The organism is Rothia sp. HMSC065C03 (genome assembly GCF_001837295.1).
Lineage (GTDB): Bacteria > Actinomycetota > Actinomycetes > Actinomycetales > Micrococcaceae > Rothia.
This window is the reverse complement of record NZ_KV832006.1, coordinates 46,223-103,683: the sequence shown is the minus strand read 5'-3', so window position 1 is coordinate 103,683 and position 57,461 is coordinate 46,223. Positions and strand designations below refer to the sequence as shown.

The window sequence follows — 57,461 nt, the reverse complement described above, 5'->3', positions numbered from 1 at the left end:
GCCCGAAGCGAAGCGAGGGCGGGTTCCCTGCGACGGCGCGGAGGAAATATACGAAGCACCGCCTCCAGAGCAAACACAAGTCGGCAGAGGAGCACCACCCCTCCACAAACCAAGGAAATAAAAAGTTAAACACAAAAGCCCCGATTCCGAAGAATCAGGGCTTCATTTGTGCGCGATACTGGGATCGAACCAGTGACCTCTTCCGTGTCAGGGAAGCGCGCTACCGCTGCGCCAATCGCGCTCACAAAACAGTTGTTTTGTTGCGAGGTGAGGACGGGATTCGAACCCGCGTACACGGCTTTGCAGGCCGCTGCCTAACCACTCGACCACCTCACCGCATACGCTCCGCAAGGGAACGCGTTCGAACTCTTGGAGTCCTTACGAGCGGTTGACGAGACTTGAACTCGCGACATCCACCTTGGCAAGGTGGTGCTCTACCAACTGAGCTACAACCGCATATCAGCGTATTCAATTTGAATCATTCCGATGGAGTTTTTCGCTCCGTCGTGCTGACAGGTAAATACTATACGGGGTTTTTGAGTGTTTGCCAAATCCTTTGCGAAACACCTCGTATTCCGCGTGTTTCCGGGGTAAAACGGGGTATTTTGTCTCTATTTTGGGACATGTTGGCAAAATTTATTTTCATGGTTCCAGTCACATTTTCGGGTTTTTGGTATGGATACGATTCTGGTTGAGGTGAGGTCCGGGAGCGCGTTGCCCACAAAAAAAATTTCGCCGGGGCATGAAAAAGAGGGGTGGGGAGCCACAATTGGTTCCCCGCCCCTCCCCTATGAGATCCGCGCCTGCGATTTTTTAGAGTTCTTCGAAGAAGAGCCGTTCGTAGACCTTGCGGGCATTGCGGGTTTGGCGCAGGTAGTCCTCTTCGAGGGCGCGCGCGCTGCCGGCGGGGTATCCGCACCAGCGGGCGATTGCTTCCAGGTCGGCACGACCCGAGGGCAGGGTGTCGGATTGGCGCACGCCGCGTAGCACGTTGCCGCCGCGGATCTTGGTGGCGAGCAGCCAGGCGCCGCTGAGGATTTCCGCGTCGGCAGCATCAACCAGTCTCGCTTCGACCGCCGCATCCAGCGCCTTCAACGTGGAGGTGGTGCGCAGCCCCGGCACGGCGTGTGCGTGGCGCAGCTGCACGAGCTGGACCAGCCATTCCACGTCGGAGAGTCCGCCGCGGCCGAGCTTGAGCTGTCGGGTGCGGTCGGCACCGTGAGGCATGCGTTCATTTTCAACACGCGCCTTCATGCGGCGAATCTGCTGCACCTGCTCGGGCGTGAAGGTTGCCGGGTAGCGGTACGGGTCGATGAGCTCCACGAAAGCCTCGCCGAGCTCCTCGTCGCCTGCGATGGGGCGGGCGCGGGTGAGCGCCTGGAACTCCCAGGTTTCCGCCCAGCGTTCGTAGTAGGAGCGGTAGGAGTCCAGGGAGCGCACGATGGCGCCCTGCTTGCCTTCGGGGCGCAGGTCGGCGTCTACTTCGAGGGGGCGCTCGGCGCGAATCGGGGGCTTGACGGGCTGCTTAAGCAGGGCGAGGGTGCGGTTGACAATGCGTGCCGCCTGTTCCTGCGCGGCGTCCTCGTCTGCGCCGTCGAGGGGTTCGTGGACGAACATGACGTCCGCGTCGGAGCCGAAGCCATTCTCGGCGCCGCCCAGGCGGCCCATGCCGATGACGGCGATGCGGGTGAGTAGCTTCTCTCCCGTTGCTTCCTCAGCCTCCGTACCCTCGGCACCTTCCGGTGCCGCCTGGAGCTCGCGCAGGGCAATCTGCAGCGCCGCACCGATCGTGCACTCGTCAATGGCGGCTAGACCGGCGCAGGTGTCTTCAATATCGACAATGCCCAGGGTCCATCCCATAGCGGTGCGCAGGGTTTCGCGGCGGCGCAGGTAGCGCACGGCGCGCATCGCCTCCGCGGCGTCCTCATGGCGTGCCAGCAGCGAAGAAACCTCGGAGGCGAGCGCCTCCTCCCCCAGCGGCTTGAGGTCGGCAACCTTGTCCAGCCAGGCGATAGATGCGGAGGCGTCCTCCAGCAGGTCGGTCATGGGGCGCGAGCTAGAGAGCAGCTGGCTCAGGCGCTCAGCGGCGGCCGGCGAGTCGCGGAGCATGCGCAGGTACCAGCTGGTGCTACCGAGCGATTCGGAGACGATGCGGAAGCCGAGCAGACCGGCGTCCGCGTCCACGCCGCGGGCGAACCAGCCCAGCAGCACGGGCATGAGGTGACGCTGAATGTCTGCACTGCGGGAAAGGCCCGTGGTGAGTGCCTTGATGTGGCGCATGGCGCCGCGCGGGTCGCGGTAGCCGAGGGCGGCAAGACGGTCCTGTGCGGCCTGTTCGCTGAGCACCACTTCGTCGCGGCTGAGCGTGGAGACGGCGGCAAGTAGCGGGCGGAAGAAAATCCGCTCGTGCAGTGAACGGACGTTCCGTTTAATTTTCTGCCACGCCTTGAGCATCTGCTCGGCAGAGAGCGTGCCATTGCGTTCCGGGGAGAGGATCGAGCGGGCGAGGGCGCGCTGTTCGGCGTCCTTCTCGGGCATCAGGTGGGTGCGGCGCAACTGCTGCAGCTGGATGCGGTGCTCCAGCACGCGTAGCTTCTTGTAGTCGCGGCTGAACGCCTCGGCGTCGGTGCGGCTGATGTAGCTGACTGCGGTCAGTGCCGCCAGCGAGTCCACGGTGGATTTGGTGCGCACGGCGGGGTCGGTTCGACCATGCACAAGCTGAAGCAACTGCACGGTGAACTCGATATCGCGCAGGCCGCCCGGGCCCAGCTTAATCTGACGGTCCACCTGGTGCGAAGGGATATTGTCGGTCACGCGGGCGCGCATCGCTTGCACGGATTCTACGAAGGATTCACGGGCGGCGGACTCCCACACGAAGGGGTCAATGGCGCGGGCGTAGCGGGCACCCAGTTGTGCCGAACCGGCGATGGGGCGAGCCTTGAGCAGCGCTTGGAACTCCCAGTTTTCGGCCCAGCGCTTGTAGTACTGCACGTAGGATTCAACAGTGCGAACCAGCGGGCCGTCTTTGCCCTCGGGGCGCAGGTTCGCGTCGACCTCCCAGAGGGCGGGTTCGGGTGCGGGGCCCATGATGGCGCGGGTGAGAGCGTGCACGAGCTCCGTGCCGATGGTGGAACATTCGTTCTCGGTGAGATTGAACGGGGCACTCTCCCCCTCTGTCCCGGCATGAGGCGCGGCGCCAGCGGCGACGGCGGGTTCCACGGGCGCAACCACGTACACTACGTCAACGTCAGAGATATAGTTCAGCTCGCGGGCACCGCACTTACCCATGCCGATAATCGCCAAGTCCAGGGCATCTACGGCTTCGCCTCGGCGAGGAGCCGCCAGGCCGGGACCCAGCCCCTCCGCCACTTCGGTGCGCGCAATGGCGAGCGCACCCTCCAGCGCGGCGGCAGCCAAATCGGCGAGGTGACGACCGATGGTGGGCATCATTTCGACCGGGTCTTCACAGCATACGTCGAGCAGGGCGATGCGCGCCAGGGCGGCACGGTAGGCAACGCGCAGGGTCACGTAGCCGTCTTTGCCGGTCTGCTCGGCGGCAGCGCGCGGACGCTCCGCGTGGGGGTCGGCACCGAGGGCTGTGAGGATGTCGCGGCGGTAGGGGGTGTCCAGCGGTGCGATGGGGGTCAGGAATTCCCCGTCGGTTTCCGGCAGAATCGACGCCGGGTGCTGGGAGCGAATCAGCGCGCTCTCAGCCGGGTACACCTGCGTGTCGAAGAGCGGGTCAATGTGCTCGGGGCGACGGTAGAGAAAATCGCCAATCGCCTGGGATGCGCCGAGCAGGCGGTACATGCCGAATTCTTCTTCGCCGCGGTTGGCGCGTTCGGCAACCGCCGGGTGCTTCTCGATGAGGCGCACGAGGGCGGGCAGGGCAATATCCGGTGAGGGCGCGAGGCGCAGCCCGGCAAAGAGCGCATCCTGCGAGACGTGCTTCAGTTCGGGCGCGTTGAGCCAGCGTTCCGCTTTGGACGGGTCGTGGAAGCCGGTGGCAATCATGCGGGTGCGCAGGCGTAGCTGAGCTTTGCGTTCGGCTTCAGCGCGTTGCTCGTCGTCGAGTGCGTCGGGGGCGATATCGGTGAGCGGTTTGGGTTCTTTGGCGGGGTCGATAATGCGGATGAGCCCGGTGACCGGGTAGTGAGAGCTGTCAGTCATAGCGTGAGAACCGTGGGTAGAGAACTGTGGGTGGAGAGTAGATCCGGGGTGGAAAGTATAAATTTCGCCAGCAAAAATCGGCGGCAAAAATCGGCGGTGAACGGTGCAGCCGATAGGTGCATTTGATAGACCTGTGGGCGGTACCCGCCGGCGTGTTACCGGTAGCGGGTACCGCCCTGAGGCTGTCAGCGCTCACTCATCCTATGAGGTGGTGAGAGGATCCAGCCGTTAGAGGATTCCGAGGTTGTGCTTGAGCTCGTACGGGGTCACCTGAGCCTGGTACTGGTCCCAGTCGGCGCGCTTATTGCGCAGGAACTGCTCGAAGACCTGCTCGCCCAGAACCTCCGCCATGAACTCGGATTCTTCGGTGATATTGATGGCTTCACGCAGCGACGCGGGCAGCGGGTTGTAGCCCATGGCGCGGCGTTCGGCGTTGGTCATGGCGGCGAGGTCTTCGGTCACGGCGGGCATGAGCGGGTACTCGTTTTCGATACCCTTCAGACCGGCGGCGAGAATCACCGCGTAGGCGAGGTACGGGTTCGATGCCGAGTCCAGGCCACGGTACTCGATACGGGCAGACTGCATCTTGTTCGGCTTGTACAGGGGCACACGCACGAGGGCGGAGCGGTTGTTGTGGCCCCAGGAGACGTAGGAGGGTGCCTCGCCGCCGCCCCAGAGGCGCTTGTAGGAGTTGATGAACTGGTTGGTGACCGCGGTGAATTCGGGGGCGTGCTTGAGCACACCGGCAATGAAGTGGCGTGCGGTCTTGGACAGCTGGTATTCGGCACCGGCTTCGAAGAATGCGTTGGTGTCGCCTTCGAAGAGGGAGAAGTGGGTGTGCATGCCGCTGCCGGCGTACTTGGTGAAGGGCTTGGGCATGAAGGTTGCGTACATGCCGAGCGAGTAGGCGACTTCCTTGATGACTGTGCGGAAGGTCATGACGTTATCGGCGGTCTGCAGGGCGTCGGCGTGGCGCAGGTCGATTTCGTTCTGGCCGGGGCCGGTTTCGTGGTGGCTGAATTCGACGGAGATGCCGACTTCTTCGAGCATGGTCACTGCCTTGCGGCGGAAGTCCTGCACGATGCCGCCGGGGGTGTGGTCGAAGTAGGATTCGTAGTCCACGGGCACAGGGAATCCGTCGGCGCCGAGCTTGGAGGATTCGAGCAGGTAGAACTCAATTTCGGGCGAGGTGTAGCAGGTGAAGCCCATCTCCGCGGCCTTGTTGAGCACGCGCTTGAGCACGCCGCGGGTGTCGGAGGCGCTAATCTCGCCGTCGGGGGTGAGCACGTCACAGAACATGCGGGAGGTGTAGTCTTCCTCGCCACGCCAGGGCAGGATCTGGAATGTGGAGGGGTCCGGCTGCAGCAACATGTCGGATTCGTAGATGCGGGAGAAACCCTCAATCGAGGAGCCGTCAAAGCCCAGGCCTTCGTCGAAGGCGCTTTCTACTTCAGCCGGTGCGAGCGCAACGGATTTGAGGGTGCCGACCACGTCGGTGAACCAGAGGCGGATGAAGCGGATGTCGCGCTCTTCGATGGTGCGCAGTACGAATTCCTGTTGGCGGTCCATGAGTTGCCCTCTCGGTGCGGGCGCGCATCCGCGTGGTACCCGTCTGCGGGTGGCGGAGGCGCGCTAAATTTGCTGCCGAGGTGAAGAAGACCCTGTTGCGGAAGGTCCTGCATGTCCTGTGGGATTCCAGAGGATTCCATGGGGTTGCGGCGGGTTGTGTACCAGCGGTGCTGGCGCCTCCTTGCCCCGGCGTGTGTCCTGTTGTTATCTAGCCTATCGGGTTCTGCCCTGTGGCGGGTGGGGGGGAGGTTTCGTTTGTGTAAATTCTCGTTCCTGTGCCGCGGTAGCTCAGATTCTGGGCGGTACCGGGGCCGCTCCCCCGCTTTCTGCGGTGCGGGTTATGTTCAGATACCTAGCATATGGTTGTGTTCAGATACCTGGCAGATGACGGTTCGCGGGGCGTGGTCGGGGTCGCCTTGCGATAATGGGGGTATGCTACATTCCGTTCTTCTCTCATCAGCTTCACAGGCGCTGCCCGCGCAGGTGGAGCCCGCACAGATTCCTCTAGCGGCAAGCACACTGGTTGCTGCTGACCCCACCGGGCTTGAGTGGCTGCTACTTGTTGCCGCCCCCATTGTTTTCTTGGTGTTGTATCTGGTCTGCCTTTTTGCGGTTGCGGTCTTTGGCCCGACAGTCATGAAGAATAACAAGACCGGTGGTGCGACCTACCTGCTGGACCGCCCCTCCCGAGTGGCGTTTAGGGTTCGCACTTTGGCGTTGTGGGCGCTGGTTGGTGCGTTTGTGGAGTTCATCTGGACCGGTTATACGGGCCGTTTGGGGTCGAGCGCGGCTATTCCGGTCATTATTTTTAGTTGGTCGTGGAAGTACGCTTTCTTCTTCTTGCCGCTTCAGATATTTCGTGCCTGGTATGTTCACGCAAGCCGCGGCAAGTATGATGCGCTGTCGGCTGAGGGTGCTCAGCGCCGTGAGAAGCTGAACCGTAAGAGCGCTTACGAGGTGTCGAAGATGATGCAGCGTAACCCGCAGCAGTTCGCCATGAATAAGGAGCTGCATACGCTGGCGCGCGGCCAGAAGATTGCGGGCGTGCGTCCGTTCCAGCACCTTGACGAAGCGGGCAAGAAGCGCCGCACGAACTATACGGTGGAGCTGGCTGTGGCGCTCATGCAGGCGCGTGCCATGAACCCCGGCAAGCTTCCGTCGGAGGCGTTCGGTGAGAGCATCCTGGGTATGGGCGTTGGCATTACGTCTGATCGGGCGGTGGAGCAGACCTGGTTGACTCTGTGCACGGAGCGTGTCAACGCGCCGGATGCGCCGAACTACCCGGATTCGCTGTATCCGGTGGCGGCTCGTTTTTCGCTGTTTACCACGATGTCGCTGTTGCAGCCGGTGATGGGCCGCCCCTATTCGCCGTTTACTGCGCCGGATGCGCGCCGTTTCGTGCCCCGTGATTTCTCGGCGGATACTGTGCTGTTGAAGACTGAGGAGCTGGGCAAGAAGGCTTTGGCGCAGAGCGCTATTTTCCATCAGATTCATGAGCGTCTTCTGCCGTTGCATCGGCAGCAGCCCCAGCTGGTGGATGGCCGCGCGCTGGCGTATTGCGGTGCCCTGCTGGTAAGCGTGGCGAAGGCGGAGGCGGAAAGCCAGCGTCTGACGAGCCAGGTTCTGGCGGCGGCAGCTTCGGAGCGCGGCATTCTCTCCTACGGTCTGTTCTCGCAGATTTCTGAGGATTATCAGCGCGTTCAGCGTCTGCTGAATCTGATGGTGAAGGCGACTAATGATGTTCAGCGTTTCATCAAGGCTGTGGAGGGCCTGGTGCAGATGCATTCGGGTCCGGTTCAGCCTTCCGGCATTGCGTACGAGAAGGCGCAGATGGAGTACATCGCTGCCCTTCTGGACGTTATTGTCTTCTCCTCGCACGCCCCGCTTGCCGGTTCCATCCAGGCGTCCTATGCTCTGCTGAAGGCGGACTACGAGGCGTTCACGTTCAACACTTCGGATGAGCTGAGCCGCAGCTACTGGCTGCAGTACTCGAAGAACGCGGTGAGCGCCTGCGATACGGGTCTGTCTCAGGGTTATGAGGGTTTCTTCGGCTCTGATGATGCGGCGCGTAAGGCGTGGGAGTCCTACGCGGAGGACGTCGTGCAGGAAGTCTGCACCTACTCGGTCACCCAGATCTACTGGGATGCCCTGGTGCAGCAGGCGCTCATTCAGCGCGATTTGCCGAGTGAGTTTAGTGATGCTTCTTCCGCTGTTCCGGAGCTGATGAATAAGAACGCTGCTGCGTCGTTCCCAACCTATTACATCAATCTCATCTGGAACTAGGTGTAGTTCCCCCGTGGTGAGCGGTGCGCCAGGTTGGAGCCGTGCAGGGTTAGAATAGTCAGCATGACTACTGAGCGTTCTTCCGAGATCTCTTCACCCTACGCGGCACAGCCTGCCGCTACCTCCGCGACTGCTTCTGCTCCCTCCGGCGTGCAGAAGCCTTTTGACCTTGATACCGTCAAGAAGGTGCGCACCGTTCACCTGGCGCAGGCTAAGGCGACCGGGCAGAAGTTCTCCATGCTGACCTGCTATGACGCTCTGACCGCGCAGGTCTTTGACCGCGCCGGCATCGACATGCTGCTGGTGGGCGATTCTGCGGCAAACGTGGTGCTCGGTTACGAGTCGACCCTGACCATTACCCTGGATGAGATGATTCCGATGGTTGCGGCGGTTTCTCGCGGTGCATCCCGCGCCATGGTGGTTGCCGATTTGCCGTTTGGTTCTTATGAGCAGTCGCCGCAGCAGGCGGTTGCGAGCGCGGTTCGCCTCATGAAGGAGGGCGGCGCGCACGCGGTCAAGATTGAGGCGGATGCGTCGATGACCGAGTGGGTTCGTGCCCTGGTGCGTACCGGTATTCCGGTGGTGGCGCATGTTGGTTTCACCCCGCAATCGGAGCATGCCCTGGGTGGTTTCCGTGTGCAGGGTCGCGGCGAGGCTGCCGAGCGTGTTCGTGAGGATGCGGTGGCTCTGGCTGAGGCTGGTGCGTTCTGCGTGCTCATGGAGATGGTGACTACCGAGACCGCACGCCGCGTAGATGAGGCGGTCGGAGCGGTGCCGACTATCGGTATCGGCGCGTCGAACGTGACGACCGGTCAAGTGCTGGTCTGGCAGGACATGATGGGTGTTCGTTCCGGTCGTGTTCCGCGCTTCGTGAAGCAGTTCGCGCAGGTCGGTCAGGTCATGGAGGACGCAGCGCGCGCCTACCGTGAGCAGGTTCGTTCGGGTGAGTTCCCGGCGGCTGAGCACACCTTTGAGTAGGCTTGAGGTTTAGACGGTAGCTTTAGACAAAGCGAAGACCCCCGTATCCGGTGTTCCGGGTGCGGGGGTCTTTGTGTCTCAAGCATTTTGTGCCTATCGAGCGGTGTGCGCCTTGAGCGTGGCTGAGGGCGTTGGGCAAGGCTGAGGGTGCTGGGTCTTTAGAGCCAGCCGCCGTCCTTCTCCCAGGCGTCGTTGCGTTCGCGGGCGCGATCCATGGCATGTGCCGCCTCCTCGTAGGTTTTGAAGGGGCCCCACAGGGAGGTGACGGCGCTCTGCTGGCCGCGTTCAACCTCGCCGGTTTTGAGGTTGTACCAGTACTCTTCGGGGTGCGGGCTGGTGGATTCAGTCGCGGAGTTCAGGGTCTTTTCAACCGCCGATTCGATGGCTTCGCTCAGGCGGTGCTTGTGGTGGCTCATGGTTCTCCTTCGACGGTGAGGGGTTGGTGTTTCTAGCTTCTCACGCGCGTAGGTTCGTGGCAATGAGGCGGGCGGAGCTTCTCACGGCGTTTCCCCTCCGCGGTCTTCTGCCTCTGCCTTCCACTCCGGCTTTCCGCCCGCGTAGTTTTGCCGCTAGCGTGCATGAAATTTTATTCACAATCTGGGAAAAAGGTACGGCTTGTGTATCCGCCGCTTTTTAGCGCCTGCGCTAGGGACACAACCCGCCCACGCCCGGTAAGATGAAACTATGTCTTCAACCAAAACGAATACTTCGCATAATCTTCCCGCAGAGCCCGGTCGTGCACCTGTCGGTTGCCTGACCCCCGGACGCGTCAGCCCGATGCGCCCGGTCCCCTCGCACATTGTTCGCCCCGAGTACGTGGGTAAGCCCACCGCCAACGAGGGTAACGACTCGAACATGTACACCCCCGAGGAAGTTGAGCGAGTTCGCGCAGCCGGCAAGATTGCGGCAGGCGCCATCGTTGAAGCATCCAAGATTTGCGTACCCGGCACCACCACCGACGAGATTGACGTGCTGGTCCACGAGTACATTTGCGACCACGGCGCGTACCCCTCCACCGTGGATTACCGCGGCTACCCGAAGTCCGTGTGCACCTCCCTGAACGAGGTCATCTGCCACGGTATTCCGGACACCACTGTGCTGGAGGACGGCGACATCCTCAACCTGGACGTCACCGCATACCTGGACGGCATGCACGGCGACACCAACAAGACCCTGCTCATCGGCAACGTGGACGAAGAATCCCGCCTGCTGGTCGAGCGCACCGAGGAGTCCCTCAACCGCGCGATTAAGGCTGTGAAGCCCGGCCGCCAGATTAACGTGATTGGTCGCGTCATTGAGAAGTATGCGGCTCGCTTCGGTTACGGCGTGGTCCGCGACTACACCGGCCACGGTGTGGGTCGTGAGTTCCACTCGGGCCTCATCATCCCCCACTACGATGCGGCACCCGCCTACGACACCGAGATTCGCGAGGGCATGATTTTCACCATCGAGCCCATGCTGACCCTCGGCACCATCGAATGGGACCTGTGGGATGACGACTGGACCGTGGTCACCCGCGACCGCAAGCGCACCGCACAGTTCGAGCACACCCTCGTGGTGACCGCTGACGGCGCGGACATCCTCACCCTCCCCTAAGTTGCCTTAGGCATCTAAGTTTTACGGCAGATTTGCCGGACTATCCATTCAATATCACTCGATACCACAGACATATTCCTCTGCGAGAGCGGAGGGAAGAAAGGGAATCATGGCTAACTACGCTGAGCCCAGCCTCATCAACGACCTGCCCGCCCCCACCCCCAAGGACCTGCAGATTGGTGTGGACATTGGAGGCACCGGCATTAAGGGCGGCATCGTCGACCTGCGCACCGGCAACCTCGTCTCGGATCGTTTCCGCATCGACACCCCCAAGCCCGCAACCCCCGAGGCTGTGGCAGAGGTTGTGCAGCGCGTTGTGAACGAGCTGCAGAGCCGCGACCTGGCACCGGACCCCGACTCTGCTGTCGGCATCGACTTCCCCGCAGTCGTGAAGAACGGCATGGTCTTCTCCGCAGCGAACGTGGACGACTCCTGGATTAACACCGACCTGGAGCAGGTCATGAGCGAGGCACTGGGCGGCCGCACCGTCTACGGCCTCAACGACGCTGACGCAGCCGGTCTGGCTGAGGCAACCTACGGTCAGGGTCGCGACCGCGACGGCCTGATTGCTGTCATCACCCTGGGCACCGGCATCGGTTCCGCGCTGATTAACGACGGCGTGCTGATTCCGAACACCGAGCTGGGCCACCTGGAGATTGACGGCCACAACGCTGAGTCTCAGGCTTCCGCTCGCGCCCGCGAGGTGCACGAGCTGTCCTGGAAGAAGTACGGTAAGCGCCTGTACCGCTACTTCGACCACGTGCAGATGCTCTTCTCCCCCGACCTGTTCATCATCGGCGGCGGCATCTCCAAGAACCCCGAGAAGTTCATGCCGTACTTCGAGGACCACATCCGCACCCCCATGGTCATGGCAACCCTGCGCAACAACGCGGGTATCGTGGGCGCGGCACTGTGGGCTGGCGGCATGCTGAATGAGCGTAAGCGCCGCGGCGAAGCATAAGAGGCTTCCTGCTGTCCGCCTCGGATAGAACTTCACAGATAGAGCTTCACAGATACACGAAGGGACCGCCTTCCGAATCATTCGGAAGGCGGTCCCTTCTGTATGCCGCCGCTCATGTTGCGGCAACCGGTTTAGCTAGTTACTGTACTAGCCATTTACTGGGCGATGCGGTCCTCACGCAGACGCGCAATCGCCTCCTCAAAGTCTTCAAGGTTTTCAAACGCCTGGTACACGCTCGCAAAACGCAGGTAGGCGACCGCGTCCAGCTTCGACAGCGGCTCCAGGATGGTCAGGCCCACCTCGTGCGCGTTAATCTCCGCCAGACCGCGGGCACGAATCAGCTCCTCAACCTCCTGGGCGAGCTTCGCCAAATCGTCCTCACCCACGGGGCGGCCCTGGCATGCCTTACGCACGCCCGCGGCAATCTTCGAACGGTCGAAGGGCTCGGTCACGCCGGAACGCTTAATCACCGAAATGGTGGTGGTTTCAACGGTCGTGAAGCGGCGAGCGCAGGAGGTGCACTGGCGGCGACGGCGAATTGCGGCGCCGTCATCGGTGGTGCGGGAATCCACCACGCGCGAGTCGGTGTGCTTGCAATAGGGGCAGTACATTCGTTTCTCCTTGGCTGGGCGTTAGGGGCGCCCGCGTATACAGCGCTCAAGAATATTTATACCTATTCTACCGTGATATACAGCGGATGCACCGTATGGTGTGAGTGAATATACGCTCAGGGTGGACTCTGCTATGCAGAATCCACCCTGTCATTCCCCTCAGCGGGGCGTGTTGTTAGCGTCGAATGCAGCTCGGACCGAAAATCGTCTTGATTTCGCCGAAAAGGCTCGGGTTCGGTTCCACACGCACACTCGCGTCCAGCAGCACCAGCTGCTCCTTATCGCGGGTACGGATGAGCATGCGCACATCCGCGGTGCCCTTGTGGTCGCGCAGGGTCTCCTTCAGCTCCTTCAGGTTCGCCTCGGTCACCAGGTACTCGGGAACCACGATGGTGATGGGTGCGGCGCGGCCGTCATCGCTGATTTCCAGGATTTGCAGTTCCTGGGCGCTCATGTTCACGCTGCCGTCGTCGCGGCGCTGCACGCGGCCACGAATCGAGCAGATGAGGTCGTCCGCCAGAGCGGCGCCCATCGTCTCGTAGGCGCGGGAGAAGAACATGACCGTGATGGTTGCGCCCGAGGGGTCTTCCAGTTCCACGGAGGCATACTGGTTACCGCTGGACTTGGCGATACGGCGCGAAACGCCGGTGAGCATGCCCGCGATGGTGACGGTTTCGCCGTCGCGCACGTGCGAGTCCTCGCTGATGATGTCGTGCACCGAGTGCGAGGCGGCATCCGAGAGGGCGCGCTCCAGGCCACGCAGCGGGTGATCCGAAACGTACAGGCCCAGCATGTCACGCTCAAAGTTCAGCTTCTCGCGGCGGTCCCAGTCGGGTACGTCCGGGATGGTCACGGTCAGTTCGTCGCCGAGGGCGTCGTCCATGCCGAGGGAGCCGAAGAGGTCGAACTGGCCCGCCGCCTCCTTACGCTTGACCGCCACCGCCGCGTCCACTGCCGCCTCGTGGATGAGGGACAGGGAACGGCGCGTATGACCCAGGTCGTCGAAAGCGCCCGCCTTAATGAGCGACTCGATGGTGCGCTTATTGCACACCTGCAGCGGCACCTTCTTCAGGAAGTCGTTGAAGGACTCGTAGCGGCCCTTCTCCTCGCGGGCGGCAATCATGCCCTCAACCACGTTCGCGCCCACGTTACGAATCGCGCCCATACCGAAGCGGATATCGTCACCAACAGGGGCGAACGTCAGGGTGGACTCGTTCACATCCGGTGCGAGCACGGTAATGCCCATGGCACGGCACTCGTTCAGGTACAGCGCGAGCTTGTCCTTGTTATCACCCACACTGGTCAGCAGAGCAGCCATGTACTCCTGCGGGAAGTGCGCCTTCAGGTACGCCGTCCAGTACGACACCAGACCGTACGCAGCCGTGTGCGCCTTGTTGAACGCGTAGTCCGAGAACGGTAGCAGAATATCCCAGAGCGCCTTAACAGCGCCCTCAGAGTAGCCGTTAGAAATCATGCCGTCGTGGAAGGTAGCGTACTGCTTATCCAGCTCCGCCTTCTTCTTCTTACCCATCGCACGGCGCAGCAAGTCTGCCTCACCCAGAGTGTAGTTCGCGACCTTCTGAGCAATCGCCATAACCTGCTCCTGATACACGATCAGGCCGTAGGTGGTGTCCAGAATGTCCTTCAGCGGCTCTTCCAGCTCGGGGTGGATCGGCTCGATCTCCTGCTTACCGTTCTTACGCAGAGCGTAGTTGGTGTGCGAGTTCGCGCCCATCGGGCCCGGACGGTACAGCGCCAACACTGCCGAAATGTGCTCGAACTCCTCGGGCTCCATGAGCTTGAGCAACGAGCGCATCGGGCCGCCATCGAGCTGGAACACGCCGAGGGTATCGCCGCGCGCCAGCAGACGGTACGATTCCGGGTCGTCCAGTGAGAGGGATTCAAGGTCCAGGTCAATGCCACGGTTCGACTTAATGTTCTCCACAGCATCGGAGATGATGGTGAGGTTACGTAGACCCAAGAAGTCCATCTTGATCAGGCCCAGGCCCTCACAGGTGGGGTAATCGAACTGGGTGATGACCTGGCCGTCGGCTTCGCGGCGCATCACGGGGATCACGTCCACGAGGTCCTTGCTGGACATAATCACGCCCGCAGCGTGCACGCCCCACTGACGTTTCAGACCCTCCAGGCCCTTCGCGGTTTCAAAAACCTGGCCGTAGATCTTATCGACCGGGTCCTCAATGAGGGCGCGCAAATCTGCCGCCTCGGCGTAACGCTTATCCTCTTCGTTGTACACGTTCGCCAGGGCAATGTTCTTACCCATGACGTCCGGCGGCATCGCCTTGGTGAGGCGCTCACCGACCGAGTACGGCTGGTCCATCACTCGGGAGGCATCCTTGAGCGCCTGCTTCGCCTTAATGGTGCCGAAGGTGACGATCTGCGCGACCTTCTCTTCACCGTACTTTTCGGTCACGTAGTCGATGACTTCGCCGCGGCGACGATCGTCAAAGTCCACATCGAAGTCGGGCATGGAGACGCGGTCGGGGTTGAGGAATCGCTCGAAGATCAGGTCGTGGTCGAGCGGGTTCAGGTCGGTAATACGCATCGCGTACGCGACCATGGAGCCTGCACCGGAACCACGGCCGGGGCCCACGCGAATACCGTTGCGCTTAGCCCAGTTGATAAAGTCGGCGACCACGAGGAAGTAGCCGGGGAAGCCCATGGAGGTAATAACCCCCACCTCGTACTCTGCCTGCTTGCGCACGGTGTCGGGAACGCCCTGCGGGAAGCGGTAGTGCAGGCCCTTCTCGACCTCCTTCACGAACCAAGATTCCTCGTTTTCGCCCTCGGGCACGGGGAAGTTCGGCATGTAGTTCGCCTTGGTATTGAACTCCACGTTGCAGCGTTCAGCGATTTCGAGGGTGTTCTCGCACGCGCCGGGAATGTCGCCGAACAGGGCGTACATTTCTTCAGCCGAGCGCAGGTAGAAGTTATCCGCGTCGAACTTGAAGCGTTTGGGGTCGGTGAGGGTCGAGCCGGACTGCACGCACAGCAGCGCCGCGTGGGCGGTGTGGTCTTCCTGGCGGGTGTAGTGTAGGTCGTTGGTGGCGACGAAGGGCAGGTTCAGCTTCTTGGCGAGGCGGTGCAGATCCTCCTGGACGTTGCGTTCAATGTCCAGGCCGTGGTCCATGACCTCGCAGTAGAAGTTATCTTTGCCGAAAATATCGCGGAATTCGCTCGCCGCCTGGACTGCTTCGTCGAACTGGCCCAGGCGCAGGCGCGTCTGAACCTCACCGGAGGGGCAGCCGGTGGTGGCAATCAGGCCCTTCGAGTAGGTCTGCAGCACCTCGCGGTCCATACGCGGCTTGTACAGCTGACCTTCCAGCGACGCAATCGAGGAGGCACGGAACAGGTTGTGCATGCCCTCGGTGGTTTCAGCCCACATGGTCATGTGGGTGTACGCGCCACCACCGGAGACGTCATCACGGGAGCCGTCGCCCCAGCGCACACGCGAACGGTCGGTGCGGTGCGTGCCGGGGGTCAGGTACGCCTCCACACCAATGATGGGCTTGATGTCGTGCGCTTTAGCCTGGCGCCAGAAGTCGAAGGCACCAAAGAGGAAGCCGTGGTCACTGGTCGCCATGGACTTCATGCCGAGTTCTTTAGCGTGGGTGAACAGGTCACCCAGGCGCGCGGCACCGTCGAGCATGGAGTACTCGGTGTGCACGTGCAGGTGCGTAAATTCTTTGGTTGCCACGGGAATCTCCTGGAGGTGTGGGCTGGAGGATGGGCGGTGAATGTGAAGCTGTGTGCGGCGGCCCGCGGGCGGCTATAAATAGCCGGCTGTCTAGCCGAGCTGAACCTTACCCTCGCGCAGAGCAGTCAGCGCGTAGGACAGGTCGAGCGGGTACTCGCTGGTGAAGGTCACGCGCTCACCGGTGCCGGGGTGGTCGAAGCCCAGGCGGTGCGCGTGCAACCACTGGCGGGTCAGACCCAGTTCGGCGCTAAAGCGCGGGTCGGCGCCGTAGGTCAGGTCGCCACAGCAGGGGTGGCGCAGCGCGGAGAAGTGCACACGAATCTGGTGGGTGCGTCCGGTTTCTAGGTGCACCTCCACCAGGGATGCGGGGCCGAAGGCTTCGAGCACGTCGTAGTGGGTGATGGAGTTGCGTCCGTCTTCGACCACGGCGAACTTCCATTCGTTGCCGGGGTGGCGGCCGATGGGTGCGTCGATGGTGCCACGCAGCGGGTCGGGCAGGCCCTGCACGAGGGTGTGGTAGACCTTGTCCACAGTGCGTTCCTTGAAGGCTCGCTTGAGTTCGGTGTAGGCGCGTTCGCTGCGGGCTACGACCATCAGGCCGCTGGTGCCCACGTCCAGGCGGTGCACAATGCCCTGGCGTTCTGCCGCGCCGGAGGTAGCAACCGAAATGCCCTCGCCCATGAGCGCGGAGATGACGGTGGGACCGTGCCAGCCGGGTGAGGGGTGTGCCGCCACGCCTGCGGGCTTGTCCACCACAACGATGTCCTCGTCCAGGTGCACGATGCGGAAGCCATCCACCTTCTCGGGGCGGATGTCCGCCAGATCGCGCGGTGCGGGTGCATCCACGACGACCTCGTCCCCTGCGGACAGCTTGTAGGACTTGCCGATTTTCACGGTCTTGCCGTTGTTGGTCACGGTCACGTGGCCGTCACGAATCCACCCGGAGGTGCGGGTGCGCGGCGCGTCGAGGGCACCGGCGAGTGCGGCGTCCAGGCGCATACCGGCGAGCGCGCCTTCAACGGTGAATTCGGCGCGGATGCGTGCCGTATCTTCGGCGGCGTTGGTGGTTTCGCTCATGCGGCTCTCCTTCGGGTGGTGTTTGCTTAGGTTGTCTGTGCGAGGGGTTGTCTGTGTGAGAACGGCTATATAGGCACGTGTAATGGCGATGTAGCCGGACAGGAAGCTACTTGGCGCTCTTTTTGTCGGTGCTCTTATCTTCAGCCTGCACGCGGGTGCCGTTGAGGTTCAGGCCCTTGAAGTTCAGCAACACGATGAACGCCATGCACACGCAGATTGCGGAGTCTGCAATATTGAAAATCGCGAAGTTCGGTACGGAAATAAAGTCGACCACGTGACCGGAACCGAAGCCGGGCTCACGGAAGAGACGGTCAAAAAGGTTGCCGCAGATACCGCCGAGCAGACCGCCCAGCGCGAGGGTCCAGGACAGGGCGCGGGTGCGGCGCAGCAGGTACAGCACCACGGCTGCGGCGGCAACCATGACGAGGGTGAAGACCCAGGTGACGTTCTCACCCATGCTGAATGCGGCACCGGAGTTACGGATCGAGTACCACCACAGCAGCCCGTCAATAACGGTGATGCGCTCCCCCAACTGCATCTGGGTGACGACCAGGTATTTGGTGCCCTGGTCGATAGCGAACACGACGGCGGCAAGCACGAGCGCGAGGATGCCCGCAGAGCGAGCCGAGAGGATGCGCACGCGGCGTCCGTCAGCCTTTGTAGCGGTGTGTGAGACTGAGGATTCAGCAGTCTTGGGGGTGTTGGTCATAGCTCTCCTCTAGTCTGTGCCGGTTACTGCGCGCCCGAACGCAAACCGGGTGCGGTACCGTTCGATAGTGCCCCTCTAGCTTAGCAAATCGGGGTAAGGCATCGAGTATTCGGTGGTGATGTGGCGGGGGCTCTCCCCCGCTTCTCACGCTGGGTTATTGCACCGTGCCGGGCGGGTATGAGAATACCGCCCGGTTCTCTCAATCTTCCCCGGTGAATAGCGGTGGAAGAGAAAGAATCCGGGCGGCATACGCCTCAAAGCGTCGTTAGCTTATTTAGGCGAACTGTTTTATGCGGAAGCCTCGATGGACTTGAGGTTCTTCAGCTCCTGAACCTGTGCGTCCAGGTGCTGCAGCAGCTTGGAGCGGTAGCGGCTCTCGAAGCCGCGCAGAGCCTCAACAGCGATCTCCAGCTCTTCCTTCTCGTCGGTGAGGCGAGAGAGAATCTCTTCGCGCTGCTGCTGAGCTTCGCTCACCATAGCGTCTGCCTTCTTCTCTGCTTCTTCGAGCAGCTCAGCCTTAGCCTTCTCGCCCTGTGCCACGTAGTCGTCGTGAACCTTCTGAGCCATGGCGAGCAGTGCCGCCGCATCCTGAGGTGCCGCAGCCGGTGCCGCCGAGGACTGTGCGGGTGCTGCAGCCGCTGCGGGAGAATCGGGTGCGTTTGCGGAGAGCTGCTCAACCTGGCGCTCCAGGGCGTCACGCTCGGAGTAGAGTGCACGCAGTTCGACAACGAGCTCGTCCAGGAAGTCGTCGACCTCGTTGCGGTCGTAACCGGACTCTTCGGTCACGATTTTGAAGCTCTTAGTGATCAGGTCTTCGGGGGTGATTGCCATGGGCTTCTCCTCTGGGTATCCCTACGGGGTTTGGTGGTGATGTTGAGTGCCGCGGATTCACCAGCCAGATAGGGCGTGGCCCCAATATTTCAGGGTCCCGATGGTTCAGGGCATGGCTATGCCGCGATGCAGTCGTTGGCACCAATTCTACTATTCTTTGGTTTCTGTGCCCGGTTATACGTCGGTTGAAGCGTAAAATATTCGCTCTGCGCAAGGGTGGGATTCACCACGTCTAATATCCGCCCTAGTCCCCGCTATCCCTCTTGTATTTTCTGCCCTGCAGTGCATTTTGAGAAGGTTTTCAAGGAGGCATTTTGACGCTCCCCGGACGCAGAAAACCCCGCCGGCGCTCCACCCCATGAGGGGTGTCAAGCGTAGGCGGGGCTCAAAATCTAGCTCTCTAGCCTCCCGGTCAGTAGGTCGACCGAACGGGCGGTTTAGGAGAACGCCGCGGTTGCCCGCATCATGATGCTCAGCAGGAAAGACAGCAGAACAATCAGGATCAGGAAGCCGGTGTCCAACGCAACGTTACCCACGCGCACCGGCGGGATCAGGCGGCGCAGCTGGTTCATCGGCCAGTCAGTCACCGCGTACACGCCGCTGGCGAACAGCAACACAATGCCCTTGGGGCGCCATTCCGGAGCGAACATGCGCACCCAGTCAAAGAGCATGCGCAGTAGCATGGAGACGTAGAGAACGTACAGAATAATCGTAATGAGGGCGAAAATATAACCCATCTATCAGTCCTTAGCCCTGGTCGAAGGGGAATTCGCCGTCGGTCTCAAAGCCGGTGGGAACCTCGGAGTTAGCCACGCCCAGAACCTCCAGGTTGGAGGGGGTCAGCAGGAACACCTTAGCGGTGACGCGCTCAATGCGGCCCTCCAGCGCGAATGCCAGACCGGATGCGAAGTCCACCAGGCGCTTTGCGTCTGCGTCAGGCATTTCTTCCACGTTCATAATCACGGGGATGTTCTCGCGGAATGCCTCACCAATGATCTTTGCGTCATTGTAGGAGCGGGGGTGGATAGTGGTGATACGACGCAATTCGTCCTCTTCTTCCTCGTAACCGTAGGTGTATCCGTTGGTTTCTTCGGGCGCGTAGCCCTGTTCGTAGTAGCCGTCGTTGGAGTACGTATCGGCGTACTGCTCGGTGTATTCGGTATTCGGCACCGGGGTGTCCTCCCAATTGTCTGCGCTGGCGTCGTCCCAAGTCTGTTCGGTTTCCGCCAGATCAGCTGTGGTTTCAGGTGTATGAGCGGTGGCGTGTGCCGCTGCATCTACGGCTGCTCGTCCGTCGGCAGGTTCTTCTGCGTCCAGATACTCGGTTTCTGTACCGTCATCGTAGCTATCAGCCTGCAGGTACTCTTCCTGTTCAGTATAGGCGGGTTCGTCCTGCAGATGGTAGGTTTCGCTCTGCGACTCGGCATCGCTGTACTGTGCCGAGCCGGGCAGTGCTGAGAGCCTGTTGGCGCTATCGGTCTTCTGTGCTGTAGCAGCCTGCCCTGCGGAGGCGTTCGCCTCCTTGCGGGTGTCAGCCTGCACAGCCTGCGGGGATTCTTCCGACGTCGCCTCGGCGTCCTGGTATCGTTCCAGGCCGAGGAAACCCGCCAGACGGCTTTGCTTCGCCATGATTCTCTCGCTGTTCTTTGCTTGTGGTGTACAGGGTCTGCCGTGGTGCTTCGTCAGAAGGTGTGTGCGTGACGGTACGTCATGCACCGGCATGTATATATTACCAGCGCCCACCCCGCGCGGGCGGTCAGGGCACCGATGATTATGCCGCCGCCAGCAGACCCATCAGCTGAAAAGACTAACGGCTAAAGGGCCTAGAGCGCCGGGCGCTTACCCATGATGTCGCTACCCACGCGCACGCAGGTCGAGCCCCAGCGCACCGCCGCTTCCAGGTCGCCGCTCATGCCGGCGGAAATCTCGGTCGCGTGCGGCACCTGCTCACGCACCAGCGAGGCCAAACCATAGAGCTTCTCAAACGCCGCATCCGGGTTCATGCCCAGCGGTGCCACCGCCATCACGCCACCGCAGCGCAGGTGCTCGTGATTCTCGATGCGCTCCACCAGCTCCAGCAGCTCGGAGGCGCTCGTACCGCCGCGCGCGCCCTCGGCGGCGTGGCCAGCCGTCGCGACCTCCGCCAGGGACACCTGCACCAGACAGGTCAGCGCACCCTGCTCCGCCGCCGCGGGTGCGGGCGCCTCCCCCGCCTCAAAGCGGGAGAGCTGGTTTGCGTACGCCTTCGCCAGCGCATCCGCCAGGGAGGGGCGGTCCACCGAATGCACACTGGAGGCGTACTTGACCACAGACTTCGCTTTGTTCGTCTGCAGCTGACCGATAAACGCCCAATGCGGGGGCTGCACCTCACGCTGAGCACAGTATGCGGCAAGCTCGCGAGCCTTCGCGCTCGCCTCCTGGTCGCGGTTCTCACCGAAGAGGGACACTCCCCCATCCAGCAGCGCCGCCGCATCGGAGGCGGGGAAGAACTTCGTAACCGTCACCAGCTGCACCGGGGCGCTCGCCTCGGTACGCACGGCGCTGTGGTCCTGCTCCGCGGTGCGGATACGCTCAAGCACGCGGCGGTAGTTCTGCAGCAGCTGCTCGGCGCGTTCGGGAGTGTACTGCAGGTTCTCTTCTACGTTCATTTCAGACATCTTCTCTTCTTCAGCGGCTCTATCTTTAGCGGCCCTATCTTTAGCAGCTCTAGGCGGCAGGCTCTGCCGCCTTCTCAATCCACACCAGACCCGCGATACGGCCCGGCTTCTCACCGCGGTTCGTGAACCCGCGATGCGAATACACTTCGGGCTCCTCAAACGTGCACTGCGCACAGTCCATGCTCACCTGCACACCCGCCTCCTCCAGCACGGCGCGAGCGCCGGCGGGCAGATCCAAGCCGGGGGTCTGCTGACTGGTCACCGAATGCACCTGCGGAATCAGTTCGGTGGACTCGGTGCGCATCGCCTCGGGCACCTCGTAACAGCTACCGCAGATGCTCGGACCCAGCCAGGCGGTAATTTTCTCCGCGCCGAGCTGACGCATCCGCTGCACGGTCTGCTGGAGCACGCCGTCAAGCAGGCCGCGGCGGCCAGCGTGAGCCACCGCCAGGATCGGTTGCCAGTTCGCGACCCGCTCACCCACCAGCACCACGGGAATGCAGTCCGCCACCATAATCGCCAGGGGCACGCCCTCACTGCTAATCGCCGCATCGGCGACCGGGGAGTTCTCCAGCACCGCGCGGGCACGCTCAACCGTACGCTCCTGCGGCGCACCGGGCGCGTAGGATTCCACCGCATAGTCTTCCGGGTAGGCAATCTGCACGCCGTGCACCTGGTTCAGGTAGAAGAACGGCTCGGTACCCAGCGCCTCCTCCAGGGCGGCACGGTGGTTGAGGGTGCGCACCAGGGAGGCGTCCATACCGCCGCCGAGCTCATCGTCCACGTGCAAGCCCAGGTTGCCCGCCGCGCGGGAGGTGAAACCCACCCGCACACGCCAGGGGCCCAGGGTGCGGGTATCGGCAGAGGCAAGCAGCGAAGTTTTGGGGTTATCGCTCATCTTCTATTCCTTCATCAGATGTCAGCGGGTATAACGGCGGGTATAGCAAAGGGGAGCCGAGAACAGCACAATGTGCGTGTTTCTCAGCTCCCCTATAGCTTCATAAGACTCTCAGCCGTGCAACGCTTAGGCGTTCACAGCCGGGCAGACTACTTCAGGAAGTCAGGGACGTCCAGGGTGTCGCGGCGAGCCGGAGCTTCCTCCACAACCGGGGGAAGGTCAACGTCGAAGCCAGCAGCGCCGGTGGAAGCCGGAGCAGCAGCGGGTGCGTTGTAGCCGTAGCCGTTAGCAGCCGGAGCAGCCGCAGCGGTGGAACCGCCGAAGGATGCCTGGGTGCGCTGAGCCTGAGTAGCCGCAGCAGTGGAAGCGTTGGAGTTGGTCTCCGGGTTCACTGCGTCGAAGCCAGCAGCAATCACGGTCACGCGAGCCTCATCGCCCAGTGCGTCGTCAATAACCGCACCGAAGATGATGTTTGCGTCGGGGTGAGCAACTTCCTGAACCAGGCGTGCAGCCTCGTTAATCTCGAACAGACCCAGGTCGGAGCCACCCTGAATGGACAGCAGAACGCCGTGTGCACCGTCGATGGATGCTTCCAGCAGCGGCGAAGCGATAGCCAGCTCAGCTGCCTTCACGGCACGGTCCTCACCGGATGCCGAGCCGATACCCATCAGAGCCGAACCAGCACCCTGCATGACGGACTTAACGTCAGCGAAGTCAAGGTTGATCAGGCCGGGGGTGGTGATCAGGTCGGTAATGCCCTGCACACCAGAAAGCAGAACCTGGTCAGCGGACTTGAATGCGTCCAGCATGGAGACGTTGCGATCCGAAATCGACAGCAGTCGGTCGTTCGGAATAACGATCAGGGTATCAACCTCATCGCGCAGAGCAGCGATACCGGTCTCAGCCTGGTTGGAGCGGCGACGGCCTTCGAAGGTGAAGGGGCGGGTCACCACACCAATGGTCAGAGCGCCGAGGGAGCGGGCAATACGTGCCACGACGGGTGCGCCACCGGTACCGGTGCCACCACCCTCACCTGCGGTCACAAAGACCATGTCTGCGCCCTTGAGGACTTCCTCAATTTCCTGCGCGTGATCCTCGGCTGCCTGACGGCCAACCTCGGGGTTTGCGCCCGCGCCAAGACCGCGGGTCAGCTCACGACCAACGTCCAGCTTAACGTCTGCATCGGACATCAGCAGAGCCTGAGCGTCAGTGTTGATAGCAATGAACTCAACGCCGCGCAGACCAACCTCAATCATGCGGTTGACTGCGTTGACGCCACCGCCGCCGATACCAACGACCTTGATGACTGCCAAGTAGTTCTGGGGAGTTCCAGCGTCCATGTATTCCTCGATTGTTCCGTGTTCCAGCTTCGGAAGACCCGCAGCTTAATCTAAGCCTGAAGGTTTCCTCTAAAGAATGACTTTATCTGCTAGGATACCAAACTGTTTTTGTCGGTTCCTAGTCACACAGCGCAATTACCCCCTCTTTTTGCGGATTTCACACAAAAAGGGAGGATAAAGCGCCTGATTGGTTCCCCTAACGGGTCACCGGTACGCGCGGGGCAGACACGTCATAGACGGTCACCTTCTGCGTTTGTGCCTCGGAGGAGGTCTCCTCCTGAGCACGCTTAGCAATAGCCTGGCGCAGGGAGAGAAGAACCTTAGCCTTCAATTCGCTCTCTTCAGCGGTTCCCCACTGCACCGTAGTATTATCCCTCAAGGTTAGAGTGATACTTGAGGTTGAGGTAGCGCTGGCTTCCTTAACCTGAGCTAGAAGTTCAGAGGGCATCGCCGAAAGCGCCGTAGAAATGGTGCGGAATTCAGCCGAAGTCTGCGGGTCATCACCGCTGAAACGAACCAGCGGCACCGAGGTATCGGGCTGAGTTGCCGACTCCAGCAGGCTCACACCATCACTATCAACAGTATGGTACGTATCGCCCTGCTTCACAACCGCAACCGCGGTACGCTCCTTCAGAGTCACCACCAGCTCATGCGGCGGGCGGCTCTCCACCTGCACGCTACGAATCACGTTATCCTGCCCGATCAGCTCACGCACCTTCTTCTCGTCGATGCGAGTGAGCGGAACACCGCGCAGGGGCTCCAGCTTCTGCTCCACCTGAGTGGTCTCCAGTAGGGATGCACCGCGCACCGTAATCTTCTGAGTCGCCAACAGGGGCGAGAAGAAGACCAGCACCACGTACAGCACCGCAATAATAGCCAGCGCCGAAGCAGTGTACAGCAGCTTACGGGCACGGGTCAGAGGCGCACGCTCCTTACGGGGGCGTTCCTCAGCACGCAGACCGTCCAGACCCGGATCCTGACGCAGACGCTCACGCTGAGCCTGACGGCTCGCACGCTCGCGTTCCTTCTCAATCTCCGCGGCACGCTGCTGCTCACGCTCGGCACGCCAACGACCAAAACGGCTCGTGGGGCGAGGCTCTTCAACAGCCTTCTCCCCCGCCTTATCAGTGCTCTTATCGGCGCTTTCCTCAGTCTTCTGGGCGGCAGGCTCTTCGCGAGATTCAGCAGAACCGGCAGATGCCTTACCGGAGGCGGACGCAGACTTCTTGCTGGCGCCCTTATCGCTGTCCTTGCCGGCGCTCTTCTCAGCCTGCGCGGACGCAGGCTGAGCAGAGGCACCCTTGGTGGATGAAGTCTTCGACGAAGAATCCTCAAACGCCTCAACGTCAAACAGCTCGGGCGCGTGCTCAACCTCAGACACGGTGCGACCGGTCATCAGAGCCGAACGCACCGAATCCTTCAGAGACTGCGCCGAAGAATGCACCGCCGCAGCACTCTTCTGAGCCGAAGAATCAGCACCGTTCTGGGCGTGCGACTTATGCACCACCGGCTTACGCGGCGCATGGCGAACAGGGCTCGAAGACTGAGTAGCGGCTGCCTGGGCCGAGCCCTCGGAAGCGGTCGCCTTGGCGGGCTTCACCGCCTCCGCAGACTTCGTAGCCTCCGCAGCCTTGGTCGTCTTTGCCACCTGAGACTGGGCAGACTCAGCCTGCGCGGATTCGGCATGCTTAGCCTCAACCTGCGCATTCTCAGCTACCTGCTGGGCGCGCAAACGAGCACGCGAACGCGGAGCCTTCGGCGCGCGCGAGGAGGAATGCCCCTCCGAAGAGAGACCAGAACTCATCGGCACAGCCTAAGCCTCCGACTTCTTCGACTCGCCACCGTGACGAACCTGCAGGGACTCCAGCAGACGAGCACCCAAAGCGGTCACGTCACCGGCGCCAACGGTCATCACAATATCGCCGCTCTGAGCGCACGCCACGATATCCTCAATAGCGCCCTCAGCGGTGGCGTAACGAACCTCAGAGAAACCAGCACCGGTAATCAGCTCACTGGTCACGCCCTCAATCGGCAGCTCACGAGCCGGGTAAATATCCAGCACATGAGCACGGTCAGCCATCGACAGGGCCTGCGCAAACTCCTTCGCGAACTCGCGAGTACGCGAGAACAGGTGCGGCTGGAAAATCACGTACAGGTTATGGCCATCAGCCACGGTACGACCAGTCTGCAAAGCACGGAACACCTCGGTCGGGTGGTGCGCGTAGTCGTCAAAGACCTTCACGCCGGCAACCTCACCGCGCAGGGTGAAGCGGCGGTCAGCACCCACGAAATCAGCCAGCGCGCGAGCAATATCAGCAGCCTCGTAACCAGAAATCAGAGCCGAAGCAAAAGCCGCAGAAGCATTCAGCTGGTTGTGGATACCGGGCACTTTCAGAGCAATATCCTGCTCACCCTCATAACGCACACCGCGGCACTCAAAAGACCACGACAGGTGCGACGACGAGGAAGAACCAGCGCTGGTAATCTCACTAATGCGCAGGTCAGCATCCGCCGACTCACCGTAAGTCACCACGGGCACACCCGCCGCACGAGAACGAGCCGCCAAATCAGCCGCGCCCGCATCATCAGCACAGGTCACCACAACACCGTTAGGCGCCAGCGAACCCACAAAACGGTTGAACGCCTCAAAGACACGCTCATCCGTCTCATAGAAATCCAGGTGGTCCGGCTCAACATTCGTCACCACAGCAATAGCCGGGCGGTAGCGCACAAACGAGCCGTCCGATTCATCAGCCTCAGCCACAAAAATCGACTCCGGACCCTGAGCACCCAGGTGAGCGTTCGTGCCGCGACCAGCAATCACAGTACCCACCGCAAACGACGGGTCAGCACCCAGCTGATCAAACATCACAGAAATCATGGAGCTGGTCGTGCTCTTACCGTGAGTACCGGCAACAGCAACCACCTGAGACTCACCCATCACAGCGGCAAGCGCCTCAGAACGATGCAGCACACGCAGACCCTGCGCACGAGCGGCAACAAGCTCCGGGTTATCCTCACGAATCGCAGTAGAAATTACCACGGTATCAACGTCCACAATGTTCTCAGCCTGCTGAGGAACACCCACACGAGCACCCGCAGCACGCAAAGACTCAACAGTAGCCGACTCCGCACGATCAGAACCGCTCACCGTCACACCAGCCTGCAGCATCAGAGCGGCAATAGCACTCATACCAGCGCCACCAATACCGATGAAGTGCACACGGCCCAACTCGCTCATCTTCGCACGCTCAGGAAACGGCGGGTTCAGCGGTGCCGGCAACACCATCTCAAGATTCATCAATTCAGTCATTACTTCTCAGCTGCTTTCAATACTGCTTCAGCCATAACGCGTGCCGCGTCACGGATACCAAGTTCATACGCCGCAGCGCCCATGCGCTCCAGCTCCTCCGGTTTCGCCATAAGAGCCGGAATCTCACGGGCGAACCACTCACCGGTGACCTCTGCATCCTTCACCAGCAGAGCCGCAGACGCCTCCACCAGAGAACGAGCATTCAGAGCCTGCTCACCATTACCAATAGGAAGCGGCACAAAAATAGCGGGAACACCCACCGCAGCAACCTCACTGACGGTCGCCGCACCCGAACGCACCAGCAGAAGATCAGCGGCAGCATACACATCCTGCATGCCGTTGCTGAACTCAATCTGACGGTAATTCGGGGCGCTCAACAACTCACCGTTCTCATCCAGAACAGCCTTACCCTTACCGGTAATATGCAGAATCTGGAAGTCCCACTCCGCAAAGTGGTCACGGCACGCCGCCACCGCATTATTCAGGCTCAACGCACCCAGCGAACCGCCCGTCACAATCACGGTCGGCTTCTGCGGGTCCAAGCCCAGGTTACGGCGAGCCTTCGAACGGTGCGCCTCACGGTTCAGGTAGGCAATCTCATCCTTCATCGGCATACCCACCAGGGTTGCACGCGGGAAAGGAGTATTAGGGAACGCCACACCGGTGAACTCCGCAAACGTACCACCCAGGCGGTTCGCCAAACCGGGCTTCGCATTCGCCTCATGAATCACCACGGGAATCTTAGCGCTCAACGCCGACAGGTACGCCGGCGGGCACACGTAGCCACCCACGCCAACAACCACGTCTGCATCTGCTTCTTTGAGGATGCGGCGGGTCTTCGACAGGCCACCAAAGAACTTAGCGGGGAAAGCCAAAGCGGCACGGTTAATGCTACGAGGGAACGCCGCACGAGGAATGAACTCAATATCGAAACCAGCTGCCGGAACCAGCTCGGCTTCCATCTTATCCGCAGTGCCCAGCATCAGAATCTTAGCGTTCGGTTCAAGATCACGAACCGCACGCGCAATCGCGAGCATCGGATTAATATGACCGGCGGTGCCACCACCGGCGAAGACTATAGAGGGCGCCTTCTTCGTCATAGGTCTTTCTCCCAACACATCGGTACAGCATCATTTTACGCTATCGCACCTGTTCAAAAGAGCGCCCCCGCCATTGAGCTACAACTCAACAGCGAGGGCTTTATCTTATATTCAGCACATATTCATCACGGGTAGAGGCACGAACCGCAGCTCACTCCCCCGAATGTCAGCCCCCGATATGCAGGCTTCACGGAGCGGGTTCCGCGGGGTTTAGCCCTGCTTGCGGGTACCGCGCTGAGCCGGACGCTGCGCCTGCTGAGCACCGTTCTTCGGAGCCCCCTTTGTCTGAGCACCCTGTCGCGGCACTGCCTGACGCTGTGCTCCCTGTCGAGGCGCTGCCTGTCGCTGGGCACGACGCTGACGGTCCTCAGGATGCAACGGCTGCAGACCCGCAGGCAACGAACCCGAGGGGCGGTGCTGTGCGCTACGGGGCTGAGTAGCACGAGGCTGCTGCACTCGCCTCTGAGCAGTAGGCTGCTGAGCGGTACGGGGCTGAGCAGTACGAGTCTGAGCAGGCTTACCCTGTGCCGCTCGAGTAGAGGCAGTACTCTTCTGAGGGACACGAGTCTGCTGGCCGGTACGCGGCTGAGCGGGAGCCTTCTGCGGAGCCGCCTTCTTCGGTGCAGGCTTCTGCGGGGCAGGCTTCTGCGGGGCAGGTTTCTGCGAGGCCTTCTGTTTCTGAGCTTCAGCCTTCTGCTCCGCCTTCACACGGGCAGCTTCCTCACGAGCCAGACGCGCCTCCTCACGAGCACGACGCGCCTCTTCTCGAGCCTGCGCCGCCTCCCGGCGAGCTTGCTCCCGCTCCTGACGCTCCTGCTCCCGCTGTTGGCGTTCCTGCTCCTTCTGCTGCTCATGAGCCACACGAGCCAGCTCACGCTGCTGATCCGGCGCAAAACCCAACCAACGGCGCAACGTGCTCTCCGGACCGAAAACAACCTTCAAAGGATTATGTTCCTTCAACAGGTGGCCACCAGCAGCCGCACGAGCCGCCTCCTCCTGATTCAGAACATCCTGCAACGGCGAACGACGCTGCCATTCAGCATTCTCACGACGAACCTCACGCACGCTCTGGGTCTCAATATTCGACGGTTTCGTCGCCCCACGCAACGGAGTCTGCCGCGCAAACGCCAACAACAAACCCGCCGCAAACAACGAGGACAACAGCGACGAACCACCATAGGAGACAAACGGCAAAGGCACACCAATCACCGGCAAAATACGGGACACCATGCCCATATTGATAATCGCCTGAGAGGTCAACCAAATCATGATGCCGCCCGTCGCCAGACGCACCAGCGGATCAGTAGTGCGCAGCATAATACGCACCGCGCAATACACCAGGCCCACATACAGCAGCAGAACCGCCAGCGTACCCAGCAGACCCAGCTCCTCACCAATAATGGCGAAAATATAGTCGTTATGCGCCTCAGCCAGGTAGTTGTACTTCTGACGCGACTGACCCAGGCCAACGCCCAAGAAACCACCGGTCGCCAACGCCACCTCACCAGAATTCGCCTGGTCACAGTTAGCGTTCGTACACGAACCCCAAATACCGAAAATACGAGCCACACGGTTCGCGCTACTGAGCACACCCACCAGCGCCAGCACCGCAAACGCGCCGCCAATCTTCAGCAACGAGCTACGAGAAGCACCCGCCAGCCACATCATGCCCACAAAAATGAAGCCATACACCATAGCGGTACCCATGTCACCACCGAGCATAATCAGCAGGACCAGGGCGCCCACACCATAAATCGAGGGGAACAGCGTACGCCAAATACTGCGAGAAATATCGCCGTGGCGGCTGTACACCCACGCCAGCCACATAATAATCGCCAGCTTCGAAAACTCCGACGGCTGAATCTGTCCGACTCCGGGGAGCTTCAACCAGTTACGGTTACCGTTCACCTCAACGCCAACAACCACCACAGCAAGCTGCATGACCAGCGCGACAATCAGCATCGCGTACACCACAAACTTCTTGTGGTAAACCCCAACAGGGATACGCGTAATACCCGCCATCGCGAGAACGCCCACGACCAAGAACATGATCTGAGACGAAACCTGCGAGAACGGCGACTGACCCTGCGAAATCATCGTGACGCTCGAAGCCGACAGCACCATAATGCAGCCAAAAATAGCCAGACCCAGGGTGGTGACCAGCAGCATCACCGGCACATCCCACAGGTCAGCCTTCAAACCACGACGGTACAGCCTACCGGCACGAGCACGGAACGGCGCAGAGAAATCCTCCAAACCGGCTCGCAAAGACGCCCAACGACCACTCGCGGTCGAACGCGCCGAAGAAGCCGAACGCTCCGAAGATGCGCTGGTACTCACATGCCCTCCTATAGGCCTCAACTGCCACGGATCCGTCGTGGCGAATACACGAAAAAGGTTCAGGGGTGGGACACCGTTACCATCCCACCCCCGAGAAGAACCCGCAGAAAGCACCCCGGTTACCCGAGACGCCCCTGCAGGTAACGTCCTAAGAGTCAGCCAGCTGGGCGGCAACAGCGTTCGCAAACGCATCACCGCGCACCGCATAATTCTTGAACTGGTCCATCGACGCAGACGCGGGAGCCATCAGCACGGTATCCCCCGGATGCGCCAGCTCAGCAGCCTTCGCAACGGCCGCGTTCATCACGGCAACGCCGTCCGAAGAATCAGCCACAGCGGCGGTCATATTGTAGGTCGGAACCTGCGGAGCGTGGTTAGCCAATGCCGACTTCAACGCCGCAGTATCGGTACCGATAATCAGCACAGCCTTCAGACGCTGCGCGTGGGCAGCAATCAGCTCATCGTACTCAACGCCCTTCGACAGGCCGCCAGCAATCCACACCAGCGAGGGGTAACCGCTCATCGACGCGTTCGCGGCGTGAGGATTCGTAGCCTTCGAATCGTTCACCCACATGATGTCGTTTGCGTAACCCACCAGCTGGTTACGGTGCGCACCGGTCTTGAAGGAACGCAGGCCAGCGCCCACAGCCTTCGGGTCAATATCAGCCGCACGGCACAGAGCCGCAGCCGCCAAAGCGTTCTCCACGGTGTGCTTCGCAGGCATCTTACCGGGAGCCGGAGCCAAATCCTCCAGAACCGCCAGCTCATACGCCTCGTTGTAACGGTTCTTCAAGAAGGCGCGGTCCACCATGATGTCCTCAGCCAGGCCGAGCATCGACACGGCGGGCATCTCAGTGGAGCTGAAGCCAATCGCGCGAGCGCCCTCAATAACGTCCGCGTTCTCAACCATGCGCAGGGTGTCCACATGGTCGGTGTTGAAGATGCAGGCAACCTGAGTGTGCTCGTACACGCGAGCCTTATCAGCCTTGTAACGCTCGAACGAACCGTGCCAGTCCACGTGGTCCTCAGCAATGTTCAGAACCACCGAAGCGTACGGGGACATCGAATGGGTCCAGTGCAGCTGGAAGCTGGACAGCTCCACCGCGAAGAACTCATAGGGCTCATCATCGGCAATGGCGTACACAATCGGCATGCCCACGTTGCCTACCTGAATAGCCTTCTTGCCGGCAGCCTTCAGGATGGAATCAACCATACCCACGGTAGTGGTCTTACCATTCGTACCGGTCAGGCACAGCCACTTGGGGGTCGGCAGGCCACTACGCTCGTTTAAACGCCATGCCAGCTCAACATCGCCCCAAATCTGGATACGGCGCTCATAAGCGTCCAGCATCACCGGGTGGTCGGGACGCACACCCGGAGAGGTCACCACAAGCTCGGGTTCCTGACCGTCTACCAGGGGCAGGGCACGCATGTGCTCGGGACCGAACAGGCCCTCAACCGGGCCGTACGCGTTCTTGTAAATCTCGATGCGCTCACTCTTCTCCGGAGTATCCGCGCCGTCGATGACAACGATCTTCGCGCCCAGCTGGGCAAGCACGTCGGTCACAGCGTCGCCGCTGGTGCCCATACCCACCACGACCACGCGCAGGTTAGCCCAGGGCGCACCCCAGTGAGTCAGCTCCGCGAGGCGCTCGTTCTCGTACACCGGGTTCACCGCAATAGCGGCGGCGTTCGCTTCAATGCGAGCTGTATCCGGCTGTTCAATAGTTGACATTAGTGAATCACTCCAGAAGTCTGCGAGAACCAGTCACCGAAGAACAGCGCCAGGGCGACGAGCACGCAGAGGGCATTAACAACCCAGAGGCGGAACACGGAGTTCACTTCGCCGCTGCTGACGGTACCGGGGGCAAGGCCCTTCTTATCAATTGAGTATTTGCCGTTGACGCCGACCTTCTCCATGTGGTGGTGGAAGGGGGTCATACGGAAGTAACGGTGCGCATGCAGGGGCTTCTCCCCCGCTGCGACCGAACGCTTACGGCTGGTCTTGAACACGAACTTCTGCACGATCACAGAGAATACTTCCAGCACGGGGATCAGAGCGATGACCAGCAGAAGCAGCTCGGTGCGGGTGAACAGCGCGAAAGCAACCATTGCGCCACCGAGCGCCAGGGAACCGGAGTCGCCCATGAAGATCTGTGCCTTCGACACGTTCCACCAGAGGAAGCCAGCCAGCGAACCCACCAGGGATGCGGCAATCAGCGCCAGCGAACCGGGGTCGCGCACATCGTAGCAGGCGGTGCCAGCACCGGCGGAGCAGGCGTGCACGTACTGCCAGATGCTGATGGTCAGGTAGCCGGAGAAGATGGTCATCATGATGCCGCCAGCCAGGCCGTCCAGACCATCGGTGAAGTTCACCGCGTTCGTACCGGACAGGGAGATGAGGGTAATCCAACCAACCAGCAGGATGGAGCCGAAGACCGCGCCCGCCGCGAACAGGTCAATGGGCAGGTCACGTACGAAAGAGATAGCGGTCGACGCCGGACGAGCACCCGACTCATTCGGGAATTGGAACGCCAGGTACGCAAAGGGCAGGGTCACGCCCAGAAGACCAATGGTCTTCTGCTTCTCGGTCAGGCCTTCGTTGCCCTTATTGCGGAACTTCATGATGTCGTCCGCCGCGCCTACACCGAGCATGCCCAGGGTGAAGGCGATGGTCAGCCACGCGGTAGCGGTCGGTACCGGCGCGGTACCGAAGAACAGGGCGCTCACCGCCAGGGTCAAGAAGTAGGCGAGAATCGCCGCGGGGATGAAAATCAGACCCGCCATGGTGGGGGTGCCCGCCTTGTGCTGGTGGGCCGCCGGGCCTTCCTCACGAATGAGCTGACCAAGCTTGAGGGCCGACATCTTCTTGATGTACACCGGCAGCGCGGTGAGGGAGATGAGGAATCCGAGGATTCCAGCAATCAGCACGGTAATCATAAAGCGCTACCCTTCGTTCGTGGTCTGTTCGGTCGAAGTACGGTCGCCGTTAGCGGCGCCGTCCAGGTGAGCGGCAAGGTGGTCGCTCAAATCGGTGGTTTCAACAAAGTCACCGGCAGAAAGCCAGGTCGGTGCCTGCTCTTCCTTAGCGCCGAAGGTGTACTCGGCGAAAGCAACCTGGTCACCCAGAATGCCCAGCTTCGCGCCGTTCGAGGACTTGAAAAGCACAATGTCACCGGGGCGAACCTCGGCGCGCAGAATCTGCTCTGCCTCTTCCGGGGTCTTCACCCAGGTCGCCTCATTACCCCAGGAGCCTTCCAGGTGAGCCGCATTGTAGGTGGGCTTCGTCTCGTCGCCCACAGCAATCAGCTTGGAAATGTTCATGCGCACCACGAGGCGGCCGATGCGGTCGTGCTCCTCCAGGGAGGCGTCACCGAGCTCCAGCATGGCGCCCAGAACAGCCCAGGTGCGGTGCGGCTGACCGGTCGCTGGGTCAACGGTGCGGCCCAGCTGCGCCAGGGTGCGCAGTGCCGCCGCCATCGACTCAGGGTTCGCGTTGTACGCGTCGTTAATGACGGTCACGCCGTCGGCACGGTCGGTGCGAGCCATACGCCACTTCGAAGCCGCCGCTGCCTTGTTGAGCGCGCGTGCAATCTTCTCACCCGAAATACCGCTGTTGTAGGCAATCGTTGCAGCAGCCAGCAGGTTGTGCACGTGGTGCTCACCGATTAGCAGCGAGGAAATCTCGTACTCGCTACCGTCGGGCAGGCGCAGAGTGAACTCGGGGCAACCAGCGTCGGTGGTGCGCAGGTTCAGCGCCGCAACGTAGCGTTCGTAGGGCTGGCCGTTCACGTCGGTCTTCTCGCCCACGCCAAAGTACGTAATGGGTGCAACCGAACGCGACGCCATGCGCAGTACGCGCTCATCGTCAGCGTTCAGCGCCAGGGAACCGGTCGGCTGAACACCCTCAGCCAGCTCGCCCTTGGTGCGCTCAATATTGTCCACGCCGCCGAACTCGCCAGCGTGCGCGGTACCAACCTTCAGGATTGCACCATGATCGGGGTGCGCAATATTCGCCAGGTACTCGATGTTGCCCACACGGTCCGCACCCATCTCAATGACCAGGTAGCGGGTGGATTCATCCGCACGGAAAACGGTCAGGGGCACACCCACCTCACTGTTGTAGGAGCCGACCGGTGCAACGGTCGGGCCCTCCGGGGTGAAAATGGCGGCAAGAAGGTCCTTGGTGGTGGTCTTACCGGCAGAACCGGTAATGCCGATAACGGTCAGCTCACCCTGAGCGCGCATCTGCTCAATGGAGTAGCGCGCCAAATCGCCCATCGCCAGCACCACATCGGGCACCTGAATGCTCGGGTAGGGCACGCCCTGCTCGTCGAGTACTTCACGCTCGACCAGCGCCAGGGTCGCGCCCCGCTCAAACGCCATGGGGATGAACCTGTGACCGTCAGTGACCGCACCGGGCTTCGCCACGAACAGGGTACCGGTCTGCACCTCGCGGGAGTCGGTGGTGGCGAAGTCTGCGTACACCTGCTCCTCACGGCCCTCCAGGCCGATAGCGGTGCCGCCGGTTGCCTCAATAATCTGGGCGGCGCTGAGCTTAATCATTCTTCACCATACCTTCAGCGGTCTTAGAGTCACTTTCATCGAGCATGCGCTGGTAGTCAGGCAGGATCTCGAAACCGTGCGCACGCAGGGCACGGGCGGTTTCAACGCGGTCGTCCAGGGCGATATCCACGCCGTCAACATCCTGTTCGGTTTCGTGGCCGCGGCCAGCAATCAGGATGGCGTCATGCTCGCCCGCCAGGGCAATTGCCGCATCAATAGCGGCGGCACGCGGAGAAATATTCAGGATCTGGGTGGCTCGGCGGTTCTCAGCCTTCTGCGCGCCCTCCTCAACGGCGGCACGAATCGGCTCGGGCGCCTCACCGTGCGGATCGTCATCAGTCACAACCACAATATCTGCGTACTGTGCCGCAATCGCACCCATAATCGGGCGCTTGAGCTGGTCACGCTCACCGGTCGCACCGAAAACAATCATGACCTTGCCGTCGCCGGGGCGATCCATCGCCTCCAGGGCACGGGTCAGACCGTCCGGGTTGTGTGCAAAGTCCACAATCGCGTGCGGAGCCAAGGAAATCAGCTGCATACGGCCCGGAACCACCGGAGTCAGAGCCGAACCGGACGCCAGCTCGGGCAGCAGGCGCTCACGCTCAGCGGAGTCAGTGTCCAGGTACGCCATGAGCGCCGCCAGCGCGGCATTCGAAACGTTAAAGTCAGCGGGTAGACCGGTGTAGCATTCAACGCTCTCACCGGCACCATTAGCCACGTGGAAGCGGTGGCCCAGGCCCTCACGCTGAACCTTCACCACAGCCCAGTCGCGGGCACCAAACTCTGCGGGCACCTCAGCCAGACCGGCACCGCGAGCAGTCACCAGACGGTGAACCTGCTGCGCACCCATCTGCTCGCAAGCAGCGGAGAACATCTTCTCGCCCCACTCGTCATCAGCAGTAATCACCGCAAGCTCAGCACGCTCAGGAGTGAACAGCTGCGCCTTCGACTCAAAGTAATGCTCCATGGTGCCGTGCAGATCCAGGTGGTCCTGGGTCAGGTTCGTGAAGCCAGCAACCGCGTACTTCACGCCGTCCACACGGTGGTAATCAATCGCGTGCGAAGACACCTCCATTGCGGCGCAACGCACCTGATGCTGACCCATAATCGTCAGCAGAGAATGCACGTGAGGAGACTCCGGGGTGGTCATCTTCGAAGGAACCGACACACCATCAATCAGAATCTGAATAGTGCCAATCAGACCCGTCTTCACACCCAGGCCGGTGCGGAACACCGACTCCAACATGTAGGTGGAGGTGGTCTTACCGTTCGTACCGGTCACCGCGTAACGGTGGGTGGCGGGGAACGAAGCCGAACCATAAATCAGCGCAGCCAACGGACCGACATACTCGCGCAGGTTCTCAGTCACCAGGAGCGGCACCGGCGCCTCACCCAGCAGCTGCGCACCGGCAGCATCCGTCAAAATAGCGGAAGCACCCAGCTTCAACGCAGCCTCAGCAAACTGCGCACCGTGCACCTTCGCACCGGGCAGAGCCACGTACAGGTCCTGCGGGCGAACACCTCGGGAGTCCATGCTAATACCGGTGACCTCAACAGAATCACCGGATTCAGAACCCTGAACGCCACTAGCCGGCTGGGCACTCACCTGAGCACCCAATCCCTGCAGATGTTCGCGAAGGTGCGCCAAACTCACCGGGCGCACAGAATTCGGGCGCAGAGTCTGAGCGTCGCCGCCCAGCAGGTTCTGGCCGGGTGCGTGAGATGCGGTATCCATCGTCCTTCTTTCCTCTCCGCTGTCCGAAGCGGTGAGCTCTGTATGGTCAATGCGCTCAAGGCACACAGGGTCATTCAATATTCTACGGTCTTTAGGCTTCGACAGGTGTTCAGTACCGGAGCTTCTTCATCACGAATCAGCTACCGGGCGCCTCTCCCCCGTCTGCCCTTAGCCCGTCTTATTGGGGCTGTCCTCAGCAAAAATCGGAATCAGATTCGGCTCACCGGTAGAACGCGGCACGTTATAGGTGTGCAGGGTCTTCTCCATAATCTTGGAGAACTCCGCCGTCGTACCGTTCGTACCCACGCTACCCTCGGGACGCTGCATGGTCACCGCAACCAAGAACTGCGGGTTCTCAATCGGCGCCACACCAATAAAGGAGGTCGTGTTGCCGTCGTAGCCGCCCTTCTCACTCGGAGCTTCCGCAGTACCGGTCTTACCGCCCACGCGGTAGCCGGTGACCTTCGCGGTGCGGGCGTGGCCCTGATCCACCACGTTCTCCATGAGAGTCAGGCAGGAGGCGGCAGTTTGCTCACTCACCATGCGTTCACCAGGCTCCACGGCACGCTTATGTTCGGTACCGTCCGCGTCAATGATCGCGTCCACAATGCGCGGCTTCAGACGAACACCCTTATTGCCCAGCGCCTGGAAAATCAGCGCGGTCTGCAAAGGAGTCTGCGCAACACCCTGACCGAACAACACCGTGTACTGCTGACGGCCGTCCCAATCCCGCCAATCAGCAAACAGGCCCTGCTGCTCGCCGGTCAACTCAATGCCGGTGAACTCACCAACACCATACTTCTTTAACCAGTTGTAGCGCTCTTCCTTGCTGAGCTTCTGACCGACCAGCACCGTACCGGTGTTCATCGAGTCCGTAATAATGCCCGAGAAAGTACGCCGCTGCGCCCCGTGATCAAACGCGTCCTTGAAGGTCTGGCCGTCAATCGTGAGGGTCGCGGGCACATCATACACGCTAGTCGGAGTCGTCAGGCCCTGCTCAATCAGCGCCGAAGAAGTCAGCATCTTCTCGGTCGAACCGGGCTCCACACTCTGCGAAATAGCGCGCGGAGTCATGTCCGCCGCATCCTCAATGGTTGCCGCGCCCGGGTCCATCGTAGAGGAATCAGCGAGAGCCAAAATGGAGCCGTCACGCACATCCATAACAATGGCGGTGCACCATTCAGCCTTCAGCTCCTCAGCGCGGGCACGAACCACCTGCTGCGCAAAATACTGCACATCACGGTTAATGGTCAGGCGAATATTTTTACCGTCCACCGCCAGGCGTTGCTCTTCCTTCGCCACGGGGATACGCACACCATCAGCACTAATCTCGTAGGTACGTTCACCGGGGGTGCCGGCAAGTTCCTTCTCGAAGACACGCTCAATGCCCACCGAGAAGTTACGGGAAACCGTACCGCCCTTACCGTTGCCGTCAGCCTCTTCAACAATGTTGTATTTGCCGACCACGGAGCCACCCACACTACCGTTGGGGTACAGGCGCTGGGAGAACGCCTCACCGTAGATGAAGGGCGCACCCAGAGCATCAATCTTATTGAAAATTTCCGGGGTGATATTTGCCTTAATCACCGAGTACTTGGAGGTGCCATCCAGCTTGGACTTGATGAACTCATCGGTAATGCCCGGGTCAACGGTCTTGAGAATATCAACCATCTCGTACACCAGCTGGTTGGGGGTGACCTCAATCTTCTGGGTGCGATCCTCGTTGTAACGCTTGAAGGTCGCCACAGCGCTCTGATCTGCGGTCAGGTTATAACGCTGCACGGTACGCGCCATAACGTTACCGTTGATATCGAGAATCTGGCCACGCACAGCAGGCAGCACCTGCGAGCGCAGACGCTTCTGACGGGACGCATTCGCCACCGCACCGGGGTCAAAGCCCTGGCGGATAAACAGGTTCGCACCGATAACGCCCAGAGCGCAGGTGGCTGCGGCGCCTGCGACGAAGCCACGGCGGGTCAGATCCGGCTGACCGGATGCCGATTCGTTCGCGTTCTTACGCGCGTCGGAGCTCATGCGGTGGTCCTTTCGCTGGTCTAGTCTATCGGTGATGCTACGCATCCTGTGGTCAATATGGTTTATCGTGCAGCCTGGCTTGCTGCGGGGCTAGCGGCAGGGTTCGCCGCGGGTTGCTGAGCGGCGCTCGGGGCGGCGGATGCAGCCGGGCTGGCGGGTGCGCTATTCGCCGGTGCGGGGTTGGCCTGCTGGGCGGGGCTCGCCGAGGCGCTTGCAGATGCCTTCGCCGCAGCGCTCGCCTGGCCGTGGCGCTGCTGAACGGACTTGTCCGCATCCACAATGCCCTTGGCGTAGCTTTCGTTCGAGCCAGCCACCGGCGGGGCGATCAGGTTCTCCTGCTTGCTTCCCTCGATGCCGGTCGGGCTTGCCACCGGGGCGGGGGTGCCCTCAATCGTGGAGGACTGCAGGTTCAGGGTCGCCTGCGAAGAGCTTACAAACATGCCCAGGGTACTTGCACGAACCGCCAAATCCTGCGGAGCTTCTTTGAAGCCAATCTCCTGCTGAAGCGCCTGATTTTCTTGCACCAGCTGTTGCTCCTGCGCGCGCAAATCCACCATGTCGTACTGGCGGGTCACAATCAGCACGTTCAGCAGCAGAATAAAGACCAGGGTCAGCGGGATCGCCGCGAAGACAGCGAGCATGGTCGGCGGGCTGAGCTTACGAGCTCGACGGCGAACCGTCGAGAGCGGGTGACGCGACTTCGGCTTCTCCTCGCGGGTCTCCTCAGTGCGAGCAGCCGCACGAACGCTCGAGGGCACGCGGCTCGCGTTCGTCGAGGTGCGCTTACCGCCGTGCGAAGCAGCAGTACTGGCGGGGCGAACTACCGGCTGGGCTGCAGTGACCGGCTCCAGACGCGCGGTGCGGGTACGACCGGAGTGTGCGCGAGTGGAGGCGCGGCTCGCCCCGGTCGATGCGCCAGTAGAGGATGCGCGGGTAGAGCCAACGGCGCTGGGGGTACCGGCGGCAGGGCGCGAGGAACCGGCGCGTCGACTCCGCGGTGCGCCCTGGGTGCGGGTGGGGCGCTGGGATGCGTGCTGGGTGCTCACTCTTCTTCGCTTTCTGTCTTCTACTTGGCGGGGATGCGGATCTTCTCGGCTGCGCGCAGCTTGGCGCTGGCGGCGCGGGAGTTCTGTTCGATTTCCTCGTCGGTAGGCGGTTCGGCGCCACGGGTAATGATTTGGACGGTGGGCTTGTGTTCTTCAAGCTCCACGGGGAATCCCTTGGGCGCCTTGGAGGTTGCCTCTGCGGTCAGTGCCCTCTTGACGATTTTGTCTTCGAGGCTGTGGTAGCTCATGGCGACGAATCGGCCGCCGAGGTTGAGCGCCTCCAGGGCTGCCGGTACGGCGCGTTCGAGGGCTTCCAGCTCGTGGTTCACTTCGATGCGCAACGCCTGGAAGGTGCGCTTGGCGGGGTGGCCGCCGGTGCGCTGTGCGGCGACGGGCACTGCCTTCTGGATAATGCGCACGAGCTCGCCGGTGGTTTCCAGGGGCGCGTTGGCGCGGGCAGTGCAGATGGCACGGGCAATACGCGAGGCGAACTTCTCTTCGCCCCAGTTGCGGATAATGCGGCGCAGCTGGTCTTCGCTGTATTCGTTGACGACGATGCGGGCGGTGAGCTCATCTTCCGAGTTCATGCGCATGTCCAGGGGTGCGTCGTAGGAGTATGCGAAGCCGCGGGTGCGTTCGTCCAGCTGCATGGAGGAAACGCCCAGGTCCATCAGGATGCCGTCGATGCCCTGCACGCCGGCGGTTTCCATGGCGCGGTCAATTTCGTCGTAGACGGCGTGAACGGGAACAAAACGGTCACCGAAACGTGCCAGACGCTCACCGGCGATGGCGTGCGCCTGCAGGTCACGGTCAATACCAATCAGCACAAGGTTTTCGAAGCGCTCAAGCAGCGCCTCAGAGTGGCCACCCATGCCGAGAGTACCGTCAATCACGTAGGCGGTACCGCGCTCCTCAACGGCGCGCTCAATGCCGGGTGCCAGCAGGTTAATGCAGCGGTCCAGCATGACGGGCACGTGGCGTTCGCTGGCTTCACGCTGGGAGAGGTTCTCAATGGATGCGCCGGTCACCTTAGCGGCAGTACCGGATGCGGTCGTACCGGTTTCGGGGGCGTGGTCTACGCTCATGGGTGCTCCTGTGAGAGTTTGTCCTGCGGGGTGGCTTACGGAAGAGTGGTGCGGTGGTGATAGAGAGATGCCGGGCGGTAGCCGTCGCGCCGGCGAGGTGCCGACTAGAGCAGCGGGCTGAACGGGTCCTCGTCGAGGGAAGCGAATTCAGCTTCGGTGCGGGCGAGGTATTCCTCCCAGGCGGCTGCATCCCAGATTTCTGCGCGGGTTCCGGATCCGATGACGACAAGGTTGTCGCTCAGCCCTGCGTATTGGCGCAGTATCGGCGGGATGGTGATGCGTCCCTGCTTGTCAGGCAGTTCGTCTGAGGCTCCTGAGAGGAAGACTCGCAGGAAGTCTCGGGCGGCTCGTCCGGGCAGGGGCGCGGTGCGCATCCGCTCGTGGATGCGTTCAAATTCTGCGGCGGGGAAAACGTACAGGCATCGTTCTTGACCGCGGGTCAGAACGAGGCCTGCAGAGAGTTCCTCACGGAATTTGGCGGGAAGGATGATGCGTCCTTTGGCGTCCATTCGTGGTGAGTAGGTACCTAAGAACATTCACTTCACCTCCCCGATGTGTGCCGTTGTACTAAAGTCTGCGGGAGCGTGATTGCTCCATATTCCTGTAGGTGCCGACGGCGGGGCATGCCGGGCGGTCACCTCCGCCGTTTGCTTGAGGGCACGGCGATAGGACTGACTTTCAGCTTTCCCCTCCACTTTACCCCACTTTCCACCACCTACCCCACCCTACAGAGTATCTTTTAGTGTTTTTATGCTCTCTTCTGCATTTTTAACGCTGGCACACAGCTTCTACACAGCTTCGGGTCACACTCGCTCAACACCTCGCCCTCATCATGCTTGCCACACACTGACTCAACTACAGACTCAATGGCTACAGACCCAATGGCGGGGTCGATTGCGGCAATCAGCATGCTCAGCCCACCAGCCTCTAAAGCACCCGTCTATCACTAGTTCGGGCATAGAAAAAGCGGAAGGCAAGAGAATTCTTACCTTCCGCTTGTGAAGTTTAGATGGCTCAGAGAGCACAGACACTCAGCCTCGAGACAACGCTACGCAGTATTGGCTACACGCATCAGATACGCAGTATTAGAACTGACCGTTATTGCGTTCGTCCCAGCGGTCCTCCAGACGGTTCATGAAGGAGGAACGCTCCTTCTGCTCACGCTGACGCACACGCGCTGCACCCTCTGCCTTACCGCCCAGGAAGGAATCCACGGGGGTCTTCTTGCTGGTGGTTGCGAAGTACACGCCACCTGCCGCGAAGAGGAAGCCGAATACACCCAGCCAAATCATATTGGACGCGACCGCACCAATAATGATACCCAGGCCAATGAGGACGAAGAGAATACCGAGAGCCAGGTGGCGAGCGCTAAAGACCGGCGCGGTGTTGCCGGTCGAAGACATGGAGGAGGCAAAGTGCGGGTCCTCATTGCTCATGAGTTCTTCGAGCTGGTCCAGAACCTTCTGTTCACGCTCGGACAGTGCCATCGTTTTCTCCTTTGAGGTGTCGCTACTCAAGATGACGTCGGTATCAGCCGGGTTAGCTAGTGCATCAGCTGGCGCAGTGGGCGCTTCTTCCCATTGCATGTTTCCGGTCGTATGCTTCCCATCGTACCGCGCGGGACGGGGTTGGCGCATTCTTTTTCGGGCAGAAGCTCTTTATGACCTCTTTTCGTCAATGCCCTTTTCATCAATGCTCTTCTCGGGTGCGGTAACTCCGGAGGCAGGTTTGAGGCTTTCTTGCGAGTACTTGCGGTGAATCGCGTCCATGACGTGCTCCACTTCGGACCATCTGCCACTCTTCACGAGGCGAGCACCGGATCCCGAATGAGCACCAGATCCCGAGCGGGCGCCGTTCTCCGGGCCATTGCCCACTCCCCCGCCACCGCCTCGTTGTGCTGAGGCAGTTCTGGCGGAGGTGGTTCTTGCGGACCGTGAGTTTGCCCCGTTCTCGATGGAGTCGAAGAGGGTTTGCTGCACCCCGTCTTCGGCGCGGGCGAGTTTTTCGGCGCGCACGCCAATGAGCCGCAGGGCGCGTGGCGCCTCCTGACCCACCAGAATTTCATCGGCTCGCAGGGCTTCCAACGCCAGGGAGGCGATCTGCATGCCAGAGTCCACGGGCACATTTATGGGGATAGCGCGGGTGTGCGTTTCGAAGGTGCTGTAGCGGATTTTGAGGCTGAGCCCTCCGGCGAGTTTCCCGGCGGATCGCAGGCGCTTTCCCAGCTTGAGACTCAGCTCCCGAATAGCAGCGCTCACCTCCTGGGCATCGGTCGTATCCGTCTCGAAGGTGTGCTCGCCACCCATGCTTTTCTCTTCGCGTTCGGTGATCACGGGGCGTTCATCAATACCGCGCGCCATGGCCCAGAGGTGCTCCCCCTGGGCGGTGCCGAAGCGTTCTTTGAGCCAGTCCAAGCTCATGGACCTCATCTGGGCGATGGTGTGAATACCGTATCTGGAGAGCTGCTCGGTGCTTTTCGCACCCACGCCCCACAGGTCAGAGACTTTTCTAGGGTCGAGGAATTCTTGAACGCGCTCGGGTGGAATGACCCACAGCCCGTTCGGCTTACTGCCGGTGGATGCCATTTTGGCGAGTAGCTTATTGGGTGCAACCCCCGCGGAGGAGGGCAGGGAGAGCTCCTGCGCGATGCGGTCGCGAGCGCGCTGCGCCAGGGCGACGGGATCTTGGCCGTGCAGGTAGGCGCCGGTCAGGTCCACGAAGGCTTCGTCCACGCTAACCTGCTCGACGTAGGGGCTCAAATCGTGAAGGATTGCCATGACGGCGCGGGAGTAGTGCCGGTAGTCGCCGCGCAGCGGCAGGACGGTGGCGTTGGGGCTGAGGTTCCGGGCGCGACTGAGCGGCATGCCGGAGCGTACCCCGTGGGCGCGCGCCTCGTAGGAGGCGGAGCAGACCACAGAGCGGGGACCGAGGGGCGCCACGATAATGGGTTCGCCGCGCAGGGCGGGGTTTTCGAGGAGTTCGACGTTGACGAAGAAGGCGTCCATGTCCAGGTGCATAATGACGCGGCCGTTCCTAGCGCCGCCGTTCTTGCCGGTTCGCTTCTGCCCCATGTCGCCTCCTCTCATAGCTTCTACTCCCGCCTACCGAAAATATAGCACATTTCTACGAACAATAGGGGCAATATATCGTAAACGTGTTCGCAAATACGTTCTCTTGGGCTTTTCTCCACTAAGCTAGAAGAAGTGCACACCGCACGGCATCAGGACCGTACATAGCGACCATCAGCGAGGATAGTATGACTCCCCCTTCTCCTTCCGGAGCACCCACTCCCCAGGCGACCGAGAGCCTCACCGTAGCAGCCCCGAAGATCCCGGCGGATTCTGCGCACCTCGCCGAGCGTATTGCTGAAGAGCAGCGAGCCTACCTGCACGCTTTTGACACTCTCATGGCTGAGTTTTTTACCCGCCAGCGCGAGCTACTCGAGGGCATTTCTTCTGAGACTCTACCCCTGCTGGAGGCTATTGAATCCCTCTCCACCGGCGGCAAGCGCCTGCGTGCCCTGCTGAGCTACTGGGGTTGGCGAGGTGCGGGCGGCGCACCCGTAACCGAGAACCGCGCATCCTGGTCTATTGTGAAGGCCGGCATGGCGGTGGAGCTGTTCCAGACCTCCGCACTGATTCACGACGACATTATCGACCGCTCCGATACCCGCCGCGGCGCTCCCTCCGTGCACAAGCGTTTCGAGGCGGCGCACGAGCAGAATGGTTGGCGCGGTGATGCTTTCAACTACGGTCTGACCGGCGGTATTCTTGCCGGCGATCTGACCCTGGCGTGGTCTGCCGAGGTTTTCGCGTCCCTGGGTGAGGGAGCGATTTATGGCGCCCCTGCACGCACTATTTTTGACCGGATGCGCACCGAAGTTCTGGCGGGTCAGTACCTGGACGTCTACTCCGAGGTTCTCGAAACCGAGGACGCTCAGGCGGCTCTGCAGCGTGCCCTGAACGTGATTCGTTTCAAGTCCGCCAAGTACTCGTGCGAGCACCCCTTCACGATTGGTGGTGCTCTGGCTCTGCAGGCTGCCGCGCTGGAGAGCGGTGCATGTGCCGTGAGCGAGCAGCACCCGGTACTTGCCGGTTACCGTGCGTTCGGCCTGCCGCTGGGTGAGGGCTTCCAGCTGCGTGATGACGAGCTGGGCGTCTTCGGCCAGCCCGAGGTGACCGGTAAGCCCGCTGGCGATGACCTGCGTGAGGGTAAGCGTACCGTGCTGGTGGCGCTCACCTCCGCCGTCCTCGACGAGAAGGACGCGGCGCTTCTGCACAATAGCTTAGGCAACCCCGAGCTGAGTGATGAGCAGGTGGAGCGCATCCGCGAGCTGATGGTTTCTTCGGGCGCTTTCGCCAAGCATGAGCAGCTGATTGAACAGAAGTCTCAGGCTGTGTTTGAGGCGCTGGAGGCGATGAACCTGGACGAGCTGGCGCATGCGGCACTGACCGATATTGTGGGTCGTGCTCTGCGCCGCAAGGCATAGATGCGCTACGTCGCAAGGCGTAGAGGTTCAACACAGTTAGAACGTTAAATAGGTTGAGGCGGCATACCGAAGTATGCCGCCTCAACCTATTTAGCTATAGTACTGAGCCGCTATTACCAAGCCAGATTACCAAGCCAGTGCCTGCGCACGGCGACGGATCTCGGTCTTACGACCGTCAATCAGCGCGTCGATGGGGCGGCCGGGCAGAGAGTCGTCGTTGGTGTACAGCCACACGATAGCTTCTTCATCGCTGAAGCCGGAGTCCTTCAGGACAGCGAGGGTGCCCTTGAGGGATTCGAGTACTCGCGAACCGTTCATGAACAGTGCGGGTACCTTGCGCACGTTGGTTTCCGGGTCGCGCAGAGCGATGAGCGTACCGTCAGAAATCAGGTTGTGAACGCGGGTCACCTTCAGGTCGAGTGCCTGCGCAATTTCGGGGATAGTTACCCAATCGCCGACGAGGGCGAAGGTCTGAGCAATATTTTCGTTAGTCACCTTTTAAGAGTGCCAGAGCTGGCACGTATTTACCACTTTTGACCCGCCGCAGGTTCGCTGCCCCTCCCGGATTCTTTCGTTCTTGTGCCCTGCCCGTTGTTCTTGCGTTGGAGTCGGGTCCACCGGCACTTTGTAAGAATTCGCTGAGTGTTCACCTGCCCGGCGCCCTTTGGCATCGCTTCTGCCCAGGTGGGCGGGCTAAAATGTTGAGACGTATGAATACTCCCAGCCCACGCCGGATTTCTCCTGTGAACCCTCGTTCTTCTGCAAATACTCCTGTTCCTCCCGCCACCCGTCCCGCTGCCCCGGATACCGCTATTGGTTCTTCGCAGTGGCTCAGTGGCGCCATTATTGAGGGTCACTACCAGGTGGGTTCGCTTATTGGCCGCGGCGGCATGAGCGAGGTGTATTATGCGCTGGACCTGTGGTCGAATAACCCGGTTGCGCTCAAGGTTCTCTCCCCCGCTCTGGCTGAGGATGCAGCGAACCGTCAGAAGTTCCACCGTGAGGAGCGCTCGATGCGCCAGGTAGGTGGCGGCGGGCATACGGTGGGTGTGATTTCATCGGGTACCGAATATTTTTCGGGTCAGATGGTCATGTATATCGTGCTCGAGTACGTGCACGGTTGTACGCTGAGCCAGCTGCTACGTGTGCGTAATGCCCTCTCGCTGGGTGAGGCTCTGGATATCCTCATTCCGGTCGTGGAGGCGCTCTCGGAGGTTCATGCGAACCGCTACCTGCACGGCGATATTAAGCCGGGCAATATTCTTCTCGACGCTAACGGCCAGGTGAAGCTCACAGACTTCGGTCTCTCCCGCCGTGACGATCAGGTGGATGCGGGCGCCCCCATGGGCACCCCCGCCTACGTAGCGCCGGAGGTTCTTGATCCGAAGGTGAAGGTCGGAGCTCAAGCTGATATTTTTGCACTCGGCGTGATGATGTACCGCATGCTTTCAGGTCGTCTGCCCTTTGTGGGTCTGGAGAATGACCAGCAGGTGCTCTACCACAACGCCAATATTGAGATGCCCGCGCTGACCGATGTCGCGCCGGGTGCGGACCGCGACATTGCGGGGCTGATTTCGTGGTGTACCCGCAAGCAGCCGCACGCACGCCCGGAGGATGCGACCGAGCTGTTCACGGCTCTGCTGGAGATTTCTGAGTCGTTGGGTGAGTCTGAGCGTGCTTGGCGCGCCCCCTCGTGCCCGGAACCGGAGCTTCCCCTTTGGGAGGCCGTCGCCGATATTGCGGAGCGTAGCGGCGCCGCGCAGATGGTGCGTAACACCCCGATTAGCGCGTTTAGCGATGCCCGCGATCTGCTCGCCTACGATGTGTACTCCCCCGACAGCCTCGTGTACGATGCCTCGGCAGCGAGTCAGGGCGTGCACCTTGCCGACGTGGATGCTGAGGACTCCGTGCTCAACCGCCAGGGCATTCCGCCTCTGGTGAGTTCTGCCTCCGATAATGACGATTCTGACACTGATCAGGAGAAGGAAGGCTCAAAGGGCAAATCCGGCAAGCATGGTCTGGGTTCGTTCATGGGCCGCCGTACCGCCGCGGCGAAGGGCCCGCTGACTCAGTCCGTTGGCATTGGCCCGCAGACGGAGCAAGAGTTCATCTCAGCTAACGGCGAGTACGCCCCAATCCATGCGGAGCGTTCGTTGAGCCCCTCCGGCACACGTCGTTCGAAGTCTAAGGGACCGGCGAGCGCGTCGGAGGCTTCACCGGCAGAGGAGACCGCTTCTTCTCAGGAATCCGAGCAGTCTTCGCAGAAGGATCCTCGCCTGCCCGCCAAGCAGTTTAGGACCCCGCCCTCGGGTATGGCGGTGGGCGGTTGGGCTCTGGCGCTGATTCTGCTGGGCATGGGTTCGAGCTTCACCGGCTGGTGGCTTGCAACCTCGCTCGTGCAGTCGCAGTGGTGGCGCAATATTGAAGCGTTCCTGACCTTCTAGTAGCACGCCTTACCGAACGCCCCGTCCTCGCCTGTACCGCGCGCAGGTTAAACGATAATGCCCGGGTCTTCGCTCATAGGGAGTGAAGACCCGGGCATTTGTTTTTGCTATTCCCCGCCGACTAGTACCCACTGGCTAGTACCCGCTGACTAGTACGGCGAGGCGTATGAACGTTTTATGCGCGGTTCTTGAGGTACTCGGAGACCAGGAACGCGATTTCCAGGGACTGCGAGTGGTTCAGACGCGGGTCGCACAGGGACTCGTAGCGGTCAGCCAGTGCTGCCTCGTCGATAGCGTCGGAGCCGCCCAGGCACTCGGTCACGTCGTCGCCGGTCATCTCCACGTGAATACCGCCGGGGAACGAGCCCAGAGCCTCGTGCACCTCGAAGAAGCCGCGAACCTCGTCGAGCACATCGTCGAAGCGGCGGGTCTTGTAGCCGGAGGGCACGGAGATGGTGTTGCCGTGCATCGGGTCGGTCACCCACACGACCTTCGCGCCCTCGGCCTGCACGCCTTCAACGATGGAGGGCAGCTTCTCGCGAATGTTCTTCGCGCCCATGCGGGTGATGAAGGTCAGGCGGCCGGGCTCGCGGTTCGGGTCGAGCTTGTCAATCAGTGCGAGTGCGTCCTCGGTGGTGGTGGTCGGGCCGAGCTTCACGCCGATGGGGTTGCGGACCTTGGAGAGGAAGTCCACGTGGGCGTCATCGATGCCGCGGGTGCGCTCACCAATCCACAGGAAGTGTGCGGAGGTGTCGTAGGGCAGGTGGGTGCGCGAATCGATGCGGGTCAGGGCGCGCTCGTAGTCCAGAACTAGTGCCTCGTGGCCGACGTACATGTCGGTGGTCTTGAGGGCCTCGAAGTTCACACCGCATGCTTCCATGAATTTGAGGGCGCGGCCGATTTCGTTAGCGGTCTTCTCGTAGCGCTCGTGGGCGGGGTTAGAGGTGAAGCCTCGGTTCCACTGGTGCACGGCGCGCAGGTCGGCGAAGCCGCCCTTGGTGAAGGCGCGCACCAGGTTCAGGGTGGATGCGCTGGTGTGGTAGCCGCGCAGCATGCGCTTGGGGTCGTGTACGCGGGCTTCGGGAGTGAAGTCGAAACCGTTGACGGTCTCGCCGCGGAAGGAGGGCAGTGTGACGTCGCCGCGGGTTTCCATGTCTGCGGAGCGCGGCTTGGAGAACTGGCCCGCCATACGACCCATCTTCACCACGGGCATGGAGGCGCCGTAGGTGAGCACTGCAGACATCTGCAGGATGGTCTTGACGCGGCCGGAGATCTTGTCGGCGGTTGCGCCCGCGAAGGTTTCTGCGCAGTCGCCGCCCTGCAACAGGAATGCGCGGCCTTCAGCAACCTCACCGAGTGCCTGGCGCATGGCGTCGACCTCACCGGCGAAGACGAGCGGCGGTACCGAGTTCAGCTCAGCGATGGTGCTCTCAAAATCTTCGTGCTCGCTCCAGGTGGGCTGCTGGTCAATGCGCAGCTGACGCCAGGTGTCTAGGCCGTGGTCGGTGGCCTGCGAGGTGCTGAGGTTTTGGTTGCTCATCTTCACTCCATTGGGATGGTCTTGTGCGTTTTCTGGTTCAGCCGCGTTTCGGGTGCTCGGCGCGCCCTGTGCGGCGTGCTGGCTTGCGATTCTTCAGGCCGAATAGACCTAATTGTACTCTTGCTTGCTTCAACACCTAACCCTGCAGTCAGGTACATCTCACATGTTTAGATAGCGCCACCCGGTGTCGGCGCCACCCGGTGTCGGCGATACGCGGGTTGATGAGCACCGTTGCAGAGCCGCATACGAAAGGGCGGGATGCGGCATGTACCGCATCCCGCCCTCTGGCGTATGTGCGCATCTGGAGTATATGCGCATCCGAGGTGTTGTCTCAGGGTGCTGTCTCAATGCCTAGTGCTGCAGGTGTGCGACTGCCTCATCAGCGCTCATGTTTTTATCAGTCATGAGCTTCTTGACGCGGTCGGCGTACACGTCCACGTATTCCTGGCCGCTGAGGGCACGGATCTCGGAGCCAATACGGTCGGCGATTTCACGCTGAACGCGGTGGCTCAGGTCTGAGCCGTCGGTGTATTCCTCGAAGGTGAGGGGCTTACCGATAATGGTACGCACCTGGATGGGCTTGCCGTCATGGCGCAGACGGATACGGTTCGAGCCGGAGGGCTGAATCAGGTCGGTACCGATCTGGCCGACGGGAACTACGGGCACGCCGGTTTCCAGGGCGAGGCGGGCAACACCAACTTTGGGGCGGTAGCCGCGTCCGTCGGGGCTACGGGTACCTTCAGGGTAGATACCGATAACGCCGCCGTCCTTAAGGACCTGCGCACCGGCGTTGAGGGATTCCTGGCTCTTCTGACCGCCGGAGCGGTCCATGGGAAGCTGACCAACACCGCGGAAGAACGCCGCCATGGCGCGCCCCTTCACGCCGGGGGTAGTGAAGTAGTCGCTCTTGGCGAGGAAATTCACGGTGCGCGGCATGGCGAGAGGAATAAAAATGGAGTCGCAAAATGCCAGGTGGTTGCTGGCGACGATGTAGGGCCCCTCGGGCAGGTTTTCCAGGCCAACCACGTCGTGGTGGTACAGTCCCTGCAGCAGGGGTGAGCCAAGAACCTTGAGCGTTGAATAGAGGGCGGTGTTAGGCATTGGGGACTCCTCTCTGAATATTCCCGGGTCAATTCTATCTTGTCTGGAGCGTAGCGAGAGAACGCGCGATAATTAAAGAAAAGAGAACGATTTTTCTGCGCACCGGTGTATCGGGTGCGCTGGGGGCGATATACCAGCATCGGTGCTGTATCCGTGGTAGCCGGTCAGGGTACGCTATAGAGCCTCACCTGCGCTCATACTCGCGCAGGTTGGCGGAGGAGGACCATGAGCATTTTCGATAATTCGCTGGAACCGATTAAGAGGATTCGGCGCAAGGCTCGCGAGCGCAGGCTTCTTGCGACCCAAAATGTTAAGGAATCTTTGGCGCGTCGCCTCGGGGAAGAGCAGGATGCGTTCGACCACTCCCCTGTTTCTTTTGCCCCTGATTCGGTGCAGCATTCCGTGGGTATTTTGCTGGTGCATGGTTTTACGGGTTCGCCGCACAGTATGCGCCCGTTGGCTCAGCGTTTCATGAAGCTTGGTTATGCGGTAGAGATGCCGTTGCTGACCGGTCACGGTACTCATTGGAAAGATTTGCGCGATAGCACCTATGAGCAGTGGCTGGCTTCTGCCGAGCAGGGGTACCGCCGCCTGACCGATCAGGGTCTGCGTGTGGTGGTCATTGGCATGTCGATGGGCGGCACGGTGGCAACTCATCTATCGGCGCGTCTGCCTGTGGCGGGTACGGTGCTGATCAACCCGTACATGGTGGATGTGAACCCGATGATGCGCCACGCCGGTAAGGTGTCGAAGGTTCTGCCGGTGCTCAAGGCGATCGGGTCTGATATTGCGGTTCCGGGTGTGAGCGAGGGCGCGTATTCTATCGTTCCAACGGCAGCAGTGCATCAGCTACATCTTTTGGGTGCTGAGACTCGTGCTCTGATCCCGCAGTTGAAGTCGCCGGTGCTGTATTTGCGTTCACTGGGCGATCATACTGTGTCGGATAGCTCCCATAGATATTTTCTCGAACATTGTTCAGTTCCTGTAGAATTTAGGTGGCTGACCCGCAGCTACCATGTGGCAACCCTGGACTATGACGCAGAGTATCTGCTCTCCACCATCCAAGATTTTGTCGCATCCCTAAACCACTAAATTCTGAAGGTTCTACGCACCAACCGGCGCATGCATCACCCGCCGCGGTGCGCAGAACACTCAGAAAGCCATCACGGCACCTCGAGAAATCGAGGACAGCCCGCGGCACCGGACCGCCCGAGCTTACGCCCTGATTCGAAAGGCGCATTATGAAAGTCTTCTCCACTCCCGCTGAGGTTCTCGTCGACCCCTCGCTGAACCTGACAAGCATTGTTGAGCGCCACCGAGCCGATAGTTCCAACCCGGTGCTCTACCGTCGACAGATGTCGCCGGGTAACTGGCAGCCGGTTCGAGCCCAGCAGTTCCACCAGATGGTGACCGATCTGGCGAAGGGCATGATTGCTGCGGGTATCCGCCCGGGTGACCGTGTGGGCATTATGAGCCGCACCCGTTTTGAATGGACCGTCATTGACTTCGCGATTTGGTACGCGGGCGCCATCTCCGTGCCGGTGTACGAGACGAACGCTGCCGCCCAGGCGGCGTGGGCACTGTCCCATTCTGAGGCTGTCGCTATCTTTGTCGAGGATGAGAAGCTCCTGAATCGTGTGGCTGAGGCTGAGGAGTTCGCCTCCACGACTGAGGAACCCATGCAGTTGAAGCACCGCTGGGTCATTGAGAACGGCGACCTTGATACCCTCAGCGCTCGCGCGTCCGAGGTGAGCGATGAGCAGCTGGAGCAGGTACGTTCCGCTGCCGGCTGTGATGACATCGCGACCATTGTGTATACCTCCGGCACGACCGGCCGCCCCAAGGGTTGCGCGCTGACTCACGGCCACTTCCTAAACCTGAGTGTCAACACCAAAATGGTCGAACCCGAGATTGCGAACTCCCGTAACTCCTCCATTCTTTTCTTGCCGCTGGCGCACGTTCTGGCGCGTCTGATTCAGGTGCTGGCACTGGATGCCGGTCTGGTCATCGGTCACTCCCCCAATATTAAGAACCTGGCTGCTGACTTGGATAGCTTCAAGCCGACCATGCTGCTGGTGGTGCCCCGCGTCTTTGAGAAGGTGTACGAGGGCGCCATGGCGAAGGCGGCTAAGGGCGGCAAGTTCAATAAGTCGCTCTTTGAGCGTTCCACCGATATTGCGGTGCGCTGGTCACAGGCGAAGGTTGAGGGCCGTGTCCCGCTGAAGCTGGCGGCGCAGTACGCTCTGTACGACAAGCTGGTCTACTCGAAGCTGCGTGCGGCTCTGGGCGGCGAGCTACGTTACGCGGTCTCCGGCGGCGGTCCCCTCGGCGAGCGCCTGGCGCACTTCTTCCACGCGGTGGGTGTGCAGGTGGTTGAGGGTTACGGCCTGACCGAGACCTGCGCCCCGATTGCGGCTGGCCGCATCAACCCGTACCAGATTGGCATGATTGGCCCGCTCATCCCCGGTTCCGAAGGCTATATTGCTGAGGACGGCGAGCTTCTGGTTCGTGGCGTGGGCGTGATTAGCAGCTACTACAAGAACCCCGAAGAGGACGCTCAGGCGTTCACTGAGGACGGCTGGTTCCGTACCGGTGACCTGGCTCATTTCGATGAGCGCGGCTACCTGAAGATTGTGGGCCGCAAGAAGGAAATCATTGTCACCGCCGGCGGTAAGAACGTGATTCCGGGTATTGCGGAGACTCATCTTCGTACCTCTCCCCTGGTTTCTCAGGCGATGCTGGTAGGCGATGAGAAGCCGTTCGTTGCGGCTCTGGTGACCCTGGATCCGGATACCCTGCCCGAGCAGTTGGAGCACTTGGGTCTGCCGCGTTCGCTCTCCATCCCGGAGGCTGCTGTTCACCCGGCGGTTCGTGCTGCAGTTCAGAAGCTCGTGGACGAGGCGAACCAGTTGGTTTCCCGCGCTGAGGGTATTCGCGAGTTCCGCATTATGAACCGCGATCTGACCGAGGCGGACGGCTATCTGACTCCTTCGCAGAAGTTGCGCCGCGCGAAGATTCTGCAGGACTTCTCCTCCTACGTGGATGAGATGTACGGCAAGGTTTCCGATAGCACGTCGGATTCTTTGGCTCGCCTGCAGGAGTACGCGGCGGAGCAGTCTGAGAAGTTCGCTGAACTGCGTGAGCAGGCGGCAGAGCGTCTGCACGAGTACGCGGACCACCAGGCGGAGCGTCTGGCCGAGCTGCGCGAGCAGGCGGCTGAGAAGTTTGAGGAGCTACGTGAGCAGACTGCCGAAATGATGCAGAAGCCGCAGGAAGAGAAGGCGGAGGCTAAGGACGACGCCAAGAAGCCTGAGAAGGCGGAAAAGGCTGAGGACTCTTCCGCTGCAGCTCCTACTGAGAAGGCATAAGCTAAGAAGGCTGAGAAGAAGCCTGAAAGCGACAATGCCTATCCGGCTCTAGCTACCGAAACGAGAGGAGGGGGTCGTACCGCTGTGGTACGGCCCCCTCCTCTATGTTTACCTCACCGCTCAGAGCCTGAGTCCTTGAGCGGTATTCTTTGAACCGGTCGGTATTAGTTGGCGGGCTCGTCGAATTCCAGGCCGAGCAGCGCGTTCTCAATGATTTCGGTCAGTGCCGGGTGGATCCAGTACTGGCCGCGTGCGAGGGTGCGCGCATCCATGCCGAAGCTCATTGCCTGCAGGAGCGGCTGGATGAGCACGGAGGACTCTTCACCGACCAGGTGTGCACCGAGCAGCTCACCGTTGTCCTTACGGGCAATGAGCTTGCACAGGCCAATCTTGTCTTCCATTGCCCAGCCGTAGGCGGTGTCGCCAAAGTTCTGTGCCTTGACGGTAATCTCAAAGCCTTCACGTTCAGCCGCCTGGCGCGCCTGCTCTTCGGTCATGCCGACCACAGCAATCTGCGGGTTGCTGAAGACGGCAGCCGGTACGTAGCGGTGGTCGCTGGCACGCAGGTCCTCGGGGTGGCTGAGGTTGTGCTGCACAACGCGTGCCTCGTGGTTTGCCACGTGCTTGAGCTGGTAGCGGCTGGACACGTCGCCGAGGGCGTAGACGCCGGGTACGGGCGCGCCGTTGTAGAGCACGCGCTGGTACTTATCGACGCTGAGCTGGCCGCCGTCCTGCACGTCGAAGTAGTTCTTCGCGTTGAGGGTGTCGGTGTTGGGGCGACGACCGGTTGCCACGAGCACAGCGTCTGCCGGGATTTCGAGCAGTTCTTCACCGTTCTCGGTAGTGTGCTTAGCTACGACGGTCACACTGCCGTCGGCGTTCTCACGGATTTCGGAGAGGGACGCATCCTTGACGATGTTCCACTGCTTGCTTGCGGCTTCTTCGAAGCGTGCCACGACCTCTTCGTCCACGCCACGTAGCAGGCGGGAGGAGCGGTTCAGCTGGGTTACTTCGGTACCGAATGCGGAGAAAACGTGGGAGAATTCTGCCGCAATCACGCCGCCGCCGATGACGACCATACGGGCGGGCAGCTCGTCCATGCGCATGACGTTGTCATTGGTGTAGACCTTGGAGGAGTCGATACCGGGTACGGGAGGCAGCACGGCGCGTGAACCTGCCGCAACAACAATCTGGCGGCCCTGCAGGCGGGTGCCGTCGGTCAGCTCGACGGTGTGGGAGCCGACGAAGCGCGCGTACTGGTCGTAGAAGTCGACGTTGGGCAGACCGGCACGCCAGTTGCGGCCGCCTTCAACAATCTGGTCAATGCGGGAGGCAAAGATACGGTCACGAATCTGCGCCCAGTGCACGGCGTCTACGTGTGCGTCGACGCCCAGGTGCTTGACCTCGCGGGTCTTCTGCGCGATGGTCGCCGGGTAGACGTACATTTTGGTGGGGATGCAGCCAACGTTCAGGCAGGTGCCGCCGAAGATACCGCCGTCGATGAGGGCAACCTTCTTGTCGTCCCATTCGGGGCCGATGAGGGTGTTGCCGGATCCGGAGCCGATGACGATGAGGTCGTACTGTGCTACGCCGTCAATGCGTTCTACGTTCTCGATGCTCATGTGGTCCTCTCGTTGATGATGTTGAGGCTGGGCTCGTTCCCAGCGTACCCCTCGATGACGGGGTTATTCCTGTTACTGCCACTATAACGTGTATGGGCGGCACGCTATTCCCGCTATCTCGTGTCGATGGTGACGGATATGCGAAAGTGCGCCCTCCCAAAGAACACAGCGCTGAGAACACAGCGGTTCTTTGAGAAGACGCACTCAAGCATTGAAACTACGTGAGCCCGCAGATGAGTAATCCGTAGAGGTCTGCGCTTAGAGGTCAGCCATGAGCCCAGCCAGCAGGCGGGTGAAGTCCATGGCGGGATCAACCGATTCTTCGTCGGGCCAAAAATGAATCGGGTACGCGGCACCTTGGGCGCGCTGCAGCACGGGGCTTTCAGCGAGCACGGGTTCTGCCACGAGCTCACCAAAGAGGGAGCGCATTTCGTCGCGGCGGTAGCGGTGTTCGCTATCGTTGGGGCGCATCTTATTGATAACTACTCCCGCACCGTCAATGCTGATGCCGCTTTCCTGCTGAAAACGCACGATGGCGCGCAGGGTTCGTTCGGTGCCCGCCACGGAGAAGAGAGATGGTTCAGCGACCGAGAGGATGCGCTCGCTAACCGCCCAGCCCATCGAAGACAGGGTTCCGAGGAACGGCGGGCAGTCAATCAGGATGACGTCGTAGGCGTCCGCTGCCGCCTCCGCCATGCGCTTGAAGCGGCGGATGAACGGCGCGGCTTCCTGCCGGTCCACGAGGGTGGAACGAGCCGAGCCGCGTGCCACCTTCACGCTACCGGTGGTCACGGGGTTATTGGTCAGCAGGGTGGGTTTGCCGACGAGCGAGTTCCAGGAGGAGCTGCCGGCTTCCTCCGCGAAGGCGCGCTCATTGGAGTTGGCAATCAGGGAGGCGACGTCGGGGATGGTTTCATCCACCGCCAGGCCAGTGCTGGCGTCGCCGTGGGGGTCGAGGTCAATAACGAGTGTGGAGAGTCCGCTGTGTAATGCCGCGGAGGCGAGCCCCAAAGTGATGGACGTTTTGCCAACGCCGCCTTTGAGACTGCTGATACTGACGATGCGGGGCATGCAGATCCCTTTTTTGAGTGAGGTGTAATGCCCCTTTATTTTAGCGAATCTTCGCTTTTCTTCCGGCTCTGACAGGGGGTATCTTGAGTTTTTTTCTCAAACGAGCAATGAATATTCCCTTGGGTTTAAAACTTCTGCCCGTGCTCGCCACCTGGTAGGTAGTGAGCGCGGGCAAATTCAAAACACTATGCTTTATGCCTGTGCGCGGCGGGCACGGCGGGCGGCAAGTTCGTCGCCCTCGAAGTTTTCGTGCATCTCTTCGCCGGGCTGGCCGTTGAGGTTCATTTCGATTTCGCGCCAGACGCGGCCGATAGCGATGCCGAAGACGCCCTGACCTGCCTGGACCAGGTCGATAACCTCGCTCGGGGAGGTGCATTCGTAGACGGTGGTGCCGTCACTCATGAGGGTGATGTTCGCGAGGTCGTCAATGCCGCGGGTACGCAGGTGCTCGATGGAGGTGCGAATCTGCTGCAGGGACACACCGGTGTCCAGCAGTCGCTTCACGATCTTGAGTACGAGCACGTCGCGGAAGCTATAGAGGCGCTGGGTGCCGGAGCCGGATGCGCCACGCACGGTGGGTACGACCAAATCGGTGCGTGCCCAGTAGTCGAGCTGGCGGTAGGTGATGCCGGCTGCCTTGCAGGCGACGGCGCCGCGGTAGCCGAGGTTTTCCTCGACGACAGAGACAGGGTCGGTGAAGAGTACGCCCTGTTCACCGCGCGGAGGCGGTGCTACAGGGAAGAGGGTGTCGAAGCCATCCAGGGGCTGGTCGAAGCCCTGGGGTGCGTGCGTGGTTGCGGCCTCGCCTGCATTTTCGGCTACCTGCTGCTCTAGCACGGTCCCTCCTTTTCGTTAAACCCTTTTAAGTGCTTCACCGCGCCCCATCAAATGCGGTCGATATCGTTCCGGTGTAGACCCGATTCTCGGGGTGAGATTATCGGGGTGAGATTCTAGGGTTGAGGTCTAGAATCTGCGTCTATGATTCGCGTGGCTCCTCTACTGGGTTCCAGCACGGTTTTCAATACTACACAGCGGTTCGACAGTGCGACCGATGCGCGATAGGCGCGGTTGTTCAATCTATTTTAACTGATAGAGGGCTCTACTTAAAATTGAACCCACCGAAGCGAATGATCTTTTCAGATTCATTCTTGCCTCATTAACGCCTCATAGGGGCTCCCCTCCCCCCCCCCCCCCCCCCCCCCCCCC

General features: G+C 61.1%; 40 protein-coding genes, 3 tRNA genes and 1 pseudogene. 8 read left to right on the top strand and 36 right to left on the bottom strand.

The genetic code is table 11. From position 1 onward, the window contains the following. Positions 1 to 169: 169 nt before the first annotated feature. The 5 genes from HMPREF2605_RS06195 to glnA form a co-directional block, all read right to left on the bottom strand. Positions 170 to 241 (bottom strand) — tRNA-Val (locus tag HMPREF2605_RS06195). Positions 242 to 265: 24 nt separating this feature from the next. Then, a tRNA-Cys gene (locus tag HMPREF2605_RS06190) sits at positions 266 to 336 on the bottom strand. Positions 337 to 383: 47 nt separating this feature from the next. Next, positions 384 to 456 (bottom strand) — tRNA-Gly (locus tag HMPREF2605_RS06185). A 357-nt stretch (positions 457 to 813) separates the two neighbouring features. Further along, entirely contained in the window at positions 814 to 4,170 is a 3,357-nt protein-coding gene (locus HMPREF2605_RS06180; RefSeq protein WP_210401040.1) for a bifunctional [glutamine synthetase] adenylyltransferase/[glutamine synthetase]-adenylyl-L-tyrosine phosphorylase, read from the bottom strand. 228 nt (positions 4,171 to 4,398) lie between these two features. Further along, positions 4,399 to 5,739 (bottom strand): type I glutamate--ammonia ligase, encoded by a 1,341-nt coding sequence (gene glnA / locus HMPREF2605_RS06175; RefSeq protein ID WP_012903787.1) that lies wholly within the window; start codon positions 5,737 to 5,739, stop codon positions 4,399 to 4,401. 432 nt (positions 5,740 to 6,171) lie between these two features. Here glnA and HMPREF2605_RS06170 point away from each other — a divergent pair, with 432 nt between their 5' ends. After that, entirely contained in the window at positions 6,172 to 8,022 is a 1,851-nt protein-coding gene (locus tag HMPREF2605_RS06170; RefSeq protein WP_070847404.1) for a geranylgeranyl pyrophosphate synthase, read from the top strand. 63 nt (positions 8,023 to 8,085) lie between these two features. After that, positions 8,086 to 9,000: a 3-methyl-2-oxobutanoate hydroxymethyltransferase gene (gene panB / locus HMPREF2605_RS06165; RefSeq protein ID WP_070847402.1), complete on the top strand. Its 915-nt coding sequence runs from the start codon at positions 8,086 to 8,088 to the stop codon at positions 8,998 to 9,000. A gap of 158 nt (positions 9,001 to 9,158) precedes the next feature. Here the strand turns inward: panB and HMPREF2605_RS06160 are convergent, their stop codons facing one another. After that, positions 9,159 to 9,416 carry a hypothetical protein gene (locus tag HMPREF2605_RS06160; RefSeq protein ID WP_083309910.1) on the bottom strand — a complete coding sequence of 86 codons (258 nt, stop codon included), beginning with the start codon at positions 9,414 to 9,416 and terminating at the stop codon, positions 9,159 to 9,161. A gap of 268 nt (positions 9,417 to 9,684) precedes the next feature. Here HMPREF2605_RS06160 and map point away from each other — a divergent pair, with 268 nt between their 5' ends. Then, positions 9,685 to 10,596 carry a type I methionyl aminopeptidase gene (gene map / locus HMPREF2605_RS06155; protein WP_049354871.1) on the top strand — a complete coding sequence of 304 codons (912 nt, stop codon included), beginning with the start codon at positions 9,685 to 9,687 and terminating at the stop codon, positions 10,594 to 10,596. A 109-nt stretch (positions 10,597 to 10,705) separates the two neighbouring features. After that, complete coding sequence (gene ppgK, locus HMPREF2605_RS06150; protein WP_049326903.1) at positions 10,706 to 11,557, top strand: polyphosphate--glucose phosphotransferase; 852 nt, start codon at positions 10,706 to 10,708, stop codon at positions 11,555 to 11,557. A gap of 155 nt (positions 11,558 to 11,712) precedes the next feature. Here ppgK and nrdR read toward each other — a convergent pair whose 3' ends face one another. The 24 genes and pseudogenes from nrdR to dinB all read right to left on the bottom strand — a co-directional run bounded on the left by nrdR (position 11,713) and on the right by dinB (position 43,691). After that, positions 11,713 to 12,168, bottom strand: a complete 456-nt coding sequence (gene nrdR, locus HMPREF2605_RS06145) for a transcriptional regulator NrdR (RefSeq protein ID WP_005506525.1) — start codon at positions 12,166 to 12,168, stop codon at positions 11,713 to 11,715. A gap of 175 nt (positions 12,169 to 12,343) precedes the next feature. Further along, the gene (dnaE, locus tag HMPREF2605_RS06140) at positions 12,344 to 15,886 is read right to left on the bottom strand and encodes a DNA polymerase III subunit alpha (protein ID WP_070847400.1); all 3,543 of its coding nucleotides are present in this window, start codon (positions 15,884 to 15,886) and stop codon (positions 12,344 to 12,346) included. A gap of 90 nt (positions 15,887 to 15,976) precedes the next feature. Then, on the bottom strand, positions 15,977 to 16,963 hold the full coding sequence (locus HMPREF2605_RS06135) for an RluA family pseudouridine synthase (protein WP_005506532.1): 987 nt from the start codon (positions 16,961 to 16,963) through the stop codon (positions 15,977 to 15,979). A gap of 106 nt (positions 16,964 to 17,069) precedes the next feature. Further along, entirely contained in the window at positions 17,070 to 17,672 is a 603-nt protein-coding gene (gene lspA / locus HMPREF2605_RS06130) for a signal peptidase II (protein WP_141762285.1), read from the bottom strand. 288 nt (positions 17,673 to 17,960) lie between these two features. Further along, a complete protein-coding gene (locus HMPREF2605_RS06125; protein ID WP_070847399.1) occupies positions 17,961 to 18,503 on the bottom strand; it encodes a DivIVA domain-containing protein in 543 nt (180 codons plus the stop codon). 437 nt (positions 18,504 to 18,940) lie between these two features. Further along, positions 18,941 to 19,240, bottom strand: coding sequence for a YggT family protein (locus HMPREF2605_RS06120; protein WP_070847397.1), 300 nt, complete (start codon positions 19,238 to 19,240; stop codon positions 18,941 to 18,943). Positions 19,241 to 19,250: 10 nt separating this feature from the next. Next, positions 19,251 to 19,562, bottom strand: a pseudogene (locus HMPREF2605_RS09640) (cell division protein SepF); the annotation flags it as partial. A 764-nt stretch (positions 19,563 to 20,326) separates the two neighbouring features. Next, a complete protein-coding gene (locus tag HMPREF2605_RS06110) occupies positions 20,327 to 21,160 on the bottom strand; it encodes a YggS family pyridoxal phosphate-dependent enzyme (RefSeq protein WP_070634441.1) in 834 nt (277 codons plus the stop codon). 49 nt (positions 21,161 to 21,209) lie between these two features. Next, positions 21,210 to 22,058 carry a purine nucleoside phosphorylase YfiH/LACC1 family protein gene (locus tag HMPREF2605_RS06105; RefSeq protein ID WP_049340724.1) on the bottom strand — a complete coding sequence of 283 codons (849 nt, stop codon included), beginning with the start codon at positions 22,056 to 22,058 and terminating at the stop codon, positions 21,210 to 21,212. Between the two features lie 149 nt (positions 22,059 to 22,207). Continuing rightward, a complete protein-coding gene (ftsZ, locus tag HMPREF2605_RS06100; protein ID WP_005507755.1) occupies positions 22,208 to 23,398 on the bottom strand; it encodes a cell division protein FtsZ in 1,191 nt (396 codons plus the stop codon). A 196-nt stretch (positions 23,399 to 23,594) separates the two neighbouring features. After that, on the bottom strand, positions 23,595 to 25,202 hold the full coding sequence (locus HMPREF2605_RS06095; protein WP_246828174.1) for a cell division protein FtsQ/DivIB: 1,608 nt from the start codon (positions 25,200 to 25,202) through the stop codon (positions 23,595 to 23,597). Positions 25,203 to 25,211: 9 nt separating this feature from the next. Then, the gene (murC, locus tag HMPREF2605_RS06090) at positions 25,212 to 26,711 is read right to left on the bottom strand and encodes a UDP-N-acetylmuramate--L-alanine ligase (RefSeq protein ID WP_070847392.1); all 1,500 of its coding nucleotides are present in this window, start codon (positions 26,709 to 26,711) and stop codon (positions 25,212 to 25,214) included. Beyond that, the gene (gene murG / locus HMPREF2605_RS06085) at positions 26,711 to 27,811 is read right to left on the bottom strand and encodes an undecaprenyldiphospho-muramoylpentapeptide beta-N-acetylglucosaminyltransferase (protein ID WP_070847390.1); all 1,101 of its coding nucleotides are present in this window, start codon (positions 27,809 to 27,811) and stop codon (positions 26,711 to 26,713) included. Before murG ends, murC begins: the two co-directional genes overlap by 1 nt. Positions 27,812 to 28,021: 210 nt before the next feature. Next, the gene (locus HMPREF2605_RS06080) at positions 28,022 to 30,151 is read right to left on the bottom strand and encodes an FtsW/RodA/SpoVE family cell cycle protein (protein ID WP_070847388.1); all 2,130 of its coding nucleotides are present in this window, start codon (positions 30,149 to 30,151) and stop codon (positions 28,022 to 28,024) included. Positions 30,152 to 30,299: 148 nt separating this feature from the next. Then, positions 30,300 to 31,886 (bottom strand): UDP-N-acetylmuramoyl-L-alanine--D-glutamate ligase, encoded by a 1,587-nt coding sequence (gene murD, locus HMPREF2605_RS06075; protein ID WP_070847387.1) that lies wholly within the window; start codon positions 31,884 to 31,886, stop codon positions 30,300 to 30,302. Then, positions 31,886 to 33,091 carry a phospho-N-acetylmuramoyl-pentapeptide-transferase gene (gene mraY, locus HMPREF2605_RS06070; protein ID WP_070847385.1) on the bottom strand — a complete coding sequence of 402 codons (1,206 nt, stop codon included), beginning with the start codon at positions 33,089 to 33,091 and terminating at the stop codon, positions 31,886 to 31,888. The genes murD and mraY overlap by 1 nt, the downstream gene beginning before the upstream one ends. 6 nt (positions 33,092 to 33,097) lie before the next feature. Further along, entirely contained in the window at positions 33,098 to 34,717 is a 1,620-nt protein-coding gene (gene murF / locus HMPREF2605_RS06065) for a UDP-N-acetylmuramoyl-tripeptide--D-alanyl-D-alanine ligase (protein WP_070847384.1), read from the bottom strand. Next, positions 34,710 to 36,455: a Mur ligase family protein gene (locus HMPREF2605_RS06060; protein ID WP_070847382.1), complete on the bottom strand. Its 1,746-nt coding sequence runs from the start codon at positions 36,453 to 36,455 to the stop codon at positions 34,710 to 34,712. Before HMPREF2605_RS06060 ends, murF begins: the two co-directional genes overlap by 8 nt. A gap of 168 nt (positions 36,456 to 36,623) precedes the next feature. Continuing rightward, positions 36,624 to 38,489, bottom strand: coding sequence for a peptidoglycan D,D-transpeptidase FtsI family protein (locus HMPREF2605_RS06055; RefSeq protein WP_070847380.1), 1,866 nt, complete (start codon positions 38,487 to 38,489; stop codon positions 36,624 to 36,626). A gap of 62 nt (positions 38,490 to 38,551) precedes the next feature. Beyond that, entirely contained in the window at positions 38,552 to 39,535 is a 984-nt protein-coding gene (locus tag HMPREF2605_RS06050) for a cell division protein FtsL (RefSeq protein WP_070847377.1), read from the bottom strand. A gap of 20 nt (positions 39,536 to 39,555) precedes the next feature. Further along, positions 39,556 to 40,620, bottom strand: a complete 1,065-nt coding sequence (gene rsmH / locus HMPREF2605_RS06045; RefSeq protein WP_070688006.1) for a 16S rRNA (cytosine(1402)-N(4))-methyltransferase RsmH — start codon at positions 40,618 to 40,620, stop codon at positions 39,556 to 39,558. A gap of 104 nt (positions 40,621 to 40,724) precedes the next feature. After that, complete coding sequence (gene mraZ, locus HMPREF2605_RS06040) at positions 40,725 to 41,156, bottom strand: division/cell wall cluster transcriptional repressor MraZ (protein WP_070688007.1); 432 nt, start codon at positions 41,154 to 41,156, stop codon at positions 40,725 to 40,727. A gap of 549 nt (positions 41,157 to 41,705) precedes the next feature. Then, positions 41,706 to 42,107, bottom strand: coding sequence for a DUF3040 domain-containing protein (locus HMPREF2605_RS06035; RefSeq protein WP_005506566.1), 402 nt, complete (start codon positions 42,105 to 42,107; stop codon positions 41,706 to 41,708). 171 nt (positions 42,108 to 42,278) lie between these two features. Further along, positions 42,279 to 43,691, bottom strand: a complete 1,413-nt coding sequence (gene dinB / locus HMPREF2605_RS06030; RefSeq protein ID WP_070847376.1) for a DNA polymerase IV — start codon at positions 43,689 to 43,691, stop codon at positions 42,279 to 42,281. A 185-nt stretch (positions 43,692 to 43,876) separates the two neighbouring features. Between dinB and HMPREF2605_RS06025 the strand changes: the two genes are divergently transcribed. Next, complete coding sequence (locus HMPREF2605_RS06025; protein WP_070688011.1) at positions 43,877 to 45,109, top strand: polyprenyl synthetase family protein; 1,233 nt, start codon at positions 43,877 to 43,879, stop codon at positions 45,107 to 45,109. Between the two features lie 126 nt (positions 45,110 to 45,235). Here the strand turns inward: HMPREF2605_RS06025 and HMPREF2605_RS06020 are convergent, their stop codons facing one another. After that, positions 45,236 to 45,604: an Rv2175c family DNA-binding protein gene (locus tag HMPREF2605_RS06020; protein ID WP_070506761.1), complete on the bottom strand. Its 369-nt coding sequence runs from the start codon at positions 45,602 to 45,604 to the stop codon at positions 45,236 to 45,238. 248 nt (positions 45,605 to 45,852) lie between these two features. On the opposite strand from HMPREF2605_RS06020, the gene HMPREF2605_RS06015 reads away from it, so the two are divergent. Beyond that, positions 45,853 to 47,553: a serine/threonine protein kinase gene (locus HMPREF2605_RS06015; RefSeq protein ID WP_239663433.1), complete on the top strand. Its 1,701-nt coding sequence runs from the start codon at positions 45,853 to 45,855 to the stop codon at positions 47,551 to 47,553. A 175-nt stretch (positions 47,554 to 47,728) separates the two neighbouring features. On the opposite strand, the gene HMPREF2605_RS06010 is transcribed toward HMPREF2605_RS06015, so the two are convergent. Together HMPREF2605_RS06010 and HMPREF2605_RS06005 are read right to left on the bottom strand one after the other, a co-directional pair. After that, positions 47,729 to 49,093, bottom strand: a complete 1,365-nt coding sequence (locus HMPREF2605_RS06010) for a class II 3-deoxy-7-phosphoheptulonate synthase (protein ID WP_070847374.1) — start codon at positions 49,091 to 49,093, stop codon at positions 47,729 to 47,731. 351 nt (positions 49,094 to 49,444) lie between these two features. After that, the gene (locus tag HMPREF2605_RS06005; RefSeq protein ID WP_070592916.1) at positions 49,445 to 50,194 is read right to left on the bottom strand and encodes a lysophospholipid acyltransferase family protein; all 750 of its coding nucleotides are present in this window, start codon (positions 50,192 to 50,194) and stop codon (positions 49,445 to 49,447) included. Positions 50,195 to 50,419: 225 nt separating this feature from the next. On the opposite strand from HMPREF2605_RS06005, the gene HMPREF2605_RS06000 reads away from it, so the two are divergent. Continuing rightward, a complete protein-coding gene (locus HMPREF2605_RS06000; RefSeq protein WP_070847372.1) occupies positions 50,420 to 51,286 on the top strand; it encodes an alpha/beta hydrolase in 867 nt (288 codons plus the stop codon). 149 nt (positions 51,287 to 51,435) lie between these two features. Further along, positions 51,436 to 53,562, top strand: coding sequence for an AMP-dependent synthetase/ligase (locus HMPREF2605_RS05995; protein WP_049354891.1), 2,127 nt, complete (start codon positions 51,436 to 51,438; stop codon positions 53,560 to 53,562). Between the two features lie 164 nt (positions 53,563 to 53,726). On the opposite strand, the gene HMPREF2605_RS05990 is transcribed toward HMPREF2605_RS05995, so the two are convergent. From HMPREF2605_RS05990 to HMPREF2605_RS05980, 3 genes are all read right to left on the bottom strand, one after another. Next, a complete protein-coding gene (locus HMPREF2605_RS05990; protein WP_070847369.1) occupies positions 53,727 to 55,184 on the bottom strand; it encodes a mycothione reductase in 1,458 nt (485 codons plus the stop codon). 258 nt (positions 55,185 to 55,442) lie between these two features. Next, positions 55,443 to 56,255: a ParA family protein gene (locus tag HMPREF2605_RS05985; RefSeq protein ID WP_044150598.1), complete on the bottom strand. Its 813-nt coding sequence runs from the start codon at positions 56,253 to 56,255 to the stop codon at positions 55,443 to 55,445. A 192-nt stretch (positions 56,256 to 56,447) separates the two neighbouring features. Then, positions 56,448 to 57,092 (bottom strand): MerR family transcriptional regulator, encoded by a 645-nt coding sequence (locus HMPREF2605_RS05980; protein ID WP_005507725.1) that lies wholly within the window; start codon positions 57,090 to 57,092, stop codon positions 56,448 to 56,450. Positions 57,093 to 57,461 lie beyond the last annotated feature (369 nt).

Coding starts and splice junctions, on each gene's coding strand:
- HMPREF2605_RS06180 (WP_210401040.1), bottom strand. CDS start 4,170: ATGACTGACAGCTCTCACTACCCGGTCACCGGGCTCATCCGCATTATC.
- glnA (WP_012903787.1), bottom strand. CDS start 5,739: ATGGACCGCCAACAGGAATTCGTACTGCGCACCATCGAAGAGCGCGAC.
- HMPREF2605_RS06170 (WP_070847404.1), top strand. CDS start 6,172: ATGCTACATTCCGTTCTTCTCTCATCAGCTTCACAGGCGCTGCCCGCG.
- panB (WP_070847402.1), top strand. CDS start 8,086: ATGACTACTGAGCGTTCTTCCGAGATCTCTTCACCCTACGCGGCACAG.
- HMPREF2605_RS06160 (WP_083309910.1), bottom strand. CDS start 9,416: ATGAGCCACCACAAGCACCGCCTGAGCGAAGCCATCGAATCGGCGGTT.
- map (WP_049354871.1), top strand. CDS start 9,685: ATGTCTTCAACCAAAACGAATACTTCGCATAATCTTCCCGCAGAGCCC.
- ppgK (WP_049326903.1), top strand. CDS start 10,706: ATGGCTAACTACGCTGAGCCCAGCCTCATCAACGACCTGCCCGCCCCC.
- nrdR (WP_005506525.1), bottom strand. CDS start 12,168: ATGTACTGCCCCTATTGCAAGCACACCGACTCGCGCGTGGTGGATTCC.
- HMPREF2605_RS06135 (WP_005506532.1), bottom strand. CDS start 16,963: ATGAGCGAAACCACCAACGCCGCCGAAGATACGGCACGCATCCGCGCC.
- lspA (WP_141762285.1), bottom strand. CDS start 17,672: ATGACCAACACCCCCAAGACTGCTGAATCCTCAGTCTCACACACCGCT.
- HMPREF2605_RS06125 (WP_070847399.1), bottom strand. CDS start 18,503: ATGGCAATCACCCCCGAAGACCTGATCACTAAGAGCTTCAAAATCGTG.
- HMPREF2605_RS06120 (WP_070847397.1), bottom strand. CDS start 19,240: ATGGGTTATATTTTCGCCCTCATTACGATTATTCTGTACGTTCTCTAC.
- HMPREF2605_RS06110 (WP_070634441.1), bottom strand. CDS start 21,160: ATGTCTGAAATGAACGTAGAAGAGAACCTGCAGTACACTCCCGAACGC.
- HMPREF2605_RS06105 (WP_049340724.1), bottom strand. CDS start 22,058: ATGAGCGATAACCCCAAAACTTCGCTGCTTGCCTCTGCCGATACCCGC.
- ftsZ (WP_005507755.1), bottom strand. CDS start 23,398: ATGGACGCTGGAACTCCCCAGAACTACTTGGCAGTCATCAAGGTCGTT.
- HMPREF2605_RS06095 (WP_246828174.1), bottom strand. CDS start 25,202: ATGAGTTCTGGTCTCTCTTCGGAGGGGCATTCCTCCTCGCGCGCGCCG.
- murC (WP_070847392.1), bottom strand. CDS start 26,711: ATGACTGAATTGATGAATCTTGAGATGGTGTTGCCGGCACCGCTGAAC.
- murG (WP_070847390.1), bottom strand. CDS start 27,811: ATGACGAAGAAGGCGCCCTCTATAGTCTTCGCCGGTGGTGGCACCGCC.
- murD (WP_070847387.1), bottom strand. CDS start 31,886: ATGTCAACTATTGAACAGCCGGATACAGCTCGCATTGAAGCGAACGCC.
- mraY (WP_070847385.1), bottom strand. CDS start 33,091: ATGATTACCGTGCTGATTGCTGGAATCCTCGGATTCCTCATCTCCCTC.
- murF (WP_070847384.1), bottom strand. CDS start 34,717: ATGATTAAGCTCAGCGCCGCCCAGATTATTGAGGCAACCGGCGGCACC.
- HMPREF2605_RS06060 (WP_070847382.1), bottom strand. CDS start 36,455: ATGGATACCGCATCTCACGCACCCGGCCAGAACCTGCTGGGCGGCGAC.
- HMPREF2605_RS06055 (WP_070847380.1), bottom strand. CDS start 38,489: ATGAGCTCCGACGCGCGTAAGAACGCGAACGAATCGGCATCCGGTCAG.
- rsmH (WP_070688006.1), bottom strand. CDS start 40,620: ATGAGCGTAGACCACGCCCCCGAAACCGGTACGACCGCATCCGGTACT.
- mraZ (WP_070688007.1), bottom strand. CDS start 41,156: ATGTTCTTAGGTACCTACTCACCACGAATGGACGCCAAAGGACGCATC.
- HMPREF2605_RS06035 (WP_005506566.1), bottom strand. CDS start 42,107: ATGGCACTGTCCGAGCGTGAACAGAAGGTTCTGGACCAGCTCGAAGAA.
- dinB (WP_070847376.1), bottom strand. CDS start 43,691: ATGGGGCAGAAGCGAACCGGCAAGAACGGCGGCGCTAGGAACGGCCGC.
- HMPREF2605_RS06025 (WP_070688011.1), top strand. CDS start 43,877: ATGACTCCCCCTTCTCCTTCCGGAGCACCCACTCCCCAGGCGACCGAG.
- HMPREF2605_RS06010 (WP_070847374.1), bottom strand. CDS start 49,093: ATGAGCAACCAAAACCTCAGCACCTCGCAGGCCACCGACCACGGCCTA.
- HMPREF2605_RS06005 (WP_070592916.1), bottom strand. CDS start 50,194: ATGCCTAACACCGCCCTCTATTCAACGCTCAAGGTTCTTGGCTCACCC.
- HMPREF2605_RS06000 (WP_070847372.1), top strand. CDS start 50,420: ATGAGCATTTTCGATAATTCGCTGGAACCGATTAAGAGGATTCGGCGC.
- HMPREF2605_RS05995 (WP_049354891.1), top strand. CDS start 51,436: ATGAAAGTCTTCTCCACTCCCGCTGAGGTTCTCGTCGACCCCTCGCTG.
- HMPREF2605_RS05990 (WP_070847369.1), bottom strand. CDS start 55,184: ATGAGCATCGAGAACGTAGAACGCATTGACGGCGTAGCACAGTACGAC.
- HMPREF2605_RS05985 (WP_044150598.1), bottom strand. CDS start 56,255: ATGCCCCGCATCGTCAGTATCAGCAGTCTCAAAGGCGGCGTTGGCAAA.